The sequence below is a fragment of the Flavobacterium mesophilum genome (assembly GCF_039581405.1).
GTDB lineage: Bacteria > Bacteroidota > Bacteroidia > Flavobacteriales > Flavobacteriaceae > Flavobacterium.
Map to the genome: position 1 here is coordinate 1 of NZ_JBCPXZ010000002.1, position 57,671 is coordinate 57,671.

Consider the following 57,671-nt stretch of genomic DNA (forward strand, 5'->3'; position numbering starts at 1 on the left):
CAGCGGAAATCCTTTTCATGGCGGGGTCCGCCATGAAAAGATTGGAGCGGATAGCGGGAATAAGCTCCTTATTATTGACAAAATCCAATCCTGAAATCCCGAATCACAAAAACGAAGGGCTTCGGCTCCGCTCGCACGGGCAAGATGTACTTATATATTATATGTACATACAAACAAAACCCGACAGGTTTTGAAAACCTGTCGGGTTGCGAAAGAGAATTACTCCTATATATAATAGTGTAAACTTCTACATATATAATATATCTTTTATATTTGCCTAAAAGCAAAACCTAACTTTATACTATTCGTATTTAATCATAATCATGACCGTACAAGACTTAATTGGTAAATATGCAATTTCAGGAAGCAATCAGGACGAAAGCAATCAAGTTACTTATAAAGGTGTCTTGACTTTGTCTTTGGATGAAAACAACCGAATCATTGCCCACTGGTTAATTAACAATTCACAGGAACAAAAAGGAAAAGGCTTTTTTAAAGACAATATTCTTGTTATTAACTTCAACTATAAAGGTGATAATTTGAAAACCTACAAAGGGGTTGCTGTCTACAGATGTATCACTAAAGACGTTCTTGATGGATTTTGGTCTGAAAAACATGGCGATCCGCTTTATCTTGGCACAGAACATTGTTTAAGAATGGAAACATCTGAAAAACTGAATTAAAAATCTCCGCTACTATTTATTATAGTCAATTACTTTTTTTGTTCCGTTTTTAAACTCAATTACAACCGTTCCGTTTGTTTGCTCAGAAAGTTTTAAGGGAATCAATTCTTTATTATTCCATTTTTCGCCTGATTTTTTCCAAAACATTAAAACGGCATATACTGGTGATTTTTGAGATTCAGAATTCGAGACAACATCAATTACTGTACTTTCATTGCTTTCTGGGTGCAAACCTTTTGCATTTACAATTTCAGTTTTATTCCATCCTAAAAGGGGAATCATTGCTAATTGATATTTTCCGTTGTCTATAATAGTTACTTCTTTTCCTTCGATCGTTTTTTTTGTTGTAATAATATCCTTGCCCAATTTTGGCAATGCATAATGTCCTAATCGCATTGAAATTGGTTTTTCGCTATTATTTTTGTCCACTCTCAAAATTCCGTTAGGCAATGGAACATCTGCTAAATTGAACTGAATGTTTTCATCAGTTTCCAAAACTACATTTCTGTAGTAAATACCGTTTTCATATTTTTTAAAAGTATATAATCTAAAGGCTTCCCAGAGATTGTTTTTATTTTTGATGACATAATTCATTGCCACTTCTCCATTTTCACCATCAGCTTGCCAAGGAAAAGCGCTATTATATGACAATCTGTTGTAATTTTCAGTTGACCTAAACTTTTGCCAATCACTGCTTACCTTTTCATGACACCAAGCTCGTACTTCTGAAGCACCGATATTTGGATAATCTGTAATCAGAATTTGTGAATCTCCTTGATATTTATTGTATACTTCATCTTTTTTGAATTTCGTTTCCCAATCACCATTATTCTCTTTGTTTGTCCAAAATGGATTATCATCTGGAACCAGCAATCCTAAAAAGATTTTCCCCATCCAATAAACACTTCCTCTGCAGCTGTAATTTTGGACTGCCGGCTCAAATTCGCCATAAAAACCAAGTGTAGGCACATTGTCTTTCATGAAATCACGATGTGTCAAAAATTGTTTTATAACGCCTGATGAAATTCTGCGCATCCAACCATAATTAGTATTCGGATCATTATAGAATCCCATTAAAGGAAAAGGAACCACAGCTCCAGTTCTATAACTGATACTTCTGCCCCACATAATCATTTCTCCATTTTTACTAAACAAATCTGGATAATTATCTTTTAAATCGTTAAAATTGGATGCAAACTTGGTAGCATATTCAGGATAATTCTTTTTTCCGAAGTATTCCGACCAAATTGTTCCGTACATTTGAAAAGCCCACATACTGTAGTAATCAAAAGCAGGACTATCATTATACCAGCCATTGCCTCGATAATGTTTTAATGATTTTTCTACATATTCTACGAGCAATTTTTCGTTTACACTATAACCTTGGTCTTTATAGAAACTCAAAACAAAAATATTGAAAAACTTCCAGTTCGAATCGACAGTTGGGCCATCGCCATAACTAAGCATTATTTTGGCCAAATCATCTTTCTGTGTTTGTGGAAGTGGTTTCCATAAAACATCTGTATTTGTCATCAGCGAAAGCGCCAAAGCTCCAAATTCGACCAATTTTTGACTTGGACCACCATTTTTGGCGCGGGGCTCAATATAAGACGGGCTTTTTGGATCTGTTAATTTTCCGATTTGATAACGATAATAATCTGCTACTTTAATATTGTTTATTACTAACGATGGATTTTCCTTTAATAAAGGAGAAGCAATAAATAGCGTTCTACAAAGTCCTTCCAATTTTTCTGTTGGAACTTGACTTTCGTTTGCGGGATAACTTTTACCTTCTTGTTTTGGGAATTTCATTGGATCATCCATCGAATGAACATAACTAAAAGCCCCTTCTAATAAATACATCGCTGCATCTCGCCAATGCTGTTTTGTCATTCCTGTGTATGGACTGATTTTGTAGTTTGGATTTTTTATCTGCCATATAGCAGTGTTACTTTTATTTTCCTGCGAAAATATAGATACACTATAAATACTCATAAAGAACAAAAATGCTCTGATTTTATTCATCTTTTTTATTTTTTTGCGATCGCTTGGATCTGAATTGTATTTTTATTTAAGCCTGGCGAACTTACTTCAAGGTTGATTAGGCCTTCTTTATTGCTTTTAATAATTATTAAAGCACGTCCGTTCCAAGCTTTACGTGTCTCAGCAATGTATAAATCTTCATCTTTCATATTGGCATTGTCAACACCTACGATAGTTCCCGCACCAGAAACTTTAAAAGTAAGTTCATTTTGTGCATTTGGTTCTAAAATCCCTTTTTCATCTGTGATTTCAACATTTACATATACCAAATCCTGATCATCTGCCTTTATGGTTTTACGATCTGCGGTTAATTTTATTTTAGCTGCTTGTCCAGCAGTTCTCAAGATAACCGATTCGGTTTCTTTATTGTTTACAATACCAACAGCTTTCAATTCTCCTTTTTCATAAGGAACTACGAATGTCGCTTTAAATTCCTGCGCTTTGCCCGTTTCTTTTTCTCCAAGACTTTTTCCGTTTAGATATAAGCGTACTTTTGGATATTTCGAATACACTTCCACTTCAAGATTTTTACCTTCTTGATTCGGCCAAGTCCAACTTTCCCATGTTGGCCAAACTGCCCAAGAAGTCAGTTTTATAGGTCCACTTGCTGGATTAGGCTCGCGAACTGCCATATAAATTTTCTCGTTGTCATTATATAACATACTTCTGTAATGCGAAATTGGTTTTCTCCTGCCTATTAAATCAACATCACCACAATACGCACCGTGCCATGGATGAAGATTTCCTGTCCAATGTTCCCCTTCTGGATCTCCCGGATATATAGATCTTCCAATTCCAGATTCTCCTAAATAATCCATTGCTGTCCACACAAAATCACCAATAATATAATTGTGTTTCTGAACCAAATCCCAGTTTGCAAAAGCATCTTTTGGATACGATTCTGTTTGTACAATAATACGTGAAGGCACTCTTTTATGATCCGATTCTGCATAATGCAACTGATAATTGTAACCTGCAACGTCGTGCGCCACCATTAAAGGATCAAAAATATCCCAACCTTGATTCCAAGTAGTCATTGCTGATGTTACAGGACGCGAAGGATCAATATTTCTTACCGCGTTGGCCAGCATTTTTGCAGTTTCGACAGCCTCAGGTTTTGTGCGTTCTATTATCTCGTTTCCTGTGCTCCACATAATAATTGAAGGATGATTGCGGTCTCTCAACACCATTGATTCTACATCATGTTTCCACCATTTGTCAAAAATACTGGCATAATCGTAGGTGTTTTTCTGTTCTCTCCATCCGTCAAAAGATTCGTCGATAACAAGCATACCTAATCGGTCGCAAGCATTTAAAAAAGCTTCTGAAGGCGGATTATGCGAAGTTCTTAATGCATTAAATCCGGCAGCTTTAAGCAACTCTACTTTTCTTTCTTCGGCGCGATCGTACGCTGCAGCACCAAGTGCTCCATTATCATGATGCACACAACCTCCATTTAATTTTATTTTTTTTCCGTTTAATACAAATCCGTTTTCTGCACTAAACGCAATCGTTCTGATTCCAAAATCGATTTTAGCTACATCAACCACTTTTGAAGCTGCAATCACAGACGATTTTACGCTGTAAATATTACGTTTCTCTAATGACCATAATTTCGGATCATCCACCGTAAAAATCTGTGTAATTTCTTTTTCCTCATTTGGCTCCAAAGCTATTTTGCTAGAAGATAGAGCGGTTATTTTGTTTTTGCCAAATTCAATTGCAGTAGAAACCACGAAATTTTGCGAAATTGCCGATTCATTTATTACAGTAGTTTTTACTTGAATTTTTGCTTTATTGTTTTTGACTTCCAAAGTAGTAGCTGCAACACCCCAATTTTTAACATGAAGTGCACATTTCACATTCAACCACACATTTCGATATATTCCAGAACCGCTATACCATCTGCAGTTTTTTTGTTGTGAATTGTCAACCTTTACAGCTATTGTATTTTTTTCACCAAACTTCAAATACGGCGAAAGGTCGTATTCAAAAGAGGTATAACCGTATGGTTGCATTCCTACTGATTCTCCATTCACAAATACTTCAGCATTCATGTAAACGCCTTCAAAATAAATAGAAACCTTATTGCCATGCCATTCATTAGGAACCAAAAAAGTTTTTCTGTACCAACCTTTTCCCATTGGATAAAAACCGCCGTCTCCACCACTCGGATTATCTTTTACAGATTTCCCTTCAATGCTCCAATCGTGCGGCACACTTAATTTTCTCCAACTGCTATCATCAAAATTCGGCTTGCTATTTTCAGAAGAATCACCTAATGAAAACTTCCAATCCGAATTGAATACTTGTCTTCGTTGTATAATATTGTTTTGTCCTATACTTTCGGAAATACAGCTCATTAGAAACAAAAAAACTAAGATTGCTGTTTTTATAAATCGTTTACTTTTAGTCATTATAATTTTGATTGTGGTTAGATAGATAAGTTTAAAAGCGCTGAAAAGATGTGTTTACGCTTAGCAAAGCAAGTTATCAAATAAAAAGTGTAAAAACAACACTTTAAAACTATTATGTCTTATCTAACTTTTAAATCCTATTTGTTTAATGGGTTCAATTATATAAACGAAAGTGCCAAAGCCACAAACTGGAGTAATTATTTTATGGCAAATAAGGTTTTACGACCACTAATTTATCGCCAGACAAATCAACTTCAAAAAATTTTGGAATTCGGATTGTTTTGCCATCTACTTTTTTATGGCTGTGAACCGACATCAGCCATTTGCCATCAAATGTTTTGAACAACATTCCATGACCAAAATTTGGCGGCGTAATAGGGTCTTTTTCCTGAATCCATGGACCGTCTAAAGTTCCACTTTTTGAATAGGCTACTCCTTGTGTATAAACATCATAGATCCAGCTTGTCCAAATCATTCCTAAACGTCCAGAGCCTGTTTTAAACAAATAAGGACCGTCTGTTACTTTGTTGGGTTTATCATTTCCATTTTTATCTTTTTCTCTGCTCCACGGGGAGTCGCTTGCCTTAAAAAGCAATTTACCTTCTCCTATCGAACCGCTTAAATCTGGCTTAAGTTCTATTTTTTCCATAGTTCCGTTACCATTTTGCAACCATTCGTAACAATAAATCATATATGGCTTTCCATCTTTATCAACCCAAAATGTACCATCTAGTGTTGGTTTGTTAGCAGGCAAATAGGTATCATCTTTCATTGGCACATACGGTCCTTCAGCTTTTTCGCTAACCAAAATATGACTTGCACGACGCTCAATATCTATACCGTCAACTTTATCTATTATTTTGTCTCTATTTGTAAAAGTCGCGAAATAGTAATATTTGTTTTTATAGAAATGCAATTCTGCCGCCCAAATCATAGGATTTGGTCCCATCCATGAATTTGGATCTGTTTTGGCAATATCATACGGTCCACTCCATGATTTCAAATCTTTGCTTTTCCAGAGTAATCCACCTGTACCGGTCATATAATACATGTTGGTTTTCTTATCTGCTAAAATAGCGGGATCGCTTAATCGAATTGAATCTAATGGAACAGCTTCTTTTATAGGTCTCTTTTTTTGAGCATGCGTGGTTGAAAAAGATAAAAGGCATATCAATACAGAAAAAACAAAAAATGATTTCTGTTTAAAAGAATTTTGCTGTGTTTTCATTTTCATAATTTTTTAGAATAATGCAGTTAGCGACTATTTCAATAATTTAAAGATACGGACAAGTATTTTATTTTTCTGCAAAAGCATTTAAATTCCATTTTTCAAACCATTTCAAAACAGGTTTATCATTTGTCATTTTTATTGGCAACCAAATATAACCGCCGTCAATAGGGTTTTCAGGTTTCCAGCGATCGGCCATGAAAATAAACTGATCTTTTTTTCCTTCTATCGGAAAAATAAATGTGCTTTGCGAATGAAATGTTAGCGCTGCATCTTCACCTACACAAGGATTTCCCAAAGATTTCCAAGGTCCAAAAATAGATTTTGAAGAAAACGAACGCGCTTCATTTGGATCCCAACCCGTACATCCCGATGTAATCATATAATAAGTTCCATCTTTCTTGAAAATTGCCGGTGCTTCATTATGACCCGCAGGCGCCATTCTTGCCCATTTTTTTGTAAAATCCAAATAGTCATCTGTTAATTCTGAAATATGCAACGTCAAATTGTCTTCTGACGAATGAATCAAATAAGCTTTATTATTATCATCTACATAAACCGTCATGTCTCTTGACATTTGGCCTTTTTCAAAATCTCGGCGAACTAACATTCCATTATCTACGGCAGTCAGCCATTCTGGAGACCAAGATTTCAATTTGCTTTCATCAGCTGAAGCGATTTTATTTTCATTTTTAAATCCGATTGGCCAAACATTTTTATTCGGATTATAGGATTTGAAAAATTTAAAAGGGCCTTTTGGACTATCGCTTATTGCAACAGCTGCTTTTGCGGCATTATAACCTTGATTTTTTAGTTCCAAATGAAACCAGAGAACGTATTTGCCCGTTTTTTTATTGAAAATTACTTTCGGGCGTTCCATTATACAGCCTTTTGTTATTTCCGAATTTGAATTGTCTTCTGCTTTCAAAACAATTCCTTCGTTTTTCCAATTGTATAAATCTTTAGAAGAATAACAGCTGAAACCTACCAAAGAAGTGTTTCCTGATTTTCCTTCTGTTTTAAATTCGCCGTACCAGTAATAGATTCCTTTGTCAAACAGAATTCCGCCACCGTGAGCGTTTATATGAATTCCGTTATTGTCTTTCCATTGTTTTCCTGGGGCAAATTCAGTGTTTTGACCTTGCATTATGGCGTATATAAAACTTATAATTATCGAATATTTAAATCTCATTTTAGTTGTTTTTTTTGATAAACTCTGATATAATCTATGATGTATTTTGATGGAAGATTTTTTTCTGTAAAATCACCGCCATTTATACCACCTACCGCTAGATTCACTAATAAATAATGGGGTTGCTGAAACGGGAATATTTTTTTATTCGGATCTTGATTTGCTTCTTTTACATTAATTTCATTCAACAATTTATCGTCTACATATAATTTGATCGCATCTTCATCCCAATCCATTCTCCAAATGTGAAATTTTTCTGCCCATGAAGCCTCTTTAAATTCACTTAGCTTTTTGGTTTGACTATCCCAAGCAACATTTGTTTTGTCTGATTTCCAAGCTGCATTGGCCAAAATCTTTCCCGTATAATATTCCATAATATCAATTTCTCCGTTTGCAGGCCAATTCCCGTTTATGCCCAAACTCCAAAATGCCGGCCACATTCCATTTCCTGTTGGAATTTTAGCTCGCATTTCGAATCGGCCATATTGCCAAGAATGTTTTCCTTGCGTGATTAAACATGAAGAAGTGACTTTTATAGAATCTCTTTGTTTTTTCCAATCATGGTGATTTTTAGAGACAAAATTCGGATTTGCTTTTTTTTCATTTCTGGCTTCAATAATTAGAAAGCCGTCTTTGCAGTATGCATTTTCTTTTTGGTACCATTGATTTTCTTCATTTCGAACAAAACCAATCTCGTAATTCCAATTCTTTTCATCTGGCGCGCCGTTTTTTGAAAATTCATCGCTCCAAACTAATTTGTATTTTTTGTCATCTTGCATTCTTTCTGCATTATTTACAAATCCAGAAAGCATTGCCAATATTGTACTGACAAATAAAAACCTTAAAAGGTAAAATTTCATTTTCTTATTATTTTTAAATCGAAATTTAATGTTTGATTCTTCTATTTAAGCCAATAAAAATCTTCGATCAATTCTAAAAAAACATTTAGAAATAACCCTTAGAGATCAACTATAAATAAAATTTAATTTGTTTGAAAGTCCGCTTGAAGTAAATAAGCTTATTATTATAAATGCTATCTCTGCTTTTTACGGCAGAGATAGTATTTACATCCAATAACATGATAACTAAAATTTAGTCACAAACTCTTTTTTAAAAAGTATCTTCATCAGCAACGGCATCTTGCCATTTGTCCCAAACTTTAATGTTTGGATCATAGCCGTCATAACCATAATTCTGACTTAATTTTCCTTTAATATTTGCTGTTATCGCGCTGCTCGGAATTGGCCAGTAATTATTGCGCTTATCCATTGTGTAAAACTTAGTTCCGTTTGGAACAACAATTCCACTTGGATATTTGTTATAGAGCGTATAATGTACAATACGTTGGTACCAATAACTACCGCCGGCCGCATCGGTTCCTGATTGTTTGTCCCAATTGGCTTTATTGTAGGTCTGTCCCCATTCATCAGGTTTTCCACTGAGTGCAAGACAATGTGAAATACGTTTTAACTCGACATTTCTCCATTCTTCTAAGTAAAGTTCTCTTCCTCTTTCTGCACAAATATCACCAATAGTTACTTGACTGTACATTTGCGATGCACCAGCTCTTGCTCTAATTGTATTTACATCCTGAGTTGCGCCGCCAATATTTCCTTGGTAAAAACGCGCTTCCGCTCTTAATAAATACGTTTCAGCTAAACGATATAAATACCAGTGTGCTTTACTTCCTGTACTTGCTCCTTGAAAATCTGTTGCATTTGGATTCGTTTCGTTTACAACATCATGCAAATAGATTTTATATAAAGGAAAATCAAACCATTCACGAAGTGTATCTTTTGACAACAAAGTAGTACCATTTCTTAATCTGAAATTTTGCTGATAGAATGCAGAAGTTTTATCGCTATACTTTAAATCTTCCATATTTACCCAGTTTCCTACAGTGCTATTATGTCTAAGATCTTGTTTATCTTCAACTCCATTTACAACCCACATTGGATGTTGTGAATAATAAGATGCGCTAATTGTAGCAATTCCGCGTCCTAAGGCTCTTGCATAATCGTACTTTGCTTGGTAATTTACATTATTTGAAGCGAAACGGCCTGCCGCTTGTTTTCCGTCAGGAGTGGTGACAGTACCCGAATTCCAGTTTGGTCCAAAAATCCTCATTGAAGCAAATGGCAAAAATGATTGTACGCCGCCATTTGGCATTACCATAATTGCTTCTGTGTTTCCGGCAATAACTTTGTTTTCTGGTCTGTGCAAATCCCAAATTACGTTTCTGCTGATCGTCCAAGTTGTTGGATTTCCTCCTGCATCGAAAGTTCCAAAAGTTCCCTTTACTAAAGAATAACCTGATTGATTGATCAATAAGTCGGCCTGATTTTCGGCATCTTTAAATCTTCCAGAAGCCAAATAACATTTAATCAATAATTGGCGACACGCTCCTTTGTTTACTACTCCTAAATATGGAAGTTTTGATTGCTCAGGAACCCACTCCACAGCTTTTTCCATATCAGCAGTAATCATTTCGATAATAGCTTCTTTTTTAGTTGAATAATAATTCTGCTTTGGAACTTCCAAAATTTTTGTAATCAATGGAATATCTCCAAATTGATAAACCAAGTTTAAATAACGGTATGCCCGGTGAAAATAGGCCTGACCAATATATTTGCGTTTCACCTCTTCACTCAAACTTGTCACATTGTTGATGTAAGTCAATACAGTATTGGCATGTTTGATTCCAGTATAAGCTTCTGTCCAATAAAATCCGAAATAAAAATCATCATTTGTTGCTGTTTTGTAGCTCATAGTAGGTACGATAGTATTGGCAAAATCAGCAATAGTACTGCTGTTGTCTGTTTTTCCATACTTTGACATATCAGAGAAAACATATTCTGTACCAATAGGCACACTATTGCTGGCACTATTGTAATGGATATAGTTATTACGCAATTGCTTATCGGCACTTGCCAAAACTGCTTGCAATCCAGATTCAGTACTAAAGGTTGTTTCTGGCTCGTAAAACGAAAGCGGATCTGGCTCCAGAAAATCCTTTTCACAAGAAACCAAAAGAGCGGAAGCCACTACTAAAGGTGCAAGTATTGAAATTTTATTTTTAATATATTTTTTCATTGTTGAATAATTTTTAAAGTGAAACATTAAATCCTAGATTGAACATTCTAGTAGCTAGACCTCCTGTTTCTGGATCGCCATAATATTTCCATTCACCCGAAGCAGACCATGTTGCAGCGTTCTGAACTGAAGCATAAATTTTGAAATTTCTCACGTGCAAACGATCGATAAGATCTTTAGGAAGTGAGTAAGCCAACGAAATATTGTCTAAACGAATAAAACTGCGATCGTACAATCTTGCAACTCCAGCTCCTGCAGGTCCTCGTGCATCAAGACGTGCCCACTCATTTGTTGGATTGTCAATTGTCCAATATGGATTTACGAATGGATTGTAATTGTTTGTATACAAACTTCCATCATTATAATTATTCATATAACGGCTATCCAATGATTTGTGTCCCATGTACGAATACATATTGATTGCCAAATTCCAATTTTTGTAAATTTTGAATTCGTTACGCATCGACCAGTTGATTGGCGGTGCTGTCTGTCCTAAAAATTGTTTATCTTTTTCATTATATGTTGGTTTTCCATTCACATCATCAGCTGTATAACTGTTTTCGATTTTTGGATCACCAGGACGTTGTCCGTATTTTGCTGCTTCTGTAGCCTCATCTTTTTGCCAAATTCCGATTACTTTGTAATCCCAAATTTGAGAAATTGGTCTACCAATGAACCATCCATTCGTTTTATCATCAGCTTCTTTTGTACCGATAACATTTCCATTGGCATCTTTGACATCTTCCATATTGCCATATAAGGCATTAATTTTATTCTTGTTGTATGAAAAAGCAACCATTGTTGTCCACTCAAAATTTGGATTTTTAATGTTTACCGTATTAAGAGCGATCTCAATACCTTTATTTTCAACCTCTCCAAGATTTGTTGCAATTGATGAAAACCCAGTAAAATCTGGTAGACGCTGGCTCATAATCATATCATGTGTAACAGATTTATAGACATCCACCGAACCTGTGATTCTTTCTTTCAAGAAACCAAAATCAAGACCAATATTTGATGCTGTCGTTTTCTCCCACTGTAAATTAGGATTCGCCATACGGTCTAATCCCAGATATTTCATATCAACAATATTTCCTGAAGCATCGATATAACCCATTGTTGCTCCTGTACCTGAATTTAAGTTTGCCAAAGCCAAGTACGGATCTGCAAGTGATCTATTTCCGTTTTTACCCCATGATAAACGCAATTTACCAGTGCTCATTGGCTCCCAATGAAACCAGCTTTCTTTATTAAAATTCCATCCTACTGCTACAGAAGGGAAAGTCGCGTAAGGATAAGAAGCTCCAAATGCTGAATATCCATCACGACGTACTGTTCCAGTTACCATGTAACGATCATCGAACGAATAGAAAACTCTTGCCATTAATGCATCAGCAGATTGATGTGTATCTGTTGCTGTGAATGTACTGTTTGCCAATGTTGCATTTTGAATATTGTGAAATCCTAATGCATCTGAAGGCTGAATATTATTGGCATCAATACGATCAGACCATGTTTTTAGATCTTCTGCTTCTTGAACAAAAGTGGCAATGATATGATGCTTTTCAGCAAATGTATAATCCCATGCAATTGTATTATTGATATTCCATGAGAAGTTTTTACCATTTTCTCTGTCAACTCCTATGTTGGCTGCGCTCCAGTTTTTATTTCCTGCTGATTGGAAATAACGATTGTAAAAGAATTGGTAACGTGGTGAGGCATTAAATGTGTAGGTTATTCCGTGAGGCAAAGTCACTTTAGTATTGAAAATGGTGTTCAAAACAGTGTATCCTTTTTCAAGTTCCATATATTGACGGTCATAGTAATAATTGTATCCACCAATTGTTGGCCCCATTGGTTGTCTTGCATAATCACCATTTGCTTCTTTGAAATTAGCATACGGACTATTTCTTAACATATTGGCATCCCAATAGTTTGTACCTGTTCCAACAGAAATATCTCCATCTGAACGATCCTGAAAGTTCACGTTTGCACCAAATTCAAGCCAATCGGTAATTTTAGCATCCATTTTCATATTCGCACGAACAGCAGAATAATCATTTCCTTGAATAGCGCCTTCAGAATTTAGATATCCTAATGACATATAATAATTTACTTTGTCGCTTGCTCCAGAAACGCTTAAGTTATTATCATAATTGATTCCGGTTCTAAAAGTACTATTGTACCAATCGTGTGTTTTTCCATCCACAAAATTTTTCAAAAGCGTTGCATCAGTAATCCCTAAGCGCAATCCCCAAACTTCATTCAGACTTTTCCCTTGAATTTGTGCCGCTGGCTGATAAGCTAGCCATTGCTCTTGAGTAATGCCGTACTGACTTAATTGGCTTGGGTTTGTGTAATAACCGGGTTTATTAGCCGCTGTTCCAGTCACCCATGCTTCATAATTTCCAGTTGTTGTATTAACACCATACGTTTTAGCAGTTTCCCAATCTTCACGGTATTTTACATATCCTTCTGGAGAATACACATTACGATAAGCACTTCTATTTACCATCGTAGTATTTGTTGTAATGTTAATGATCGGTTTACCTGTTTTTCCTTTTTTTGTCGAAATCACAATAACACCAGCCGCTGCTTTAGATCCATATACTGCTGTTGCAGATGCATCTTTCAAAACATCGATTTGGCCAACATCATCTGGATTAATTTCTGAAAGCTCACCGTAAAATTGCATTCCGTCTAAAATAATAAGCGGTGAGTTATGCCCCGCTCCGTCAGGGTTGTAAACAGAAGTTTGTCCACGAATTTGCAATGACCCTCCTCCTTTTGCATCAGCAGAATAACCCACTTTTAAACCTGGAACTCCTCGTAGTAAATCTTGAACGGTTTGTGGATTTTGATTCGCCAATGCATCAGCTTTAACCTGAACAATTGATCCTGTTAAATCCTTTTTCTTCATTTTACCATATCCCACCACTACAACTTCATCTAACGAAGCCGCATTTTCTTTTAATTGAATTGTAATGTTAGTTTTTCCGTTTACTTTAACTTCTTGGCTAACAAAACCAATATACGACACCACTAATGTTGCATTCTGGTCTCCTTTTAAACTAAACTTTCCGTCAAAATCAGTAATTGTACTAATATTTGTTCCTTTTATCGAAACAGTAGCTCCCGGAAGCGGTACGCCATTTTGGTCCTTAACCTGTCCGTTTATTCCATCTTGTTGTTGATTTTTTTCCAGCGCATTTGTGCCAGAAGGCTCTCCTGCATATACCGGAATTTGAGCTAAAGAAGCCAGCACACAAAAAAGGGCAAGTTTCTTTTTAAAATCAAATCCAGATACATAATCAGGAGCATTCATCTTCCTAATAAAGTTTTTCATTGTCTTGGTTGTAATTTTGGTTAAATAATTAGTTTGGTCGAATCTCAGCCGAAGCAAAAAAAATCATCTATAATTCTTTTTGGTGAAAATTTTATAAAATCATTTATTCGCATTTCGACATTCAATTTGAGCTACAAATCTAGCAGAACAGTGTTGTTGAGAGGGGGGGATTTCTGATAATATAGAAGGGGCAAATTAGTACAAGACCGCAAAAACGCTAGGTTTTTAATAAATTCCCAAAAAAAAGAACACCAGAAATCAAAAATCAATAAATATATATTCTGTTTTTAACAAAGAGAATGTTTGCGGGAATTGCAGCAATTGTCATAAAGAATAAAAGATTTCGTTTTTTGATAATCAAATTGGAACAAAAGAAAATCGGCTCAATTTCAATTCAGAAATCAAGCCGATTACTTTATTTAATTCTAACACATAGAATCATAGAATTCAGGTTGAGAAAAGGCGTTTCACTTTTCCTAAATAGACATAGCTATGTGTTAGAAACTAGTTTCTTTCTACGATTCTTGTTGCAAAAAAATCTATGATTCTATGTGTTTAAAAAAAATGCGCAATGCACTTCAAATTATAAAACTACTTCACAAAACGATACATTTCTGAGGCCGCCAATAGAAATGCCCCTACTCCAAAATCAGCCGTAGAATTTTTATCTACAACTTGTCCCGGAATTGCCTTTTCGCCAATAGGTTGTACATAACCAACAGTTCCATCTGCTTGAAGCGCAAAAGTGGTCAAGTAATTCCATGATTTTTCAACCACTGGCAAATAGGTCTTTTTATCCAAAATTCCGTTATTGATTCCCCACAAAAAGCCATACGTAAAAAAAGCTGTTCCACTTGTTTCTGGTCCTGGCGCATGTTCTGGATCTAGAATACTTCTAGTCCAATACCCTTCTTTTTGTTGCGAAACTGCTAATGCTTGCGCCATATCTTTAAAACGTTGGATATATTCCGCTCTATGTTTAGCTGATTTTGGCAAATCCTGAATAATTTTAGCGTAACCTGCAAAAATCCAACCGTCACCTCTAGCCCAAAAATCTTTTTTCCCATTCGCACTCGTATGCTTTGGATATACATATTTCGCATCTCTGAAATACAATTTTGCTTCAGCATCGTACATAATACTATCCGCATATTGCAAATACGTATGCAGTTTTTCTAAATACATTTCGTTGCCTGTAACTTTGTTTAGCTTTGTCATCACCGGCATTACCATGTACAATCCGTCAACCCACCACCAATAATCATTTGCAGAAGTACTCATTTCATATTCCATCACTTCGCGAGCACGCGCAATTTTGTTAGGATCTTTTTTTCCTGTCAAATTGTATAAATCAATATAGGTCTGAAAACAAATCTGCCAGTCGCCAAACAATACATGTTTATCTGTTTCACCATAATTGTATTTCCATTCCGATTTATCGTTTGATTTGGCTCCCATCCATTGATTTTTCTCCGCCCAAGCCATTGAATAATCAAGATATTTTTTGTTTTTTGTCACTTTATAAGCTTCCATATTTCCGGTGTGATAAGCTGAAACATGCCAAAAAGAATTCCCAGGTTCAGGATGTGAAGTTTGCCAACGATTATTAACTTGGTCGATAATGGCAATTACCTCTTTTTTAGATTGTTTTATTGCACTTGTTGTACTTGCAGAAGTACTTTTACAACTTACAGCCAGTAATGAAACAGCTGAAATAGCAATAAAAATTGATTTTTTAAAATACATAATTATAATAAGATTAAGCGTTGATTATTTTGAAGCATGATCAATTGGAATTTCTTGACCTGACCATATTTTCTTTTGTGTCCAAGGCTGATAAGCATCAGCCCAAAACGGATCTGTAGCTGGCAAACCTAAAACTAAAAAAGCTTCTGAACATAAATACAAACTTCCTGTTGAAATATAGCCTTCGCCAATATTAGGCTGATGACCATACAAGCCAATTTGAAGCCAACCATTTTTATCAAAAGTTTCTTTGACATTTATTTGATTGTTAATCATGAAATATAAGGCCGAACGAACTTGTGCTGGATCAATTTCTTTTGGCAATTCTTTCCAAAGTGCGATTTGTGAAAGCAATTGGAATGCGCCGAAACGATACGCTAGTGATCTTCCAATTGGCGGATACGTTCCGTCAGGCGAAATCATTCTTTCCTGAATTGCTGCGTAGCGTCTTGCTCTATTTAATTCTGTTTCGAAATCTTTTTTGTAGTCGTTATTTTTTTCTTTTAAAAGATTCAAAATATCCAACTGCATTGGGTGAATCACAAAACTATTGTAATAATCCCAGTGAAATTCAGGTCCGTCGCCGTAAGTTCCATCACCTAAATACCATTTTTTATGTTCTGATAAAGCATAATTTAATCTATTTGCATCTTCATCTTTATCAAATTTGATAATGGCTGCTTCAACCATTCCCGCAAAAAGAAGCCAATTGCTATGATACGGTTCAATAACTCGAGTTGATTTTAAAGCCGCAATAACATTTGCTTTTGTAGTTGCATCAAGCGGTTCCCAAAGCTGTTTTGGCGCACGAAGCAAAGCTTGCGCAAAAAAAGCAGCATCAACCAACGGTTGTTTGTCTTTCACAAAATTCATAAAATCGGCCGAAGTTGGATCGGTCGCATTGTGAATTGATTTTTGTGCCAAAATGATGTACTTTGCTCTCAATTTTCCTTCTGGAGTATTATCTGGACCTAATTCCAGCCAAGGCGCCATTCCTGAAAGCGTTCTTCCAAAAGCTTCCAAATAAGTGACATGCTTTCGATCGTCCCAAGCGCCAGGTGATCTTTCAACTGGCATCAGAAGTTTTAACTGATTGTTGCTTAAGGCCGTCAAAACTGGATCTCCAATTTTGATCAAAGAATTTACAAAGAACTCACGTACTTTTTCCGGAGAATCTTTTTCCGGTTTCTTGGATTGTGCATGTGCGTTTGCCAACATAAAACAAGCAAACAATATTAAAACAACATTTTTCAAAAGATGATTCATATACTTTCTTTAATCTATTTTCTTTTTTCTTTTTTCTTTCTTATTAATTCTATGTCGACTTCCAAAAACTTTCATTCAGAATATATTTGTTATCCTTCACATTTTGATATTTCTTTTTGAACTCGGAAGGATTCAAATTATAAAACTGTTGAAAATGTTTTCTGAAATATTTTATATCGCCAAATCCAGCAATTGAAGCGGCTTGACTTATTTGCAAATCAGTTGTAATCAATAAAGTTGCAACTTTTCGGAGGCGAACATTTCGTGTAAATTCCAAAACTGATTTTCCTGTAATTTTTTTGATTTTCTTATAAACCAAAGAATGGCTCATTCCTAGTTCGCTGGATAATTCTTTAATATTAAAATCATCAACATCTAAATTTGAATCAATGATTTCGATAATTTTATCCAGCAATTTTTTATCCTCATCAGACAATTTTGGACCCGCTACATTTTTCGTAACCGAATTAAGCAAATAATGCTGTTCACTGTCCCGACGTGTCAAGATTCCATTGATTCTAGCTAACAAATATTCGTTATCAAATGGTTTTGTAATGTAATCATCTGCACCAACTTCGGCACCTTTTAATTTTACATCTTCAGAAGTTCCCCCTGTAAGCAGAATTACAGGAATATGTTTTAAATCGGGATCTGATTTTATGTGTTTGCAAAATGCCACACCATTCATTTCGCCCATTACGACATCAGAAATAATCAAATCGGGTTGCACATTTTTAATAATATCCAACGCATTTTCAGCATTTTCAGCTGCTGTAACATGATACTTTGAGGCTAAAATTCGTTTTAAATAATTTCGAATTTGAACATTGTCATCAACAACCAAAATACTTTTCGCATCTTTAATTACATCTTTTACATTTTCAGGTTCTTCTTCTATTTTCTTCAAAACATTTTCGCGGATTGCTGTTTCTTCTAAAGCTTCATCTAAAAACACCGTTCGGTCGCTTAAGTATTCACGAATTTCAATATCTCCAAAATGTTCTTTTCCTAAAAGCAGTTTTATTTCAAAAATAGAACCTCCGTTTTCATTATCACGACAGCTTACTTTTCCGTGATGTTGGGTTATAAATTGTTTGACCAAATACAAACCAATACCAAATCCTTTGCGGTTATTCTTGACATTTTTTCCGGATTGATAAAACAAATTAAATATTTTGTCTTTGTCAGCATCTTCAACGCCTTCGCCGTTATCTGTCACATTTATTATAACCTCAGAATCCGTGCATCGCAAATTCACTGCAACTTTTCCGTTTTCTTTTTCAGTGAACTTTAAAGCATTGGAAACCAAATTAAACAAAGCCATTTCGATTTTCTCACGATCTACATAAACCAACTGTCTTTCCTCAGAAATACTAAAACTGTAATCAATCTTTTTTGATTTTGCGTGTTGCACAAAACAGCTAAATACTTCTTTACACAACTCTACAATATCTATTTGTCCAACTTTAAGTTTTCCTGTTTCGGTTTCCGTTTTTCTAAAAAGAAGCAATTGATCAACCAAACTCAACAATCGTCTGGAATTGCTATATACCATTTCAATTGCGGCAGGATCAATTTGTTGTTCCGTACCGTAAATAATATCTTTTAACGGATTGATAATCATCGTTAAAGGCGACCTGAATTCATGAGAGATATTAGTAAAAAAAGTTAGCTTTTTCTCGTTCAATTCTTTTTCCTGTTTCGCCAAATCTTGCGAAAGTCGTACTTCATATTTAAGCTGTGCCTGCTCGCGCTGGTATTTATCGACCACATAAATTATCAGTACGAAAGCAATAAAATAAATACCGTAAGCCCACCAGCTTCTGTACCAAGGTGGCAAAATAGTTATTGGCAAAGAAATAGATTTGTTGTTCCAAACTCCTTCTGCATTCGTCGATTTAATTTTCAAAACATAATCTCCTTCTGTAATTCTGGAATAATTGGCACTTCTGATATTATCTACATAATGCCATTGCGAATCCCATCCTTCCAAAAAATAAGCATATGAAATTTTCTCTGGCAAACTGTATTCCAAAGCAGCAAAATCAATGTTCAACATCGATTCGTCATAAGGAAGTTTAAGTTTTTCCACTCCAAAAGCCCCTAACCCATCTTGATCAAAAGTTTTATTGTTTACTTTAATCGAGGTGATGATCAATTTTGGGAAAGCATGAACTTGACTGTTGATTTTGGTATCAATGATATTAAACCCTTTAATCCCGCCAAATACAATTTCGCCAGTAGAAAGTCTTAGAGCCGCATTATAATTAAATTGATTACTCTGAAGTCCATCGGCGTCGTGATAGCTTGTGATTTTTCCAGTATCAACATTATACACAAATATTCCGTTATATGTGCTGCACCAATAAGCGCCCTGCTTATCACGTACGATATTTAAAATCGAATTATTTGGAAGTCCATTTCGTTGCGTCAAAAATTTCTTTTCGAAAGTTTTTGGGTTAAAAATCATCAAACCACCACCTTCAGTGCCCACAAGCATTTTGGTGTCAGAATGCGAAACAATAGAACGTACAGGATATTTGACATCAATTTCTTTTCGCTGCATTGTTTTGGCATCAAAACGAAACAATTTAGAAAAATTCCCAATCCAAAGATGATTCTGATCTTGTGTCATCGAAATGATGCCACGAATTTTAGCATCTACAAAATCAAACTGATCTGTTATTTCATTGTATCGGTACAAACCTTCTTCATCTGGTGACGCCGCCCATAAAATATTTTTGCTGCATTTGAATAATACCCAAATATTTTTTTGAATCGCTTTGAGTTTTGGATTAAAAAGATTGTACTTTTTAAAATTGTGTGTTTTAGAATTAAAAAGACAAACACCTCCTCCGTAAGTTCCAAACCAAGTTCCTTTGCTATCTTTTAAAATGGCAGAAACGAAATTATTGCTCAGAGAATTCGGATTATTGGAATTATAAGAATAATTGCTAAAAGTATTTGTTTTTCTGTTCCAAAGACTCGCGCCCGCACCATCTGTCCCAATCCAGAGGTTTTCTGAATCTTGTTCACATAATGAAAGAATAAAATCGCTTGGCAAAGTATTTTTTGTCTGCTCATTTTTAGAAATCGTCACAAAAGGACTTTTGGTCTCTTCAATAGTATTTACGCCACCTCTAAGTGTTCCAATCCACACGCGATTTTCATTATCTAAATAAAGCGATGATATAGCATTACTGTTGAGTTTTTCTTCATTTAGACAAGCATTCAGCAACGAAAAAGAATCTTTGCCGTAGTTGTATTTTACAATTCCATTTCCATTTGTAGCAATCCAAAGCTCATTAGCGGAAGCCTTAAACATTAAATCCGAAATAGGATATTGAATTTCTTGATTGGTATAAAGATGATGTGCTTTGCTTTTTGTATTGTATTTTAAAAGTCCTTCTTCGGTCGCCATCCAAATATTTGAATATTTATCGAATAACATACAGCCGCTTCCAACAGTGCTCTCAAAAACAACCGAAAGTCTTTTTGCTCCAGATTCCATCGCCACTAAACCAATGCCTGCAACGGAACACCACAATTTGCCTGAAGCATCGAAATCCAATTCTTGTACATGAAAATCCCATTTTAATTTTCCCTTTACCAAAAGCGGAATCTGAACAATGTTTTCATTTTCGCCTGCCGCAAACAACAAACCTTTGCCAGCGGTTGCGATGTACATTTTTGATTTATAATCTTGAATTTGGTTGACAACAAAATCTATTTTTTCACTTTTAGACGTTTTTTCATTGATAAAATTCTTTGTGCTAAACTGATTGCTCAGGTAATTGTAAACCGAAATTCCTCCTTTTGTGCCAATCCAGATTTCATTTTGAGTGCCACAGATACTTACAATTCTGTTATTTGCCAAAGAATTAGCATCATTTGGCTCATTTCTAAAACTTAGAAAATTATAGCCATCATATCGACTGACACCATCATAAGTACCGAACCACATCAAACCTCTTTTGTCTTTGTAAACTGAGGTCACAGCATTATTCGCCAAACCATTTTTGATTCCGATATAGCCAATATCATATTTTTTCTGTCCAAATTTTGGAATAGAATTTCCCGCAGTCTGTGATTTAGCAGACAAATGAACTAAAAGTGCAAAAAATAATAAGATTTTGGTTTTCAAAATTTCGGATTTCAGATTAAGTTTATTTTTATTTTCTTAAAAAAATAGCGATTAAATATTATTCGTGTGAAAAATACAATTATTAAATTAATCTTAAAAAAAACCTATGAAAATAAATCATAGGTTTTTCATGTAAAAAACACATACAATTCTTAATCAATTAACCAATGAAATTATATAAGAGTATGTATATTTTTTATCTGTTAAGCGATATTGATCGTGAGGCAAACGTCCCCAGCTGTCATCTCCACCTACACCTCTTTGCTTATAATCCAAATGAAGATAAACGGCATCTTTAGAATCTAAATCCAAGTCAGATGGATGACGTTGTGCCTTTGTTTTCCCGGGATCCAAAGCCTCTGTCGAGATGTTCAAAGCGCTAAAACCTAATGCTTGCAAGCCTTCAAATTTTACGCCTTGGCCTTTGTCATTTTTCAAAGTCAACCAACGAACATCAGTTTTATAACCGCCTTCTTGTGGACGAATATAACTTTTTGTGTATTGATTGATTACCTTATCTGAATATTCTCCAACAAACGCCGCTGAATTTCTGTCCGAATAATTCTCCCACGGTCCTCTTCCGTAATAACTTAAATTATCAAATGATCCATTTAATTTTGCACGCATTCCAAAACGAGGCATTTCTGGCAATTCTTTTCCTTCTAAATTAATTGAAGCCGTCACTTTTATTGCGCCGTTATTTTGAATCAAATAATCTACAGTATAAGGAACATCAGCTCCTGCTAATTTATAAGTTGCTTTTATTAGTAAACCTTCAGGCGATTTTTTATCTAAAACCACACTTACAATTGATGCGTTTTGTGAAGCTTCTTTCCAAATTACCAGCTTTTTAGGCATTTCGCTTCCAAAGTCATTGTCTGTTGGAGCACGCCAGAAATAAGGAGTTGGGAAATTGGTGAAAATTGCATTTGAATCGTTTTTCAAATTGTATTTTAAAATTTCTCCTTTTTTAATGTCAAATTCGCCTGAAACATTTTCAGCTTCAAAAGAAAGAATATCGCCTTTAACTGTATATTTCAATTTTGAAGCACTTTTTTCAGTTATATTTCCAAAATAAGAACCTTTTCCAATTGCAAATTGCTCTCTTGCAAACTCATGTCCTTTTGCAACCAACGGCGCATCTGCTTTTGAATAAGCATACACATTTACAAAATATTCAGAAGTTGCATCAATTGAACCTAAATCTAAAGTGACTTTCTTGCTTTCTGCTGGAGCCGCATCTACATTAAATTCTCCCGATTTTACTTTCGCTCCGTTTTTAATTAATTCCCATTTGAAATTATAATCAGAAAGATTAGTGAAATTATACAGATTAGTTACCGTTAAATCAGAATCATTCAATTGAAAATGAATATTTTGATATACTTTTTTGATTTCGCTTAAAGCTGGTTTTGGCGTTCTGTTTGAAAAAATAACACCATCTGCACAACCATTTTCATCATTTTGCAATTTTGAAGCGCCTAAATCACCTCCGTAAGCCCAAAATGTTTTTCCATTTGCATCTTTGGTTTTGATTCCTTGGTCAACCCAATCCCAAATAAATCCACCTTGCATGTGTTTACTGCTGTTGATGATATCCCAATATTCTTGAAAATTACCACCGCTATTTCCCATCGCGTGCGCATACTCACACATAATGTAAGGACGATTTTTATCTGCCGCCGCATACGATTTCATGCTTTTGATTCCTGGATACATCGGGCAAACAATATCTGTATTTCTGTTTTCTCCAGCTTGCTCAAACTGAACCGGACGAGTTGAATCGACTTTTTTCAACCAATCATACGCATCATAAAAAACTGGCCCGTTTCCGCACTCATTTCCTAGCGACCAAATAATAATCGAAGGATGATTTTTATCAAAAGCAAACATTCTTTTTATACGATCCAAATGTGCAGGCGCCCATTCTGGTAAATACGCGGGATGTTTTTTCTGGTCAAACCAATTTTGCCATTCTGCACCCATTGCGTGCGACTCGATATTTGCTTCATCTACAACATAAAAACCGTATTCATCACATAAATCATACAATTTAGTATCGTGCGGATAATGACTCATACGAATCGCATTAATATTGAATTCCTTCATCAACTGAAGGTCTTTCAGCATTAATTCCTCGTTTGGAACGTGACCATTTACATCATCGTGCTCGTGAATATTGACACCTTTTACCATCACTGCTTTTCCGTTAACTAAAAGCTGTGCATTTTTGATTTCAACTTTTCTGAAACCTGTTTTTTTAGAAACTGCTTCAAGAATATTTCCTTTGCTGTCTAATAATGAGATTGTGTATTTGTACAAATTCGGCGTTTCGGCATTCCATTGTTTTACGTTTTCAATGGTTTTTGAAAAGTTTACATTTGATTCTTTTCCACTTACTTTTTTGCTTTCAGAATAAACTGTTTTCCCTTCTTTATCAAACAATTCCACTTTTACAGATGGATTTTTGATCTTGTTATTTTCGAAGTATTTTAAAGTAACATCAAGATTAAAAAGTCCGTTTTTGTATAAATTGTCTAAATCGCTTTTTACAAAATAATCCCAAACAGCCGTTTTTGGCATTGCTTGCAAATAAACATCGCGCTCGATACCGCTTAATCTCCAGAAATCCTGATCTTCAAGATAACTTCCGTCATGCCATCTAAAAACCTGGACGGCAATTAAATTTTCGCCTTTCTTTAAAAAAGAAGTAATATTAAATTCAGCCGGAGTTTTTGAAGCTTTTGTCATTCCGACTTCTTTTCCGTTCAAAAATACTCTTGCATAACCTGAAATAGATCCAAAATGAAGAATAATTTCTTTATCATTCCAAGAATCTGAAACGGTAAAATTGCGTCTGTAACTCGCAACTGGATTGTAATCTCCAGCTATAAAAGGAGGATTTTTTGGAAATGGATAGGTAATATTGGTATAAATCGGAATATCATAACCTTGCAATTCCCAGTTTGAAGGCACTTTAATTTCTGACCATTTGCTCACATCGAGATTGGGTTCGAAAAAATCTGTTGGTCTTTGTGCGGGAGTTTTGACAATATCGAATTTCCAAAGTCCGTTTAAACTTTGATATAAAGCCGATTTTTTAGGATTGTTTTCCTTTAATTCGTCAGCGTTACTATATAAGAGAAACGAACTTCTCCCCGATTCTTTTCCTCGGTCTAAAACTTGCGGGTTTTCCCATTCATTGGTTTGTGCAAAATTCATTTGTGCACTTAAAAACAGCGACGCTGCTAATAAAATTTTCTTCATCTAACTATTTTTGATTGTCTAAGGTTGTGTTTTTAAAACAGAAAAATGTCATTCCAAATTGATTTAAAGCATTTCTTTATAAAAAACTTATAAAAAAGGAACGGCCCTAACACTAACCAAATCTTAAAAACGTACGCTTTAAATCAATTTGGAATGACAAATTCTTAATCACAAATTTAGATATTCACTTAAAAGACATGAGGGGCAATCCGATATACTAAAAGGGGTATTTTAGTATTCGTACACATTCTGTACAATTTTACCCCCTATTTTAATGCATTTTTAGCATCACATGATAAAAAAATAGCATTTTATATCATTACTCTCGATTTTATCTTTGACAAAAAAATAAAATACTATTTAATGAATTACAGCTACGCAATTAAAGCATTTGGAGAATTTACCAATTTGGAACTTTATCAAATGTTACGATTAAGAAGTGAAGTTTTTGTGGTAGAGCAAAATTGTGTCTATCAAGATTTGGATAATAAAGACCAGAAAAGTTTTCATCTTTTATATTATGTAAATGATGAATTGGCAGGATGCACGCGATTGCTTCCAACGGGTTTGTCATATGATGAAATTTCCATTGGAAGAGTTGTAATTGCACCAACGTTCCGCGGATTGGGTTTAGGGAAAAAAATTATGGAAGCTTCGATTGCAGGTTGTCAGGAAAAATTTGGCGTAGGCCCAATTCGGATTAGTGCGCAATATCATTTATCCAATTTTTATCAATCACTGGGATTTGTGGAGCAAGGCGAACCGTATGACGAAGATGGAATTCCGCATATCGAAATGCTACGAGCTTAAAATTACGGAATAATCAGTTTTAAAACATTGGCCAATACAGGATTATGATCTTCAGTTCGCCAATTGAGATACAAATCGGTTTCAAGTGGCATTTTTATAAATCGGATGCCTGGAATTTCATGAAAAAGATACGAATCTGGCAAAATTGCAATTCCGAGTCCTTTTCGAACCAAAGCAATAATGGCGGATCCAAATTCAGAATGAAGATAAACCTCTGGAGCATTTTCCAAAGAATTAAATAATCGCTGAATCAAATCGCTGTAACTGCTTCCTTCATCATTTGTTGGAAGAATGAATTTTTGAGAAGCTAGAGTTTCTTTAGTCAAATCCTCAGGCGTTTTGTACGGATGATTTTCAGGAACAACGATCGCTAAATTATCGGTATAAAATTTCTGCGAAGAAATATCTTTAGCATTATTAATATCTCTGGTAATCGCCAAATCGATTTTATAATTGCGAAGAAAATCCTGCTGATCCTCATAAAGAACTTGAACCAATTTGATTTTGAGTTTTGGATAAGCAGCTGAAATTTGGGACAAAATATCAGGCATGATGGAAGCCGAAATTGAATCGGGATGCGCAATAGTTATGGTACCGCTTTCGCCCAATTGAATCTGGCGCGCCGACTGATGAATGAATTCAAGTTTACTGAGCTCGACTTCCCATTTTTCTTTAAGAAATTGGCCAGCAGCAGTAAGTTTGACATTGCGTTTGTTGCGCTCAAAAAGCTGAACGCCCAACTGGTTTTCAAGTGACTGGATTTGTCTGCTCAATGCCGATTGTGTAATGTTCATTTTTCCGGCAGTGTTCCAGAAGTGAAGTTCTTTGGCAAGAGCCAAAAAATATTTGATTTGCTGTAAGTCCATTGATGCAATTTACGCATTTATTAAGAATAAAAAATAGCTTTTAACGCATTAAAAAGAAATAAAATGAATACGCTAAAAATTACCAAAGCAACGCCTAACGATCTTGTAAAGCTTCAGAATATTGGAAGACAAACTTTTTCTGAAACTTTTGCAGAAGTAAATTCAGAAGAAAATATGGCGAAATATCTGGAAGAAAGTTTTGCTGCCGAAAAATTGACTTCGGAACTTAAAAATGAATCTTCATACTTCTATTTGGCTGAAATCGATGAAAAACTGATTGGTTATTTGAAGCTGAATACAGGAGAAGCGCAAACCGAAAAACAAGATAAAAACGCATTAGAAATTGAACGCATTTATGTTGCAAAAGAATTTCATGGCAAAAATATTGGGCAAGAATTGTATGCACAAGCTTTAAAAACAGCGACAGAATTAAGTGCTTCGTATATCTGGCTTGGCGTATGGGAAAAGAATTTTCGAGCATTGAGCTTTTATACTAAAAACGGTTTTGTACAATTTGACACTCATACTTTTGTATTGGGTAATGATACGCAAACAGACTTTCTAATGAAAAAAGATTTGGCCTAAAACATACATTTCGAAATGGAAAAAAGAAGACTTTTATTGATTTTGCTGATTATAGGAACTGCTTTCTGGGGAATTTCCTATTCAATTACAAAAATGGCGATTGGAGATTATTCTCCGGCAATCTTTTTATTTTACAGGTTTTTATTGGCCGTTATTGTCTTGACCCTAATTTTTTGGAAATACGTCAGAGAAACCAATCTTGAAGCTGTCAAAACCGGAGCAATTCTAGCAATTCCGATGTTTTTGGGAATTCATTTGCAAACCATTGGCCTTAAACATACTAATGCTTCACAATGTTCATTCATTGCCGGATTAACCGTTATTATTATTCCGTTATTAAAATTAGCGATTTATAAAACCAATACCTCTTTAAAAATTTGGGTAGCGGCGTTGACGGCTTTAACTGGTTTGTTCATAATCGCTATTAAAGAAAAATTCGAAATAAACATTGACGATTTGTATACCATCGCGGGAGCTTTTGCTTTTGCAGTTTATTTAATTACAGTTGAAAAACATTCGGTTTTAAAAAACCTTTTGTATTCAATTGTCCCGATGTTTGCTTTTTGTGCACTTTTCACTTTTAGCATTGCGCTTACGGAAAATCATTCTGATTGGTTTCCAAAAAATCAAACCTTTTGGCTTGGTGTAGTTTATTGCGCATTGTTTTCAACGGCTTATATGTACACGGTTTCTAATATTTCACAACGTTATTTATCTGCCGAAAGAGTGGCTGTAATTTATTTGTTTGAGCCAGTTTTTGGCGCTATTGGAGCATTTTTTATTTTGGGAGAAAATCTAGGTTGGCGTCTTCTTCTGGGAGGTACTCTTATTTTTTCTGCCACTATTATTTCTGAAGTGAACTTTAAAACTGATAAACTTAAGCTTTTTGTGAAAAAGAATTAAAAGAATTACATTAGTTCCAACCTTTTTATAAAAATGAACATCCTCTTATAAAAGAGAAATTATGAAAAAAGTTGTACTGCTTATTTTGCTAATGAAATCATTTTGGGGTTTTTCGCAAGTATCGCAAAAGACTGGAGATATTCAGGTAATCAACATTTATTTATCCATCTTAAAAACAGAAAACGGTTATATTTTTATTGGTCCCGAAAGGCAAAGATCGCAAGAGTATAAAAGTATGTACATCACAAATCACAATCTTTCTATTCATACTGTTTTGGAAAAGGAAACAGATAAGAATCAAGTTGATTTAAAAACCCAAAAAAAATACGGCAAATACCAAGTTCATGGAGAATATCATATTCTGGAATTAATGAAGGAACTCCATTTTATTGATGATTATTATTTTGAAGGAAGCAATGAGCTGACAACTGAAAATATTAGATCAGGTTTAACCCAAGAATATGGTTTTGCATGGAGAAATGACAAATATGCGCTGATCAATAATCATGGGAAATTTTTAACCGAATTAAAGTATACTAATGACTTCAATTATAGAGAAAATCCACATTTGAACTATTATTTTCAGAATAAAAAACTTATTTCGGTATTGATCGACGAAGTTAGTGGAAAAGAGGTATTAGCTACAAAAGACAGTATTGTGGAATATTGGAATCCAAGCAATTATTTGGTTAAAGACACTAAAAGCCAAAAGTACATTTTAACCTATAATGGAAAAACGCAACCTGTTCCAAAAGACTTTAAAAGACTAATTGGCCTCCCTTCATCTGAGAGTCTTTTTTTTACGTATAACAATGGCTTTTTCGACAAAAAAGGAAAAAAAATAGAAAGCAATTTTATTCCTAAAAGCAATTTTTATAAAGGGCATTGTATGGTTTTAGAAATTATAAAAGAGGAACAAAAATATAACTATTATGGCGAGCCAATGCCTCGACACGAAACCAGAACTTATAAGATTATAAACGAAAAATTTGAAACAGTAAAAACACTTCCTGATATACAAGATATTGTTAGTAATTTCAATAAATATGGACAAATCATTGTAAACCGCAGATATGAAAGTTGGAGAGATCCAAGCATTGACAATCAATTTATTATTGATTATAATGGCGATATTGTGCTTCCGTCAACAAAAATCAGAATTGAAATATATGAGATTTCTGAAGGATTATATTTGGTTGAAGATGCAACTTATCCCCCGATAAAAGAAAGAGCAATGCGATATAATTACTTCAATCAAAAGGGAGAAAATATAACAAAAGCTTTAACGCAACGCGTAAATTACTTCGAATTTAAAGAAAATGCAGTTGAAAAATATCTGGTAGCTTATGGAACAATATATATGACTTTAGACAAAGAAAACAATATTATCAGTTCATATCCAAAATCATATTTTTTTGATTCTGAGCCTAAATTTTTTGAATAATAACTTAAGAAAAACGCCAATCAAAATTTTAAAAATTTGATTGGCGTTTCTTTCACTTTTCTTTTTCCGCTTCACTTATTGAAAATCAGAAGCCTTATAATAATTCTGAAGATTTACGATAAATAATCCGCCAGCAAAAAATTCTTTATTAATTCGGGACATAACCGGACTTATTCCGACGCTTACATTATTTATGGTTTTGGGATATGTCATGTTCGAATCGTGATTAAAACCAACACAATGTCCAATTTCATGAGCCGTAATATCTCCGGCATCTTTGCTGATATAATCACGTAAAATATGTTCAGCATAGCCTAAAGTTGCACCACCGCCTAAACCCGAAACTTTATCGACTTTACCACAATTAAAACGGCCATGAGTCAAAATATCATTATAAGCTTTTTCTTTCTCAGCCATTGTTAAAGCTGTGGCACCGTCATTTCCAATAATTTGCTCATTTAAAAATGCCTGTTTGAATTTATCCGAAACAAATACAATTCCCATATTTAGCATCAAGCCCGAAAAACGACGGATATCCTTTGCTGTTGTAGGCATCCAATTATTGTTTGGGTCATTATTAGGATCATAATTATGATATTTTATTGTCCATTTTAATGCCTGCAATTTTTTAAGTTTTAAGATGGTTTCATTTTCTCCTGTAAAATCAAATGCAATTTTGGTTGTAGCAACTCCTGTTGATTTGTACTGCGAAAGATCCACTTTTTTGTTTTCAATATCTAGAAAAAGAGAGGTTCCATCAACAAAAGGATACTTCATCGTCTGAGTGGCATGTGCTCTTATTTTCTTTATTTTAAAAAGCTGGATTTGAACACTGCCATCAATAGTAGCTAAAATAGTTGCATCATCAATATCGAATGGGGCAAAATTGGAAACCTCTATTGTTTTTTCATCTATTGGCTTAATTCGAATAACTTGGCTAATATTATAAACTCTGGCTTCTGAAGTCATCATATCCAAGGATTCATCATCTTGAAACATCAAGGAAGAATTTTGATTGGTATCGAAAGAAAATTCTTTTGGAGCGATTTTTTCTACTGCTTTATCATCATCATCTGATTTACTGCAAGAAATGAAAAAAACAAAAATTATGGACAAGCAAAAAATTCTTTTAATCATAAAAATAACAAGGTTTAAGGTTGATAGTAGATTTTAAAGGATGACGTTAATTTAGTATTTTTTCTGCTTGTTCTCGATAACAAGTAAGATTTTTTTTAACTAAAAACAAACGTTATCTACTAATCCCTTACTATTTTAACTTGTTTTTCTATAATTATAAATCGCTAATGCATTTAAAACAACGGCAAAAATACCTAAATACAAAAGTTCGCGTCCAACCTCTTTTAAACCGCTTCCTTTTAAAACAATCAAACGGACCACTTTAATAAAATGTGTAACCGGAGTAAACTCTGACATGGTCCTCGCCCAATTTGGCATACTATCGGTGCTAGTAAAAAAACCACTCATGAGCATGAAAATCATCATAAAGAAAAAGGCAATAAACATGGCTTGCAACTGTGTATCTGCGAAGGTCGAAATCAAAAGTCCTAATCCTAATAAAGCGATTAAATAAACAGCCGCAAAAAGATAAAGCACTACAAGGCTTCCTTTGGGAAATATGCCATAAATCAAATACATCACCGTAAGTCCAACTGTAAACACAATCATTCCGACAATCCAAAACGGAATTAATTTTCCTAAAATAAATTGCCATTTTTGAATAGGCGTTACATTGATTTGCTCAATGGTACCGATTTCTTTTTCTTTTACAATATTGAGCGCTGTTATAAATCCACCAATTAAAGTGAGCAATAAAACCAAAATTCCAGGAACCATATAATACTTGTATTCAGCCCTTGGATTGTACCAATTTGTACTCGTCAAAGTAATCAATGACGGTGCAATTGAAGCCAGCTGATTTTGCAATTTGTATCGAATATCAAGATTTTGGCTGAAATCGGCTAGGACTACATTTAAATAAGCGTATCCGATATTTGATTTTGTACTGTTTATAGCATCTGTAGCTATATTTACTTTCTGGCTTCCTTCTCTAACCAAATTTCGCTCAAATCCAGACGGAATTTCCAAAATCAAATCGGCCTCTTCAGTTTCAATCAATTCTAATCCTTCTAAATAAGAAGCTGGTGTTCCTACAATATGAAAATATCCAGATGACCCAATTTTGTTTGCCAGCTTTTGAGAATAGGAACTATGATCGTGATCGACATAAGCAATGTTTACATTTTTTACTTCAAAATTTGCTGCAAACGGTAAAATAATCAACTGTACAGTAGGCATGAGAAACATCATCGCTAAGATTGTTTTGTCTCTGAATATCTGACGAAATTCTTTCTGCAGTATAAATCGGAGCACTTTCATGATAAACGAATTTTAAATTTTTTCAAAGCTATTGTCAATAAAAAAAACGCCATTCCAGCAAGTATTAAAGTCTCTTTCCAAACAAATTCAAACCCCAAACCTTTAAGCATAACTGCTTTTACGATTGTGTAATAATATCGGGATGGTAGAATGTGTGAAACGACTTGAAATATCCAAGGCATGCTTTCCAGTGGAAACATAAAACCAGTAAGCAACAAAGTCGGAATCATCATTCCCATCATCGAAATCAACATTGCCGTTTGTTGTGAATCGGTAACATTTGAAATCAGCAAACCCAAGGAAAGACACGTAATAATGAATAAAATACTCTCAGCAAGAAGCAATAGAAAACTTCCTTTAATTTCGACATGAAGAATATATACCGACAAGAATAAAATCAGCATAAAATTAATTAGTGAAAGCACGAGATACGGAATTGCTTTTGCAATCAAAACCATTATGGGCTTGAAAGGTGATACCAGCAAAATTTCCATTGTACCAAGTTCTTTTTCACGTACCACCGAAACAGAAGTCAGTGCCGTACTTACAATCATAAAAATCAAAGCTATAACACCTGGAATAAAATTGAGCGAACCGTTTTGCTGTTCGTTGTAAAGATGTCTTAATTCTGGAACAATTTGGTAATTTAATTTTGCCGTTGGGTTTAATTCGCGTTGATAATCCCCAACAATTGCCACCAAATAATTAGTTACAATTGTGGCAGTATTTGGGTCTGAAGCATCAGCAATTACTTGAATTTTTGCGCCACCAGGACGCTGCATTTCTGAACCGAAATTTAACGGAAAAATGACCGCACATTTTATGCTTCCGTCTTTAAACCTATTCTCAACATCTTTATAATCCAAAATCGGATTTTCAACATGAAAGTAATCGCTCGCATGTATTTTTCTTGTAATTTTTTCGGAATGAATATCATGAGAATTATCCTGAATTGCGATTCCGATATTTTTGACTTCGCTACTCAAGGCAAATCCAAAAAGCAAAATCTGTGCAACAGGAAGCCCGAAAAGAATCAACAAAGTTCTTTTGTCTCTGAAAACATGATAAAATTCTTTCCGAATAAAAGCCAATAATCTTTTCATATTAGTCTGCTGCTCTTTTAGCGTTACGCGCTAATTCATAAAAAACTTCATCCATAGAAGTTGTATTGAACCTATTCTTTAATCCTGCTGGAGAATCTATGGCTTCTACTCGGCCGTCAACCATAATGCTAATTCGGTTGCAATATTCGGCTTCATCCATATAATGCGTGGTCACAAAAACCGTAATTCCATTGGCAGAAGCTTCATAAATCATATCCCAAAATTGTCTTCTTGTTATAGGATCAACGCCGCCAGTAGGTTCGTCCAAAAAGACAATTTTAGGGCGATGAAAAACCGCTACCGAAAATGCCAGCTTTTGTTTCCAACCCAAAGGCAGTCCACCAACCAATTTTTTGGCTTCTTTTTCTAAACCTAAAGTTTTGACCAAATCTTGGCTTCTTTCTTTTATTTCTGGTCTAGAGACACCATAAACACCACCATAGAATTCAATATTTTCGAGAATCGTCAAATTGTCGTATAAAGAAAACTTCTGACTCATATAACCAATATTCTTTTTGATTTTCTCCTGTTGTTTGTAAACATCAAATCCTGCAACAGTGGCTTCTCCAGAAGTAGGAAATGAAAGTCCGCAGAGAATGCGCATTGCGGTAGTTTTCCCCGCGCCGTTTGCACCTAAAAAGCCAAATATTTCGCCTTCGCTGACCTCAAAACTGATTTTATCCACCGCTTTGAAATCACCAAACTGCTTGGTTAAATCTTTACAAACAATCGCTTTATTTTCCATTTGATGCTCCTTTAAATTCTTCCGAATTGTTTTGCTCCCTCATAAGACGTATAAAACTGTCCTCAATCGTTGGTTGTATCTTTTTGACTTCAAAATTCTCAGGATTGTATTTTTCAGCAATTGCTTTTATAGTTTCTTCATTGCCACTTTCCGATTTCAGCGTAAGATGAATAAACTCTCCAAAAGCATCACAACTTTCAATTTCTGCATCCGTTCGAAGATCTTTTAAAAGCTTGTAAATGTTTTTTGCTTTAGCGGCAAAAAGCGGTTTTGGAAAACTGTTTATAATTTCTTGCGGTTGATCTACTTTCATTATTTTTCCATTCTGAATCAAAGCAATGCGATCACATAATTTTGCTTCGTCCATATAAGGCGTTGAAACAACTATTGTGATTTGCTGTTTTTTCAGTTTGTCCAGCATTTCCCAAAATTCACTTCTAGAAACTACGTCTACGCCTGTTGTTGGTTCATCTAAAAATAAAACTTCAGGCTTATGAATCAGTGCGCAACATAAAGCCAGTTTTTGTTTCATTCCTCCAGAAAGTTTTCCTGCACGTCGATTGTTGAAAGGTTTTATCTGGTCGTAAATATCTTTTATCAAGTCGTAATTTTCCTCAATCGTCGTTCCAAAAATAGTAGCAAAAAAATTGAGATTTTCCTTTACGGTCAAATCCTGATACAACGAGAATTTCCCTGGCATATAGCCCACTTTATTTCGTATTTCCTGAAAATCTTTTACAACATCATGGCCTTCAACAATTGCTGTGCCTTCTTCAGCTATTAATAATGTGGTCAAAACTCTAAAAATCGATGTTTTACCTGCTCCGTCGGGACCGATCAAACCAAAGAGTTCTCCTTTTTGAACCTCAAAAGATACATTGTCTACGGCCACAAAATCACCGTACTTTTTAGTAATATTATTTAAAGTAACTGAAGGCATAAACTATTTTATTTTGACCAGAGAACTTCGCCGTACATTCCAATTTTCAAAAAGCCATCATTTTTCACGCGAATTTTTATGGCGTAAACCAAATTTGCTCTTTCATCTTTCGTCGGAATTGTTTTTGGCGAAAACTCTGATTTATCTGAAATCCAATTTATTGTACCTTGGTATTCTTTATACTTCTTCTCGCCTTCGTCAATTCGCACTTTCACTTGCTGTCCCATTTTAATCTGTGGCAATTGCGTTCCCGTAATATACGCTCTCAAGTCAAGCGTTTCAAGATTAGCAATTTTATAAAGCGGTTTTCCTATTACAGCCATTTCATATTGTTCAGCGTATTTTGCTAAAACAGTTCCTTTAATCGGATTTACGATAACGCTTTTGCTTAATTGATCGTCAATTCCTTTTAATTGAACACCAACTGTATTTCCTTGTTCCGTCAAATTTTCAGTTGTGATTTCCAAAGAATTTTTCTGTGCCGCAATTTGAGATTGCAAAGTCGCTACTTTTGCATTGGCATCATCCAATTGTTTCTGCGAAGCCACACCACCTTTTACCAATTTTTCCGTTCGGTTGCGGTCTAAAAGTGCATTTGCAAGTTGTTTTTTTAGACTTTCGGTCTGAATTTGCTCTTGCGGTCTTCCGCTTAAAATTGCTTTTTTATTTTGTCTTAATTGCATTTTGCTGATAGACAATTGCGTGCTATCAATAAAACCTACTTTTTGCCCGGCTTCTAATTGTTGCCCTTCTTCCACGTTAAATTTTAATATTTGTCCATTCGCTTCCGCGGATAAAATAGTTTCTACCGCCTCAAAAGATCCCGATGCATCAAAATCATTTTCATTTTTATTGCAGGAAAACAAGCAAATCGTGGCGATCAAAAAACTCAAAAGCTTTATCTTTTTCATAATATATAGGGTATTAATTTCCTTTGATTGTTTGGTATTCGTAAGCAGTCATCAACAGTTGAATTTCATGCAACGCCTTCTCCGCTCTTGCATTTCCTTCTTTTTCGGTTGCATTTAGCAAATCGATTAACGGGCCAGCGCCAGTGTCGTATTTTAATTGATATCCTTCGCGAATGGTTTGACGCAGTTTTACAATGGCATCATCATCTTTCAAAATTGAAGTTTGCCTTTCCATATCAGTCGTTTTTTGATTCATTTGGAATTTTGTATTGAACAAAAATGTTTCTTCTTGAAGGTCGATTTGTTTCAATTGTTGCTTGGTCAATTCTTTTTCATTTGAATTTTTATAAAGCCCTTTTATATCCCAGTTGACGCTTAATCCAGCAACACCAACGGTTGAAATTTTATTTGCTCCAAAGTTAATTCCCGGTGCAAATACAACGCCGGCACCAAGCAAACCAACTTTTGGCATTAAGCTTACTTTTTGCATGTCCGATTGTGCGATGATCAAATTTCGCTGATTTGTAAAGCGTAATTGTTCTGGGCGTTTAATTATGGTATCTAAACCGGCCACATTTATAGGTTTTTCAAATTTTGTCTGATTGATATTTTTGCCAATCAAATACGAAAGCATGGTTTGATAACCATTTTTAGTGTATTCAAAATCTTTCTTTTGTCGGCTGAGAATTAGTTGCTCGGCTTTCATTTCATCAACATCCGTTTTATAAGCGAGTCCGTTTTCGTGAAGTTTTTTGACCTTGTCAATATTATTGGCGAGAATCGTATTTTGGATTTCTAATTGTTTCATTTGCTCTTCAATCAGCAATACTCCAAAATAAAGCTGGTTTACTCTCGAACGCAAATCATAAAGCGAAACTTCGACTGAAGCCTTATCGACATTTGAAGAAGCTTCGATAATTTTTTTTTGCGTTTTAGTCGCACCGCCATCCCAAATTACCTGATTTACTTGGCCTAGTCCAATAAATTTAAACTTGCTATCACTTCCTGAACTTCCCATACTTGGAAAATCGCCAAAAACATATCCTTCAATCGCTGTAACGCTAACTTGAGGCAAATAGGCTTTATTGGCATTGCTCAATGTATATTCTTTGCTTTTTTCAATCAGCTCATATTGTTTAATTAAAGGGTAATTTTCAACTGCAAGTTTATAACTTTGATCGATGGTCAAAGTCTGAGCTGAAACAATATTTACAAAGGACAGCATTCCTATATATTTAAGTACGTCTAATTTCCTCATAGTGTACAAATAAATTAACTTCAACAATCAATTAAACAGCTGAAAACATTGTTTTTATCCAGATTGGGATTTTCTTTTTGCGCTCTTGCATCAAAGCATTAAAATCTGCGGTTTCTAAATTTCTGCTTCCCATAATAATAGGTTTTGCTATAAATGGAAAAACGACCAATCCGAAAATATTCATCAAAAAATGCAACGGATTTGGCTCTAAAACTTCTTTATGCTGCACTGCTTCTTGAAACTGTTTTATAAAAACCGATTCGTTTACAATTTCTCTGATTGGCAATCTTTTTAAAAGCCCTTCAGGATTATTTCGCATCTCAGTTAGAATAAATGTTGGGATTTCTGGCTCTGCAGTAACAAAATCAATGTAACGTTCCGCAATTATGGCTACTTTTTGTTCCAAGGAAGTTTTGTCATCATTTAAAATCACTTTCATACTACTAACGAAACCTTCAAAAGTTTCGGCCATTATTATTTCAAAAAGTTTTGCTTTGCTTCTAAAATAATAATTGAGAAGTGCCAGATTCAAACCTGCTTCTTCTGCAATATCTCTTGTTCTAGTTGCGGTAAAACCTTTTTTATAAAAAACAATCTTGGCAGCTGTTTTTATCTTTTCTTCTGCTGTTTTATCTTTTTGATTAGACACTGAAACATTCATTTTAAATAATTTGAGTACAAATGTAATTTATTTTAGAATAGGTTAATCATATTTTTTAATCAAATGATTAAATATTTTGATTAATGCATGTTTAACACAAACTTTCACCATCCTAAATACGCGCAACCAATTACTAATAAATCAATTATAAATTATTTCTCATCCTACAAATTCTCACAAAAAAAGAATACCTTTATGCTATTATTGTTTCATAATTCCCTTTTTACCGATTCAAAAGAAATTTATTGCTTAACTAATTTCGATCGTAATTTATATGAAAAACAATTTTACTTGGATTCTTATTTTTTTGTTTTCCATTACAGCATTCGGGCAATCGGCTCAAGAGAAAGAAATCAACCAACAACTTCAAACTTGGGTTTCCATCAATACCGTAACTAAATTTTCAGACCGCTGGGCAGTAATTGGGGATTTTCATATTAGAAGAAATGACTTTGTGCAGGATCCTAGTTTTTATTTTATAAGAGGCGGTTTTAGTTATATTCCAAATTCCAATGTTTCATTGACGGCGGGATATGCGCACATGTGGCTGGCACCTTCGAGGGAAGACTGGGAAACATTTTCAGATGAAAACAGGATTTATCAACAGGCACAATTAAACACAAAAATGGGAAATTTAAGCATTTTGCAACGCTTGCGAAATGAACAACGCTGGCAAGAAAAAATGATTGACGACAGACCAAGTGGCGATTGGCGTTTTACTAATCGAGTTCGTTATTTAATGAGTTTTACTTTCAGAATTTCCGATAAAAAATCATGGCCTTCAATGGTTCTTTCTGATGAAATTTTACTCCAATTCGGTAAAGAAGCCGTTTTCAATACCTTTGACCAGAATCGTTTTTTCATTGGGATAAAGAAAACCATAAACCCAAAATGGAGTTACGATTTTGGCTATATGAATGTGTATCAACAAAAATATTCGGGCTATCAATATGACATGAATCACACCATCAGATTGTTTTTCTATTTGAATACAAGTATTCGAAAAAAAGCACCTTCGGAAATTGAAAATTCTGGCGACGAATAACCAAACTTTAAAACATAAAAAAAGCTGTCACTTACTATTTGACAGCTTTTAATTTTTTATTTTTTATCAATTTTATAAAGTCGGCCTTGATCGGTTATGGCATAAAGCGCGCCGTCACTGCCTTGCGTAATATCTCTGAATCGTTGATTTTCGGAAGCCAAAAGCCTTTCCTCACCTACTACCTTGTTATTTTCAAAAGCAAGTCTTACAATATGCATGCCGCTTAGAGCGCCAATAAAAAGATTGTTTTCCCATTCTGGAACTCGAGTTCCGGTGTAAAAAGTCATACCACTTGGCGACACCACAGGATCCCAATAATAAACTGGTTGCTCTAAACCGTTTTGCTGCTGAATTCCAGCTCCTACTTTTTCACCGCTGTATTCTATTCCGTATGTAATGGTTGGCCAACCAAAATTAGCTCCTGCTTTCAAGCGGTTTATTTCATCACCGCCACGAGGACCAAATTCACTTTCCCAGATTTCCCCTGTTACAGGATGAATTGCCAATCCTTGCGGGTTTCTATGACCAATACTATATAGCTCTGGCAATGCACCAGTTCCAGTAAAAACAGGATTTCCTGAAGCTGGTTGTCCGTCTTTTGTTATTCTGATTATTTTTCCAAGACCAGATGCGACAGATTGTGCTAAAGGTCTCGTTTCTAAAACGGAACGTTCTCCTGTACTAAAAACAAGATTTCCTGTTTTATCAAAAAGAATTCTTCCTCCATAGTGAAGATCACTTGGATTTGCCGGTTTTGCACGATAAATTACGGTTGCTCCTTCAATAGTTTTTTCATCTGTTGCAAGTTTTCCTTTGGCTACAGCCGTATTATTTCCGCCAGTTGTAGCTTCTGAATAAACCCAATAAATCATTTTATTTGATGCAAAATCTGGATCAAGACACAAACCTAGTAAGCCGCCTTGACCAGCAGGATTTACAGCTGGAAGTCCCGTAATTGGACTGCTAACTACACCAGCAGTTGTAACAATTCTCATTTTTCCCGCTTTTTCAGTAATTAAAAGTCGGCCGTCTGGAAGCATTTTTACACCCCACGGATTTGCAAGCGAACTGGTTATAACAACGCTTTGATAGCTTGTGTTGGTTTTTATTCCGTTAATTCGGGTTTGGCCTTCAAATGCAGGTTTATAAGCACTGTTTGGCGCATTTGTTTCTACAGGATCAGTTACTGTGCCAGGATCTGCAGGACTGTCTTTATCATTGGAACAACTGTTACAGCTTAAAGAAAGAGAAAATACTGAGAAAAGTGCTAACAAGCAGGTTATCTTTTTCATCTTATTGATTATTTAAAATTAAAAAATAGTTTTGGGTAATGCTATCCAAAATTCTTAAATAAGAATCAGATTTCATTTACATAATTTCAGTCATAAATTATAGAATTACCTTTTATAACGCTGAAAATGTGCTTTCTATTTTAAGAATTAAAAATCTACTTAAAAGTAATCAATTAATTCTTTAAATTAGTTTTAAAATTAAAAGCTATGACCAAACTAACCAAAGAAGACATAAGCCAAGAAGTATTTGACTTATACGATGATTATGCTCACAATAAAATTGACCGTAGAGTATTTATTGAGAAATTATCCATTTTTGCGGTTGGAACATTGACACTCCCTTCGCTTTTAAGCTTTATGACACCAAATTATGTCGATAGCATCTTGGTTCAACCAACTGATCCAAGGCTAAAAACCGGTTATATCAATTACGATTCTCCAAAAGGTGGTGGCAGCATTAAAGGACTTTTATCACAACCGGCAGAAACCAAAAAGAAACTGCCAGGCATTATTGTCGTTCATGAAAATCGCGGACTTAATCCTTATATTGAAGATGTTGCACGAAGAGCTGCACTTGAAGGTTTCATAACTCTTGCGCCAGATGCATTATCGCCATTAGGCGGTTATCCGGGCAATGATGATGCAGGACGAGAATTGCAAAAGAAACGTACGCGTGAAGAAATGCTGGAAGATTTCATTGCCGCTTTTGAATATTTAAAATCACATAAAGATTGTAATGGTCATGTAGGCGTTGTCGGATTTTGTTTTGGTGGATGGATTGCCAATATGATGGCGGTAAAATTGCCAGATTTGAAAGCCGCAGTCCCGTATTATGGCGGACAACCAACTGCCGAAGAAGCTGAAAAAGTTAGAACACCATTATTATTGCATTACGCAGGTCTTGATACACGCGTAAACGAAGGATGGCCAGCATTTGAAGCAATTCTCAATAAAAACAAAGTCGAAAATACAGCTTATTTTTATGCTGGAGTCAATCATGGATTTCATAACAATACAACGCCAAGATATGACGAAGCTGCAGCAACTTTATCATGGACAAGAACTATTGATTTTTTTAAATTGAAACTAAAAAAATAGCAACATAATAATTCGTTATGTGCTTTTTAAACACATAGGTATATAGTTTTTTAAAGATTAAAAAAGGCGTTTCACTAATTAAAAATGCACATAGTCTGACTATGTGTTGAAACTAGTTTCTTTTACTTACTTTTCCATTCATTTTTGATGCATTGTGACTATGTTTCTATGTGTTAAAGTGCATATTTTGGAACAAAAATATTGCAGAATAAACTGTATTTTTGCACCAAATAAAAATGAAGATGAATCTCTACGAACTTACTGTAAACGATACCGAAAAGATTGCTATTCAAGACTTGTTTTTTAGTGACGAAAACAAGGCCGTTTTAGAGCAAACCATTAAGGAACATTTATATATAGAGGAATTAAAAAAATACAAACTGCAAGTTGATAATAAGATTTTGCTTCACGGTCATTCTGGATGTGGCAAAACAACAACTGCAAAAGCAATTGCTACAGCCCTAAATAAAGAAATTATTATCGTCAATTTGAGCACGATTATTAATGCTAAGATTGGCGAAACTTCTAAAAATGTCAAAGCATTATTTGATAAGGCAATTCGTGAAAATGCAGTTTTATTTTTAGATGAATTTGACCAAATTGCCAAAAGCCGTGAAAACGACGATAAAGATGTTGCCGAAATGAAACGTCTTGTCAATACAATTATTCAGTTAATCGACTATTTTCCAACAAATTGTTTATTGATTTGTGCCACCAATTTTTACAATAGTATTGATACTGCTTTATTGCGAAGATTTCAAATAAAATTAAAATTTGAAATGCCAACCCAAAAGCAATTAGATTTGTATTATGACAAAATACTAAACATCTTCCCTATTCATTTTCAAGATATTCCAAGAAAATATGAGGTTTCGTATGCCGAAGCGAAAGATTATGTAAACACCACCATGAAAGGATTAATCATCGCCGAATTGGAAGTTTCAAAAAAACAGATAGTGTAGCTATTTTGATTCGGCAATTTATATCACAATTTAACCCAAAAAATTGAATTAAAATTAAGACATTTTAATCCTTTTGTAGTACTTTTATCGCTAATTAGAATTTTACATTTTCTTATAAATCCCAAATTTACAAGACTTTAACCTTGCTCTATTCTTTATTAGGGTTCAAATTAAAATTATGGTGGTTTCTTTTAAAAGGCTTCATATCTGGATGTTCTTGTTCATTTCTTTTTCTGCGCTGGCTCAGCTTGAAAATAGAAAGAAAACATTTGTACATAAAAATGTCGTTGTAAGCCAAGAAGAAAAAGTCATCAAAGATTTGTATGCCTTATACAATAAAGGCGACGAAAAAAAAGCCTATCTCAAAGCACATTCTTTATTAGAATCACCTTCAAGCAATCGTTCAATGGCATCTGCGAACTTGCTTTTAGCTTATTATTTCAACAAAAGAGCACTTGTCGATTCTTCACTTTATTATACCCGACAAGCTTTAAAATTTAATACAATTGTTAATGATTCGCTTAAAAACAGACTTTTCAGTTTGGGCTACAATTTAATGGCAATCAATTATAAAAAGCGTGGGTTGCTCGAAGAAAGCAAAAAATGGCATATTAAAGGTATTGAAGTTTCTCAAAAATACAACGAGAAAAATCTTTACTACACCCACACACACGGATTAGCAAAAACCTACAGCGATTTGGGCGAATACAAAAAAGCCCTTGAATTGTTTAAAAAGTGTTTGGAATACAAAGAAGACGAAGAAATCATTCTGGGAAGCTACATCAACATTGGTGATATTTATTCAGAATTGAAAGAATACGACAATGCTAACTCGTATTACAAAAAAGGCCAAATCCTTTGCGAAAAAACCAATAACAATCAAGGTCGAGCAGTTATTTTGCTGAGTTTAGGAGCCAATTATCAATTGCAAAACAAACCAAATGAGGCCTTAAAAATGTACAAAGATGCTGTCGCAATCGCTGATAAAAGCGAATTGAATCAGCTTGCCGTAATTGGTCGAGGAAATATTGCGGATATTTATATTGATCAGAAGAAATACACTGAGGCCAAACTTATTTTTTCGGAAGGAATTCAGAAAGCAGTTCAATTAGGATTATTACAGGATCAAGTTCATTTTTATGAAGAACTCCGAAAAATTGCTATCGCACAGGACGATTATAAAAGTGGTTACAATAATTTGGAAAAATCAAATCAGTTAAAAGATTCTATTAATAAACTTCAGAAAATCAAAGAGATTAATGAACTGGAGGTCAAATACCATACTTCTGAAAAAGAAAAAGCAATAAAACAGCTTGAATTTGAAAACCAAACCAAAAAACTAACTTTGGCTAATCAGGCGGAAGCTATAAAAAACATGAGTCTTAGGGAAGAAATCACTAAGAAAATCAATGAAAACACTATTTTATTTTTTCAGAATTCGGCTGATAAAAAACGTAACGAAATTTCGCTCTTGAAAAAAGATCAGCAGTTAAAATCGCTTGAAATTTCGCAACAAAAGAAAAACAGAGCTTTTACAATTTTAGCTTTTCTGATTATTTTAATTCCGATCGTAGCGCTTTCATTTCTATATCGAAACCGTTTAAAAAACCAACGTTTGCTGAATGCCAAACAAATCGAAATCAGCACGCAACGAATTAACGGAATTTTGAAAGAGCAAGAATTGAAACTCATAAAAGCTTCAATAAGCGGTCAAGACAAAGAGCGTGAACGAATTTCTCAGGAACTTCATGACAGCATTGGCGGTAATCTTGCAGCAATAAAATTGCAACTTAATAATTTGAATCAGTCCAATTTAAAAAATATCAAAAACCTCAGCGCGCAACTTGATGAAACGTATCAACAAGTGCGCAATTTGGCGCATAATCTGATTCCGAAGAAATTCAGCAATCATAAATTTTGTGAGGTTTTAGAATCGTATTTGACGAATATCAGTGAAGCAAGCAAAATCAAAATCGCATTTACAACTTATCCAAAATCGGCTATAAATGCTTTAGACGAAACAATTCAAATTGAAACTTTCAAAATTGTTCAGGAACTTTTGACTAATACTATAAAACATGCAAAAGCTTCAAATGTTGAATTACAGCTCAACCTCATCGAGCAATCTTTAAATATTTTATTTGAGGATAATGGTGTTGGTTTTAATACCGAAAAGTATTCTCAAGGCATTGGTTTTATTAATTTAGAAGCGAGAATTGAAAAACTAAATGGAAGTTTTGCTTTGGATTCAAAATTGAAAAGAGGAACAATTGCTAATATTGAAATTCCGATTTTGGATCATTCCAATGTGAAGAAAAATCCAGTTCAAGGAATTCAAATAAAAAATCAGCTGATCAACTAAAAAGCTGTTACAACCAAAATACCACTTAAAATGAAAAAAATCAACCTGCTTATTGCCGATGACCATACGATGTTTTTACAGGGAATTGTTTCTTTATTGGAGCAAGAATCTGAAATAAATATTGTTGGGAAAGCTGTAAACGGAATTGAAGCTTTGGAAAAAATAAAAACTGAAAATCCTGATTTAGTCATTCTCGATGTCAGCATGCCAGAAATGGACGGAATTGAGTTGAGCAAAATTTTGAAAAAAGATTTTCCCGAAGTAAAGATATTAGTAGTCAGCACGCACAGCAATGTCAAAATTATTTCAAGATTGATCCGAATTGGTGTCAATGGTTATTTATTGAAAAATGCTGAAAAATCAGAATTGTTAAAAGCGATTCAAACCATTGCTTCTGGCGAAAATTATTTTTCAGAAGAAACAACAGAAAAACATTTGGCCAATCACTTAAAAATTGAAAAGCAAGTTTCCGTTTTAACCGAACTAAGTTCGCGTGAAAAAGAGATTTTGGTTTTGATTGCTCATGAATACAATACAGCAGAAATCGCTGAAAAAACTTTTATCAGCTTGAATACCGTAAATACGCACCGTCGAAATTTATTGTCAAAATTGAATGCAAAAAATACCGCAGGCCTTGTAAAATACGCTGTCGAAAACGGTTTGGTCGATTAAATTTACTCAAAACCATCACCAAATCTGTAATTTAAAACCAACCCAAAAGTATCTGGAATTACTACATTTTCAAAAGACTTGTTGTATGTGCAAATGATTCTGAATTTTTGATTGACATGAAAACCTGCCAAAAGATTTAAGGTATTGGATGTTCGATAACCAGTTCCGAATTCCAGTTTGTTTTTATAATTTACCAAAATATTAAAATCGGCTTGGAAAGGCGCGCCTTCAACATATTTCAATAAAAAACTGGGATTTATTAATATTTCTTCAAATCGATCGGTAAAAAATCGGTAGCCGAAATAACTATAATACGCATTCTGTAAGTTGGTGTTGTTTTTTGAATTGAAAGTACTGCTCAACACATTTGGCGCTGAAATTCCGAAGTAAATCGCATCTTTATTATACAAAAAACCAAGTCCTAGTGTTGGTGTAACGCTATGTACATTTTCCTGAAACTCGGGATCATTTTCTAAACCCAACTGTGTTAGATTTTCATTGTAAATCATTGCTCCGCCTGTAAGTCCGAATGAAATGACATTGGGATCGTATGCCCACCATTTTCCATATTTATAATCCGAATCGAATTTGATTTTATATGAATACGACGTAAAAATAGTAGTCGTATTGGTAACTCCAATTTGGTCGTTTGAAATTCCTGCCGCTAAACCAATTTTTTCATTCCAAGAAAGTGTATTTACAGAAAGATCAAAATTCTTCGGGCTTCCGTCAACAGAATTGAAATAACCATTTGTTGTCATTACGATATCAGTATCTGGATAATAGCCCGCGTGCGCAGGATTGATTAAAACCGCATTATAATTATAACTTGAAAAAACAGGAGTTTGTTGGCCATAAGCGCCATCTATGAATATTATAATGATGAATAAGGCAATGAATATATTTAATTTATTTTTCATGAATTAACGTTTTAAAACTAGGTATCCCTTGGTTTTCTTAAAATGATTAGGCTGATTGACACGGATTTCAAAGAAGTAAGTCCCTTCAGGAAGTTCGTTGGCTCCGAGTTTTCGGCTTCTGTTTGCAATTCCAGTAAAGACATTTGTGGAGTTGTTGTAGTTATCCATTTGAAACACTAAATCTCCCCAACGGCTGTAAATCAAAACCTGATTTTGCGGATATTGTGTGATATCATCAATTTCCCAGAAATCATTTATTCCATCATTATTTGGCGAAAAGCCATATTTTGTTTCGTCTTTATCCAAAGGTTTTACTGCAATTGTCACCTCATCTGTAGCTTCACAGCCCTGTGCATTTTTAAAGGTTACGGTGTAAGTCGTAGTTTCAGAAGCGAAAAACGACGGATTTGCAATTTTGCTATTATTTAGTCCTTTTGACGGCGACCAAGAATAAGAACCTGTTTCTAATGCCATCGCGTCCAGCGTTACCAATTGACCTTCGGTTATTTCTTGATCTTCTCCTGCGTCAACAAGTACAGGATTAGATTGAATTTTGAAAGAGCATTTTTTCACATTATTACTTTTGTCAACAGCTTTTATTTCTACTGTCATTCCTTCTGTGAAAGCACTTCCTGCAATAGGCGTTTGCGTCACTTGCGGATTAGAATCGAAATTATCTGTAACCGTAATCATCTTTATGAAATCAGGAATCATTTTCGTATTGCAAGACACCAATTGATCTAAAAGACAAGTAAAAACTGGCGCTTCATTATCTTGAACAACATTAATGATAAAATAACAGTTTTTAGAATTTCCACTATTATCAGATGTTGACATGACAACGCTCATTCCGTTTGTGATTGGAGTTCCCGGATTTGGAGTTTGTGTAACGGTCAAACCTGAATCACAATTATCTGTCACAGTAATCATTGATCGATAATCTGGTAAAAGTGTTCCAAAATTTAGGTTTTGGTTTCCAATACAAGTTATTACCGGCGCAATACCATCTGCGGAAGCATTTACAATAAAACTACAATCAGAATAATTTCCTGAAATATCAGTCGCAGTTAATTTTACCGTCATTCCTGATGTAAAAACACTTCCCGCAGCTGGACTTTGCGTAATTATTGGCGAGGCATCGCAATTGTCACTTGCTGTAACTAAAGGCGTATAATCTGAAATTACACTACCACATGACAATTCTTGATTGCCGATACACGTAATTACTGGCTTCGTCACATCTGCGGAAGCGTTAACTATAAAACTGCAATCGGAGTAATTTCCTGAAGCGTCTGTTGCTCTGATTGTTATCGACATTCCATCAACAAACGCGGTTCCTGCAATTGGATTTTGAACTAAAACTGGTGAAGCATCACAATTGTCTGTCACCGAAATTAGATTTCTATAATCTGGAATTGTAGCGTTGCAAGCCAAAGTCTGGTTTCCTATGCAAGTAATTACGGGTTTTGTAACATCTGCGGAAGCGTTAACTATAAAACTGCAATCAGCGTAATTTCCTGAGGCGTCTGTTGCTGTGATTGTTATGGTCATTCCATCAACAAAAGCAGTTCCTGCAACGGGATTTTGAACTAAAACTGGCGAAGCATCGCAATTGTCTGTAACCGAAATTAAATTTCTGTAATCTGGAATTGTAGCGTTGCAAGCCAATGTTTGATTTCCTATGCAAGTGATAACCGGTTTTGTAATATCCGCGGAAGCGTTAATTATAAAACTACAATCAGCGTAATTTCCTGAGGTATCAGTTGCAGTTATTGTTATGGTCATTCCATCAACAAAAGCAGTTCCTGCAACGGGATTTTGAACTAAAACTGGCGAAGCATCGCAATTGTCTGTAACCGAAATTAAATTTCTGTAATCTGGAATTGTAGCGTTGCAAGCCAATGTTTGATTTCCTATGCAAGTGATAACCGGTTTTGTAATATCCGCGGAAGCGTTAACTATAAAACTACAATCAGCGTAATTTCCTGAGGCATCTGTTGCTGTAATTTTTATCGTCATTCCATCAACAAAAGCAGTTCCTGCAATTGGATTTTGAACTAAAACTGGCGAAGCATCGCAATTGTCTGTAACCGAAATTAAATTTCTGTAATCTGGAATTGTAGCGTTGCAAGCCAAAGTCTGGTTTCCAATACAAGTAATTACCGGTTTTGTGACATCCGCGGAAGCGTTAATTATAAAACTGCAATCAGCGTAATTTCCTGAGGCATCTGTTGCTGTAATTTTTATCGTCATTCCATCAACAAAAGCAGTTCCTGCAATTGGATTTTGAACTAAAACTGGCGAAGCATCGCAATTGTCTGTAACCGAAATTAAATTTCTGTAATCTGGAATTGTAGCGTTGCAAGCCAAAGTCTGGTTTCCAATACAAGTAATTACCGGTTTTGTGACATCCGCGGAAGCGTTAATTATAAAACTGCAATCGGAATAATTTCCAGAAACATCTGTTGCAGTAATTGTAACTGTCATTCCTGACGTAAAAGCAGATCCTGACGGTGGATTTTGTGTATAGATAATTGTCCCTGCGCAATTATCTGTAGCCGATACAAAACTTCTGTAATCTGGTAAAAGGCTTCCGCAAGCTAAAGTTTTATTTCCTGTACAACTAATTACAGGTTTTGTGATATCTGGCGTTGCGTTATGAATAATGAAATCACAATAGGACGAGTTTCCAGATTCATCTGTATATTTAATATGAATCGGCATTCCGTCATAAAAAGGTGTTCCGTCCGCTGGCGTCATTTCATAATGAACCGTTTCACTGCAATTATCAGCGAGATTCATCATTGGATCAATTGCATAATTTGGCGTTACATCCCCGCAATTCAATGTTACATTTGTCGGACAAGTAAAAGTTGGCGGTTCTGTATCTGCTCCTGAAGCAGTAAGTGTAATACTGCAGTGGCTTTCGTTTCCGGCATCATCTTTTGCCGTAAAATCGATTTGCATTCCGTCAAAAAAAGTTGAGCCTGCTCCCGGAAATTGCGTCACATCGATACTTGTATCTGTATCATCTGAAACAATAAGTTGATTCAAATAATTAGGAACCAAAGCCCCACAAGCCAATTGCTGATCTCCCGGACAAGTTATAGTTGGAGGCGTAATGTCGCTACCCGCTGAAATCGTAAAAGTGCAAATTTGAAAATTAGTTTTGGCATCGGTTGCTTTTAATGTTATCGTTTGTATCCCTCCTGTATAAATCGTTCCTGGAAGCGGAGTTTGCGCAATTACGGGGTTTGGATCACAATTATCGGTTACGTTTATAGTTGTTTTGTAATCTGGAATTGGATCGCCAATAGCTAATGTTTGGTTTGTTGGACAATTTGTAATTACGGGTTTTTCAAGATCTTCAATTTTCTTTCCGAAAAGCACATACGCAAAACCCGGCAAGTTATTTGGCACTATGTTATATCGAGGAAGCGAAGTTCCAACAATGACATCATCTATTCCGTCATGATTCACATCTCCAACATAATTCATATCATCAGGATATGAATATGGCACATACATCCTGATATAATCTTTCGTTGTAAAAGTATTTACGTCAACAGTTGCGGTCCAAGTACTTTTTCCATAATAAATAGCAACACTGTTGGTTGATCGCACTAAATAATCATCGAAACCATCATTATTGAAATCACCTCCACCAGAAAACACATCACTGGAACTCGAATTAAGGAGTTTAAAACCATTTGTTCCGTTAAGATTTTTTAAATCGATTAATGCTGGAAAAGAATTTTTGCCAAACAATATATAATCCCCATCGATCGCCATATCGTTTAGTCCGTCGCCATTAATATCACCCGCTTTTTTCATGCCGATGTATTCACTCAATGGCGCAATCGAATTTTCAATTGCAAATCCATTTATGCCATTTAAAGTCGTTGTTTTCAAGATTGGAGGGAAATTTGACGAACGTCCAAAAACTACAAACTTTTTCATCTCTGGAGAATCAACGCCAGTTCCCACACCTATGTCTTGAATTCCATCGCCATTTACATCACCCAAACCAGAAATTACTCTCCCGATTTTTCCTTGAGTTGCATCACCTTGTATTATAAAACCATTAGTCCCATCAATTTGATTGGTTCGCAATATTGGTGGAAAAGCTGAGTGTGAACCATAAACTACAAATACATTTCCAGTTGTTGTCCCGTAACCGTTTTCAATTGCGGCAAAATCATCAATTCTATCGCCATTGATATCGCCAACTGCAGTGGCATCAATTCCAACTGCTGCATAATTGGTTGTACCAATTAATGCAAAACCGTTAGTTCCATTTAAAGAAGACAATAAAAATTCTGCTGGAAATCCTGATGATTTCCCAAATATTACATAAACATGCCCATTTTCATTTCCATACGAAGTGTGTCTATAGGGATCCGTAATCAAAAAATCGCCAATACCGTCGCCGTTAATATCGCCTGCCGCACCAACATCATAACCTGTTACAGGAAAATTCGCTTGTGGCAAATCATTTGTGATTTTAAAACCATTTGTTCCATTCAGCAAAGCCAAATCAATATTAGGAGGAAAACCAGAAGTTTTTCCATAAACAATATATGCTGCGCCATTTATTGTTCGGTATATATTGTTGTATGTGCCACTTCCTGCTTGATATTCACCGGGAGATCCTACAATAAAATCAGTTATTCCGTCTCCATTTACATCACCAGCCGTATTTACACTAGCGCCTGCAAGACTTGAAGATTTTTCTCCATAAATCGAAAATCCTAATGTACCATTTAAATCTGCTGCATTTAAGTAAGCAGTTTTGCAATCCAATACGGGAGTATTGGTTTTAAGCTTTACTAAAAAAGTGCATGAATTAGTATTTCCTGATTCGTCTTTAACCGTAATGGTTACATTGGTATTTGCTGTAAACAATGTTCCTTCGGGAGGATTTTGAGTAAATACCAAATCATTTACATCTGTACAATTATCTGAAATAGTTCCTAAAAAATGAATGTAATTTGGCAATGTCGCATTTGCGTACAATTCCATGCCTGTCGGGCAATTTATTACTGGTAGGACTGCATCAGTTCGATCTGATTTTTCGCCATAAAAAACATAAGCGTTTCCTTTGATGTTGTAAACCGCGCTCATCCCAATTGAACCTACTACAAAATCGTTCGTTCCATCGGCATTGAAGTCGCCAAGACCGCTAGCATCTGCCCCAAAAATATACATCGAAAAGTAGCTCTCGTCATTAAAAACCTGATAACCTTTTGTTCCGATAATTTCATTATCGCCAATAATGCCTGCCGCGGTTGTTCCCCCAAAAACAACATATACGGCACCATTATTCGCTCTTCCGCCTTTTTTAGCGGTTATTATAATATCATTTTTTCCGTCATGATTTACATCTCTAACCGAATTTACTCGATATCCAAAATTCTCGTACGCCACTTTTCCTTGAAAAATTACCGCTGTACTTGCATTTAAGGTGCTGTTCGAAAAAGTAGCTGGAAAAGCACTATTTCTTCCAAAAAGCACAAAAGCCTCGCCGGCTTGCGAAATTCCATTCACGGTTTTTCCGTATCCGCTAATCAAAACATCATCAATGCCATCGGAATTAAAATCTTTGACACCTGCAACCGATATTCCTAAATAATTATAATCTCCCGTTCCCGTAATCACAAAACCTTCAGCAGCACTCATTGTATCTAAACTATACAAAGCTGCATAAGGCGCACTTTTACCAAACCAGACTACTGCCCTACCATTATTCGAAAAACCGCCATCACTAAAACCAGCAAGTCCAAAAATCAAATCATCGATTCCATCATTATTAACATCCCCAGCATTTCGCCCAATAGCAGTCGGGCCCAAAAAAGAAATATGGTAACCTGCAATGATAAATCCATCCGCGCCATTTAAACTATTTGTGTTTAGATTTGTAAGTCCTGTTTTTCCAAAAACTATAACATAATGAACGTAAAATCCTCCATCAATCGTTAAAAGCACATCACTGATTCCGTCATGATTTAAATCGCCTGCTCTACTTACATCTACAATATCTGTATAGGTCGAAGAATCTACATTAAAGGCCGCGCTATTGGAAGTATTTAAATCCGTTCGATTATAAAGTGGCAAAAATGGAGCTGAAGATCCATAGAAAACAAATGCTGTTGCTTGTGTTCCAAATTCGCTTCCAATTATAATATCATCGATTCCGTCATTATTCAAATCGCCAGCATCGCTGATAACGGCACCTAGTCGTTCATTTGCAGCAACACCTCTTATTACAAATCCGTTTGTTCCATTAAGCGTTGTCAAATCAAAAGTGCTGATTGAAAGTCCTGCTTTTCCAAAAATGACATAAACTTCCCCAACATTTATATTCCCACCAAAATCGACATTTGGAGCTCCAATCATCAAATCGTCAATTCCATCATTATTGATGTCGCCGGCACTTTTTACACTTTTGCCTAGATCATCAGCTCCGGCTTTTCCTTCTACAGAAAAACCATTGAATCCGTTTAAATCAGATTTGGGAATTTGAGGACAGCCGTTTTGTCCATAAGAAGCCAAAATTCCTAAAAAGAAAATTATGCCTAAAAACATGCGAGTTTTATTGAAAACAATGGTGTGATTTTTCATTCTCCTATTATATGTTTTACCTCTTTTCATAAAGGGCAAAACTATAATTCGGATCAATTTTACACATCACTATAAATAATGATTTTTGCTTTCGATGATGATCTTAAAGCGGGCCGTATTTTTCTTTGTAACGCTCTAATTCGGCTTCTGTTTTTTCAAGTAATTTTTCCAATAGTTTTATTTTGTCTTCATAAAGAATTTTTAATGTTGCTGAATTTTCCTCAGTATTAATTAAGATGCTTCCGTTGTTGTTTCCGATTACTTTATTAAAGTTGTTGAAATACCGTTCGCTGTCGAAGCTCAAAATATCTTCTACACTGACTTCTAAAATACGGGCAATCTCGACTAATTTCACATAAGATAAAACAGTTTTACCTTTTTCAATTTTACTATAACCTGCCTGAGTCACGCCAAGTTGTTCCGCCATATATTCCTGAGTGTAATTTTTTAATTCTCGAATGCTTTTAATTTTATTTTTAATTGAAGTGGCCATATTTTTGATTTGGAACGGCTTAACTGATATAGCCCAACACCTTGATAGTATTGCAGTCAAGCCTGAATTTAAAAGGCTTCTAAGCTACTTTATTCGTAGGTTAATAAAGCAGCTTTCCTGTTATTTTTTCTTAGTAGTTATAATAAATCCATAAACGACAGCAATAACGATAAAAGCCAAGTCGAAATGGAGAATTCCGGTAACTCTCATTTATATATTTTAAAAGTTATGCTGTCTTCTTTATAGTCTGGGCAAATTGAATACTAGAAAAAATGTCAATTTGCTTGCCTACAATTGGTCTATCTTTACTTTTAATTTTCACCGTGATTTCTTTTTGATAACAATCCCGAACTAGAACATAGTAATCAAACTCTGCAGTATCATGAAATCTTAAAATAGTAAGGATTGCAAAAACCATTAAGGAGGGAATAATGTAGTAAAGATCTGGAATCTTTGTAAAAAGCATGCAGTAATAAGCAACGGCTGTAACAAGACCAAACAAAACGTTTATAAAAAGATGATTTTTCTTTTTACGAACTAAACCGAGCTCTATTATTTCTTCGAAAGCATAATACCAACTGTTTTTGCCATAGCAAAAATGTACTTGATTTGGAGTAAAGGTAATGAACATAGGATTTGAGGTAATAAATTTAGGAATGGTTCAAAAAGCTTTAAATAGTCGCTTTTTAACTCTCTCTGGCAATATTACGCATTAACTTCTTTTTTTTCTTACAATACTTCTACTACAATATAACTACAAGTTATAATTCAGAACAAAAATGTAAAACATTACTTATAAATCATTTTGTACCAGTACAATAACTCATACTTTTTGAATTAGCTTGTTATTTCTTTTAAAATGATTTCTGAAACGGCATCTATGGCCTGATTAATAATCACTTCCGCTTCTCCTTGAAAATAAACTTGCGTCGCAATTTCTTTATTTGGAAAAACAATATGCAAAAATATGGTACCAACAGGCTTTTCTTCGCTTTCGCTTCCTCCTGGAGTTGTAAGCCCGGTCAAGGCCACGCAGATATCGGAATTGATATACCGAGAAAAACGCTGCGCCATCATTTTTGTAACCTCAGCCGATTCTGCACTGTATTTTTCAATTGTTCCCCACGGAATCTGCAATAAATCTTCTTTCATTGAACTATGATAACAAACCATTCCACCAATTAATATTCGGCCCGAATTAAAAACAGTCGAAAATTCATAACACATTTTGCCAGCTGAGGCGCTTTCGACAAACGTAATAGTCAGATTTTTTTCAATTAAGGCTTTGCAGCATTTAGTCACTTTAGAGGAAGCCATAGAAATTTTATTTTTCAGATTATGCAATTCAAAAGTAAAATCTTTCACCGCACAAAAAATTACACGATTTATCGTAATTCTTATATTATAAGCAACTGATAATTATGCAGCTATAAGCAAGATTCGTATAAAGCAATCCCGTAATTGCTTGGTAAATTTGTAAAATGCAAACTTTAAAAAGCAGAAATCATGAAAACGACAACCCCAAATAAGGAAGATGCAAAAGCAAAAAAAGGACTTGCAAGTTCAAAAAATGAAGCCGATTTGAAATCTGTAAAAAAACAGACTGTAAAAAATGAAGCAAAACCTTCAGCAAAAGACATGAAGGATTCCTTTCCGACAAAAAAATAATACAAATCTAAAAAACTACGTTATGGAAAAGTATCACAACCCCGCTTACAATCAGCACGATCCTGATTTTATCGAACAAAATATTATTGTGAATGGCTCTTTTAATGAAGATGATTTTAAACAAGATTTAAAAGAACATGACAATCGCGAATTTGGCGAAAGTGATCCTGATTATATTGATCAAAACACTTTAGTTGATAATGATAATTATGCGCGAGATGAAGATCCATACCAATATCAAGCAGAATTTATTGAAGATTTGAATCATCCTGCGACAGATTTTGAAAAGAACACTAATGTCAGATCTGAAAATATTCCGAATCAAGAACGAATTGTAAATGAAGATGATGCTATTACAAATGATGATCGAAAAAATGATTTCGATGAAGATTATGATCCCGATTTAGACATGGAAAAAGATAACGACCTAGATGACGATGATACAAAGGACATGGATGATTTTGAAGCCGAACATTTTCCCGAAAATCATCCGAGAGAATAACCAATCAATTCGAATATGGATTTGACCACCCAAATTATCTGGCTTTTTGTATTAGCTGTTCCAATTGCTTGTATCAGCTGGACGGTAACGCATGAAGAAATCTTTAAAGAACCACGAGAATGGTGTGTCAGACATTCAAAAAATGACAAGACGATTTGGTCAAGAAAAGCATTTTATCTTTTTACTTGCGAATATTGCTTCAGTCACTATGTCACAATTGCATTTTTAGTGCTTTGCGATTATAAACTTTTGTTAAATGACTGGCGAGGCTATATTTTGGCAGGATTCTCGCTGGTTTTTATGGCAAATGCTTATATGAGCCTCTTTGCTTTGCTAAGGCAAGCGATAAAAAAAGAAAAAGTAGAAATAGAAAAAATTGAAAACGAAACAGACAGCGAAAAGCTGTCAAATTAATACAAATAAAGTTTAACGAAGTAAATTATTATAATCATGGAAAATTTGAATTTTATAGATCCTTTATTACACGGAATAACGCCTGCTTCAGCTTCAAAATTATCAGTAAAAAATTTAGTTTGCGCTGGAATCGGAGCACTTTTAGTTGGTGCTGTATTGAAAAAAACAGGTCATAATAAATCGGCTGCAGTGGTTGGAAGTTTGGCACTGCCTCTTTTAAGTTCAGCATGCTACAAACAAATCTCAAAATCATACAAAGCAAAAAAAGAACATACTCATAGCAGTGGAATTGAATATAATCATTAAGATTTAGTTTCAGGTTTCAGGTTTCCTAACTGTACTAACAAAAAAAAAGCAAATTCATAGAATTTGCTTTTTTTTTATGCTCCTCGCTGAAGAACTTGAAACTTGAAACTTGAAACTTGAAACTTGAAACTTGAAACAAAAATTAAGAAAGATTAATATTTCCTTCTACCCAATTCAAAGCTTTGTTGAAATTTTCTTTTTTGAATCCGTGGAACTCACCTGGAACCACAAAACTGAATCCGTTTGTAAACGAAATAATATCTTCTGAATCCGAAATAATCGCGGCTCTATTCCATTTCCCTAAGTGTTTTAAACCAAGTAATGCATCTTGAAGCCAAGCTCCTGCAGTGAAGTTTTCAATATCAGTATCCAGAACCAATAAAAAATTAATCTCATTGGTTTGTTTCACTAGATGTTCAACTGCTGGCACAACAACGCTTAAAAAATCATCTTTTGTTACTTCTGCCAATGCTCTAAAGGCAACAATATTATCTGTAGTGTCAATTTGATGTATCATGATAGTATTAATTTTGAATGTTAATTAATGTCGAGATTATACCCAATAAAATGCATGCATAAAACTCCAATCAAAAATACTTCTTGAACCGTAATTAAGTATTATAACATCTCTTTGGAATTTTATAAAATAACGATGTTATATTGCTTTGAATCTGCATTTTAAAAATAGTCATTGTTTAAAAAACAAAAAAGCGATAATGAAATATTATCGCTTTTTCTGTTTATCCTTTAGCAAGTTTTGTTTTATCTATTTCATCAATAAAAGGAATCTGATCTTGAATTGCTGCTCTTATTGTCACTTGAAGATATTGTTCTATTTGAACAAATTTTGCTGCGTTAAGTCCGCCAACTGCTTTTTTTAGCTTACTATATGTTTTAGCTAGCAGTTTGTCATAATCACCAACGTTTTTCAAACTTGCTTCTGTCAGTTGTGCCGCTTTAGCATCATCAAGCGTAGCATAGTTATTTCCATAATCATTTATGATTTGAACTTTTTGTTGTCCCAAAGCTTTTCGGGAAACTTCATATTCATCATAAATCTTTTGAAATGCAGAAGCTTGCGGTTCAGACAAATTCATATATTGTCTTACCAAATCAGCTTTAGATTTTCCATAAATAGATTGTACAACCTCAACATCTTCTTTTAAAGACGATTGTGCAAATGATTGAACAGAAATCAATATAATTGCGAATAAAAATATTCTTTTCATGAGTTAAAATTTAAAATTGAGGTTTCTTATTTTTTGAAATCATAGCTTAGAACAGCTCCTAAACCAAATTGGAATGTTGAAGCATAATCAGTAACTGCCACTGGTCCCCAGTAGTAATCCCAATAGTAGTCATATCCAACTGCAGCCGACATTGATTGCAAATAAGCATTAATATTAACTGAGAAAGCTGAATCAGTTTTAACTTTTACACCCGCTTTGATTTCCCATGCAAAATAAGTTCCGCTTCCACTTTTTGGTGATTCAAGAATGGCAACCCCTAAACCTCCACCAAGATATGGCAAAGCCTTTTGAGAGCTTGATCCGAAATAATACGTATAATCTCCTAAGATGTAATTAATAGCTCCTTTATCATCACCAGCGTTAACTTGACCTCCCGCAGGAATACCCGCTGCTGGTAATGCTACTCTTGTGTATAAAGGCATACGAGTATCTAGTCTGTTATATTTTAACTCTACAGAAGCGTTATCCATTACAAAATACTCAAAACCTACACCATATTCAAAACCGTCTTCAACTTTTGCGTATGAAGAATCAAATTCTACTTTGTCTGAAAAGGTATAACCTCCATATAAATTAAGCAAAAATGAACCATTCCCTTGTGCCGACATTGTCAGCGAAAATAAAAAAACAACGAATAATAAATGATACTTTTTCATGACTTTGATTTTTTTAATTAGTTTGTTAATTCGGTTTCTTCTAATGTTTTTTTGCAAGCAAAATTGAACTTGTCAGTTGTGCGTCAGAAAGTCTGTTTACCTGTTTATCAAAACATAGAATTATTACTTTTTTGATTGAGTTCAAAATTATCCAAATTGATGACCCGTACCTGTTAATTAAGAGCTCATAATGGTTTCAAATTATAATTTGAAACCAATAAAATAGCCAAAACTCAAAAAAAGCCATCTCTTTTTTCTTAACAAAAAATATTCATTTTATTGATTTTCATATATTTACATTAATTTTTCTTAAAAAATTTAGTAAGCTATTATTTAATAAAGTAAAATGTGTAAAAATCTAA

43 protein-coding genes are annotated in these 57,671 nt (G+C 34.7%); 14 read left to right on the plus strand and 29 right to left on the minus strand.

Annotated features, from left to right (window positions below):
- Positions 1-323: 323 nt before the first annotated feature.
- Positions 324-683 (plus strand): hypothetical protein, encoded by a 360-nt coding sequence (locus AAYQ19_RS04720; protein WP_343534417.1) that lies wholly within the window; start codon positions 324-326, stop codon positions 681-683.
- Positions 684-695: 12 nt separating this feature from the next.
- Here the strand turns inward: AAYQ19_RS04720 and AAYQ19_RS04725 are convergent, their stop codons facing one another.
- The 11 genes from AAYQ19_RS04725 to lacZ all read right to left on the minus strand — a co-directional run bounded on the left by AAYQ19_RS04725 (position 696) and on the right by lacZ (position 24,425).
- Entirely contained in the window at positions 696-2,708 is a 2,013-nt protein-coding gene (locus AAYQ19_RS04725; RefSeq protein ID WP_343534418.1) for a DUF2264 domain-containing protein, read from the minus strand.
- 5 nt (positions 2,709-2,713) lie between these two features.
- Positions 2,714-5,143, minus strand: coding sequence for a glycoside hydrolase family 2 TIM barrel-domain containing protein (locus AAYQ19_RS04730; protein ID WP_343534420.1), 2,430 nt, complete (start codon positions 5,141-5,143; stop codon positions 2,714-2,716).
- Between the two features lie 202 nt (positions 5,144-5,345).
- Positions 5,346-6,371, minus strand: a complete 1,026-nt coding sequence (locus AAYQ19_RS04735; RefSeq protein ID WP_343534422.1) for a glycoside hydrolase family 43 protein — start codon at positions 6,369-6,371, stop codon at positions 5,346-5,348.
- Between the two features lie 67 nt (positions 6,372-6,438).
- The gene (locus tag AAYQ19_RS04740) at positions 6,439-7,563 is read right to left on the minus strand and encodes a glycoside hydrolase family 43 protein (protein ID WP_343534424.1); all 1,125 of its coding nucleotides are present in this window, start codon (positions 7,561-7,563) and stop codon (positions 6,439-6,441) included.
- Complete coding sequence (locus AAYQ19_RS04745; RefSeq protein ID WP_343534426.1) at positions 7,560-8,423, minus strand: glycoside hydrolase family 16 protein; 864 nt, start codon at positions 8,421-8,423, stop codon at positions 7,560-7,562. The genes AAYQ19_RS04740 and AAYQ19_RS04745 overlap by 4 nt, the downstream gene beginning before the upstream one ends.
- Positions 8,424-8,673: 250 nt before the next feature.
- A complete protein-coding gene (locus AAYQ19_RS04750; protein ID WP_343534428.1) occupies positions 8,674-10,656 on the minus strand; it encodes a RagB/SusD family nutrient uptake outer membrane protein in 1,983 nt (660 codons plus the stop codon).
- A gap of 13 nt (positions 10,657-10,669) precedes the next feature.
- Positions 10,670-14,002: a SusC/RagA family TonB-linked outer membrane protein gene (locus tag AAYQ19_RS04755; protein ID WP_343534430.1), complete on the minus strand. Its 3,333-nt coding sequence runs from the start codon at positions 14,000-14,002 to the stop codon at positions 10,670-10,672.
- A 591-nt stretch (positions 14,003-14,593) separates the two neighbouring features.
- The gene (locus AAYQ19_RS04760) at positions 14,594-15,748 is read right to left on the minus strand and encodes a glycoside hydrolase family 88/105 protein (RefSeq protein ID WP_343534432.1); all 1,155 of its coding nucleotides are present in this window, start codon (positions 15,746-15,748) and stop codon (positions 14,594-14,596) included.
- Positions 15,749-15,772: 24 nt separating this feature from the next.
- A complete protein-coding gene (locus tag AAYQ19_RS04765; protein WP_343534434.1) occupies positions 15,773-17,014 on the minus strand; it encodes a DUF2264 domain-containing protein in 1,242 nt (413 codons plus the stop codon).
- A 49-nt stretch (positions 17,015-17,063) separates the two neighbouring features.
- A complete protein-coding gene (locus AAYQ19_RS04770; protein WP_343534436.1) occupies positions 17,064-21,158 on the minus strand; it encodes a hybrid sensor histidine kinase/response regulator transcription factor in 4,095 nt (1,364 codons plus the stop codon).
- Positions 21,159-21,314: 156 nt separating this feature from the next.
- Positions 21,315-24,425 carry a beta-galactosidase, LacZ type gene (lacZ, locus tag AAYQ19_RS04775; RefSeq protein ID WP_343534440.1) on the minus strand — a complete coding sequence of 1,037 codons (3,111 nt, stop codon included), beginning with the start codon at positions 24,423-24,425 and terminating at the stop codon, positions 21,315-21,317.
- A gap of 363 nt (positions 24,426-24,788) precedes the next feature.
- Here lacZ and AAYQ19_RS04780 point away from each other — a divergent pair, with 363 nt between their 5' ends.
- Positions 24,789-25,235: a GNAT family N-acetyltransferase gene (locus tag AAYQ19_RS04780; protein ID WP_343534442.1), complete on the plus strand. Its 447-nt coding sequence runs from the start codon at positions 24,789-24,791 to the stop codon at positions 25,233-25,235.
- A gap of 2 nt (positions 25,236-25,237) precedes the next feature.
- Here AAYQ19_RS04780 and AAYQ19_RS04785 read toward each other — a convergent pair whose 3' ends face one another.
- Entirely contained in the window at positions 25,238-26,101 is an 864-nt protein-coding gene (locus tag AAYQ19_RS04785) for a LysR family transcriptional regulator (RefSeq protein ID WP_343534444.1), read from the minus strand.
- A 63-nt stretch (positions 26,102-26,164) separates the two neighbouring features.
- Here AAYQ19_RS04785 and AAYQ19_RS04790 point away from each other — a divergent pair, with 63 nt between their 5' ends.
- The 3 genes from AAYQ19_RS04790 (at position 26,165) to AAYQ19_RS04800 (ending at position 29,033) form a co-directional block, all read left to right on the plus strand.
- Entirely contained in the window at positions 26,165-26,686 is a 522-nt protein-coding gene (locus AAYQ19_RS04790) for a GNAT family N-acetyltransferase (RefSeq protein WP_343534446.1), read from the plus strand.
- Positions 26,687-26,701: 15 nt separating this feature from the next.
- Positions 26,702-27,589: a DMT family transporter gene (locus tag AAYQ19_RS04795; RefSeq protein WP_343534449.1), complete on the plus strand. Its 888-nt coding sequence runs from the start codon at positions 26,702-26,704 to the stop codon at positions 27,587-27,589.
- A gap of 61 nt (positions 27,590-27,650) precedes the next feature.
- Complete coding sequence (locus AAYQ19_RS04800) at positions 27,651-29,033, plus strand: hypothetical protein (RefSeq protein WP_343534451.1); 1,383 nt, start codon at positions 27,651-27,653, stop codon at positions 29,031-29,033.
- Positions 29,034-29,108: 75 nt separating this feature from the next.
- Here the strand turns inward: AAYQ19_RS04800 and AAYQ19_RS04805 are convergent, their stop codons facing one another.
- From AAYQ19_RS04805 to AAYQ19_RS04840, 8 genes are all read right to left on the minus strand, one after another.
- The gene (locus AAYQ19_RS04805) at positions 29,109-30,170 is read right to left on the minus strand and encodes a hypothetical protein (RefSeq protein ID WP_343534453.1); all 1,062 of its coding nucleotides are present in this window, start codon (positions 30,168-30,170) and stop codon (positions 29,109-29,111) included.
- A gap of 135 nt (positions 30,171-30,305) precedes the next feature.
- Entirely contained in the window at positions 30,306-31,430 is a 1,125-nt protein-coding gene (locus AAYQ19_RS04810) for an ABC transporter permease (RefSeq protein ID WP_343534455.1), read from the minus strand.
- The gene (locus tag AAYQ19_RS04815; protein ID WP_343534457.1) at positions 31,427-32,533 is read right to left on the minus strand and encodes an ABC transporter permease; all 1,107 of its coding nucleotides are present in this window, start codon (positions 32,531-32,533) and stop codon (positions 31,427-31,429) included. Before AAYQ19_RS04815 ends, AAYQ19_RS04810 begins: the two co-directional genes overlap by 4 nt.
- Position 32,534: 1 nt before the next feature.
- Positions 32,535-33,278 (minus strand): ABC transporter ATP-binding protein, encoded by a 744-nt coding sequence (locus AAYQ19_RS04820; RefSeq protein WP_343534459.1) that lies wholly within the window; start codon positions 33,276-33,278, stop codon positions 32,535-32,537.
- On the minus strand, positions 33,268-34,218 hold the full coding sequence (locus AAYQ19_RS04825) for an ABC transporter ATP-binding protein (RefSeq protein WP_343534462.1): 951 nt from the start codon (positions 34,216-34,218) through the stop codon (positions 33,268-33,270). Before AAYQ19_RS04825 ends, AAYQ19_RS04820 begins: the two co-directional genes overlap by 11 nt.
- Positions 34,219-34,226: 8 nt before the next feature.
- Entirely contained in the window at positions 34,227-35,129 is a 903-nt protein-coding gene (locus AAYQ19_RS04830) for an HlyD family secretion protein (protein WP_343534464.1), read from the minus strand.
- A 13-nt stretch (positions 35,130-35,142) separates the two neighbouring features.
- Positions 35,143-36,354, minus strand: coding sequence for a TolC family protein (locus AAYQ19_RS04835; RefSeq protein ID WP_343534466.1), 1,212 nt, complete (start codon positions 36,352-36,354; stop codon positions 35,143-35,145).
- A 64-nt stretch (positions 36,355-36,418) separates the two neighbouring features.
- Entirely contained in the window at positions 36,419-37,048 is a 630-nt protein-coding gene (locus AAYQ19_RS04840) for a TetR/AcrR family transcriptional regulator (protein ID WP_343534468.1), read from the minus strand.
- Between the two features lie 274 nt (positions 37,049-37,322).
- Between AAYQ19_RS04840 and AAYQ19_RS04845 the strand changes: the two genes are divergently transcribed.
- A complete protein-coding gene (locus AAYQ19_RS04845; RefSeq protein WP_343534470.1) occupies positions 37,323-38,093 on the plus strand; it encodes a DUF2490 domain-containing protein in 771 nt (256 codons plus the stop codon).
- Between the two features lie 56 nt (positions 38,094-38,149).
- Here the strand turns inward: AAYQ19_RS04845 and AAYQ19_RS04850 are convergent, their stop codons facing one another.
- Positions 38,150-39,385 (minus strand): PQQ-dependent sugar dehydrogenase, encoded by a 1,236-nt coding sequence (locus tag AAYQ19_RS04850; RefSeq protein WP_343534472.1) that lies wholly within the window; start codon positions 39,383-39,385, stop codon positions 38,150-38,152.
- Between the two features lie 207 nt (positions 39,386-39,592).
- Between AAYQ19_RS04850 and AAYQ19_RS04855 the strand changes: the two genes are divergently transcribed.
- The 4 genes from AAYQ19_RS04855 (at position 39,593) to AAYQ19_RS04870 (ending at position 44,479) form a co-directional block, all read left to right on the plus strand.
- Positions 39,593-40,483, plus strand: a complete 891-nt coding sequence (locus AAYQ19_RS04855) for a dienelactone hydrolase family protein (RefSeq protein ID WP_343534474.1) — start codon at positions 39,593-39,595, stop codon at positions 40,481-40,483.
- Between the two features lie 242 nt (positions 40,484-40,725).
- Positions 40,726-41,445 carry an AAA family ATPase gene (locus tag AAYQ19_RS04860; RefSeq protein WP_343535899.1) on the plus strand — a complete coding sequence of 240 codons (720 nt, stop codon included), beginning with the start codon at positions 40,726-40,728 and terminating at the stop codon, positions 41,443-41,445.
- A 178-nt stretch (positions 41,446-41,623) separates the two neighbouring features.
- Entirely contained in the window at positions 41,624-43,807 is a 2,184-nt protein-coding gene (locus tag AAYQ19_RS04865) for a tetratricopeptide repeat-containing sensor histidine kinase (protein WP_343534476.1), read from the plus strand.
- 30 nt (positions 43,808-43,837) lie between these two features.
- A complete protein-coding gene (locus AAYQ19_RS04870; RefSeq protein WP_343534478.1) occupies positions 43,838-44,479 on the plus strand; it encodes a response regulator in 642 nt (213 codons plus the stop codon).
- A 2-nt stretch (positions 44,480-44,481) separates the two neighbouring features.
- Here the strand turns inward: AAYQ19_RS04870 and AAYQ19_RS04875 are convergent, their stop codons facing one another.
- From AAYQ19_RS04875 to AAYQ19_RS04895, 5 genes are all read right to left on the minus strand, one after another.
- Positions 44,482-45,399 carry a PorP/SprF family type IX secretion system membrane protein gene (locus tag AAYQ19_RS04875; protein ID WP_343534480.1) on the minus strand — a complete coding sequence of 306 codons (918 nt, stop codon included), beginning with the start codon at positions 45,397-45,399 and terminating at the stop codon, positions 44,482-44,484.
- Positions 45,400-45,402: 3 nt separating this feature from the next.
- Positions 45,403-52,020, minus strand: a complete 6,618-nt coding sequence (locus tag AAYQ19_RS04880; RefSeq protein ID WP_343534482.1) for an HYR domain-containing protein — start codon at positions 52,018-52,020, stop codon at positions 45,403-45,405.
- A gap of 103 nt (positions 52,021-52,123) precedes the next feature.
- On the minus strand, positions 52,124-52,513 hold the full coding sequence (locus tag AAYQ19_RS04885) for a helix-turn-helix transcriptional regulator (protein ID WP_343534484.1): 390 nt from the start codon (positions 52,511-52,513) through the stop codon (positions 52,124-52,126).
- 226 nt (positions 52,514-52,739) lie between these two features.
- Positions 52,740-53,144 carry a hypothetical protein gene (locus tag AAYQ19_RS04890; RefSeq protein WP_343534486.1) on the minus strand — a complete coding sequence of 135 codons (405 nt, stop codon included), beginning with the start codon at positions 53,142-53,144 and terminating at the stop codon, positions 52,740-52,742.
- A 206-nt stretch (positions 53,145-53,350) separates the two neighbouring features.
- Entirely contained in the window at positions 53,351-53,830 is a 480-nt protein-coding gene (locus tag AAYQ19_RS04895; protein ID WP_343534488.1) for a CinA family protein, read from the minus strand.
- 189 nt (positions 53,831-54,019) lie between these two features.
- Between AAYQ19_RS04895 and AAYQ19_RS04900 the strand changes: the two genes are divergently transcribed.
- From AAYQ19_RS04900 to AAYQ19_RS04915, 4 genes are read left to right on the plus strand one after another with little or no spacing between them, the layout of a single operon-like run.
- A complete protein-coding gene (locus AAYQ19_RS04900) occupies positions 54,020-54,181 on the plus strand; it encodes a hypothetical protein (RefSeq protein WP_343534490.1) in 162 nt (53 codons plus the stop codon).
- 22 nt (positions 54,182-54,203) lie between these two features.
- Positions 54,204-54,683 carry a hypothetical protein gene (locus tag AAYQ19_RS04905; protein WP_343534492.1) on the plus strand — a complete coding sequence of 160 codons (480 nt, stop codon included), beginning with the start codon at positions 54,204-54,206 and terminating at the stop codon, positions 54,681-54,683.
- 15 nt (positions 54,684-54,698) lie between these two features.
- Entirely contained in the window at positions 54,699-55,097 is a 399-nt protein-coding gene (locus AAYQ19_RS04910; protein WP_343534494.1) for a hypothetical protein, read from the plus strand.
- Between the two features lie 36 nt (positions 55,098-55,133).
- Positions 55,134-55,403, plus strand: a complete 270-nt coding sequence (locus AAYQ19_RS04915; protein WP_343534496.1) for a PrgI family protein — start codon at positions 55,134-55,136, stop codon at positions 55,401-55,403.
- Between the two features lie 142 nt (positions 55,404-55,545).
- On the opposite strand, the gene AAYQ19_RS04920 is transcribed toward AAYQ19_RS04915, so the two are convergent.
- The 3 genes from AAYQ19_RS04920 to AAYQ19_RS04930 all read right to left on the minus strand — a co-directional run bounded on the left by AAYQ19_RS04920 (position 55,546) and on the right by AAYQ19_RS04930 (position 57,309).
- A complete protein-coding gene (locus AAYQ19_RS04920) occupies positions 55,546-55,920 on the minus strand; it encodes a SpoIIAA family protein (protein WP_320567795.1) in 375 nt (124 codons plus the stop codon).
- A 223-nt stretch (positions 55,921-56,143) separates the two neighbouring features.
- The gene (locus AAYQ19_RS04925; RefSeq protein ID WP_343534502.1) at positions 56,144-56,632 is read right to left on the minus strand and encodes a hypothetical protein; all 489 of its coding nucleotides are present in this window, start codon (positions 56,630-56,632) and stop codon (positions 56,144-56,146) included.
- Positions 56,633-56,658: 26 nt separating this feature from the next.
- On the minus strand, positions 56,659-57,309 hold the full coding sequence (locus AAYQ19_RS04930; RefSeq protein WP_343534504.1) for a porin family protein: 651 nt from the start codon (positions 57,307-57,309) through the stop codon (positions 56,659-56,661).
- Positions 57,310-57,671 lie beyond the last annotated feature (362 nt).

Excerpts from the sequence above, each read along its gene's own strand:
- AAYQ19_RS04720 (WP_343534417.1), top strand. The coding sequence starts at position 324 with ATGACCGTACAAGACTTAATTGGTAAATATGCAATTTCAGGAAGCAAT.
- AAYQ19_RS04725 (WP_343534418.1), bottom strand. The coding sequence starts at position 2,708 with ATGAATAAAATCAGAGCATTTTTGTTCTTTATGAGTATTTATAGTGTA.
- AAYQ19_RS04730 (WP_343534420.1), bottom strand. The coding sequence starts at position 5,143 with ATGACTAAAAGTAAACGATTTATAAAAACAGCAATCTTAGTTTTTTTG.
- AAYQ19_RS04735 (WP_343534422.1), bottom strand. The coding sequence starts at position 6,371 with ATGAAAACACAGCAAAATTCTTTTAAACAGAAATCATTTTTTGTTTTT.
- AAYQ19_RS04740 (WP_343534424.1), bottom strand. The coding sequence starts at position 7,563 with ATGAGATTTAAATATTCGATAATTATAAGTTTTATATACGCCATAATG.
- AAYQ19_RS04745 (WP_343534426.1), bottom strand. The coding sequence starts at position 8,423 with ATGAAATTTTACCTTTTAAGGTTTTTATTTGTCAGTACAATATTGGCA.
- AAYQ19_RS04750 (WP_343534428.1), bottom strand. The coding sequence starts at position 10,656 with ATGAAAAAATATATTAAAAATAAAATTTCAATACTTGCACCTTTAGTA.
- AAYQ19_RS04755 (WP_343534430.1), bottom strand. The coding sequence starts at position 14,002 with ATGAAAAACTTTATTAGGAAGATGAATGCTCCTGATTATGTATCTGGA.
- AAYQ19_RS04760 (WP_343534432.1), bottom strand. The coding sequence starts at position 15,748 with ATGTATTTTAAAAAATCAATTTTTATTGCTATTTCAGCTGTTTCATTA.
- AAYQ19_RS04765 (WP_343534434.1), bottom strand. The coding sequence starts at position 17,014 with ATGAATCATCTTTTGAAAAATGTTGTTTTAATATTGTTTGCTTGTTTT.
- lacZ (WP_343534440.1), bottom strand. The coding sequence starts at position 24,425 with ATGAAGAAAATTTTATTAGCAGCGTCGCTGTTTTTAAGTGCACAAATG.
- AAYQ19_RS04780 (WP_343534442.1), top strand. The coding sequence starts at position 24,789 with ATGAATTACAGCTACGCAATTAAAGCATTTGGAGAATTTACCAATTTG.
- AAYQ19_RS04785 (WP_343534444.1), bottom strand. The coding sequence starts at position 26,101 with ATGGACTTACAGCAAATCAAATATTTTTTGGCTCTTGCCAAAGAACTT.
- AAYQ19_RS04790 (WP_343534446.1), top strand. The coding sequence starts at position 26,165 with ATGAATACGCTAAAAATTACCAAAGCAACGCCTAACGATCTTGTAAAG.
- AAYQ19_RS04795 (WP_343534449.1), top strand. The coding sequence starts at position 26,702 with ATGGAAAAAAGAAGACTTTTATTGATTTTGCTGATTATAGGAACTGCT.
- AAYQ19_RS04800 (WP_343534451.1), top strand. The coding sequence starts at position 27,651 with ATGAAAAAAGTTGTACTGCTTATTTTGCTAATGAAATCATTTTGGGGT.
- AAYQ19_RS04805 (WP_343534453.1), bottom strand. The coding sequence starts at position 30,170 with ATGATTAAAAGAATTTTTTGCTTGTCCATAATTTTTGTTTTTTTCATT.
- AAYQ19_RS04810 (WP_343534455.1), bottom strand. The coding sequence starts at position 31,430 with ATGAAAGTGCTCCGATTTATACTGCAGAAAGAATTTCGTCAGATATTC.
- AAYQ19_RS04815 (WP_343534457.1), bottom strand. The coding sequence starts at position 32,533 with ATGAAAAGATTATTGGCTTTTATTCGGAAAGAATTTTATCATGTTTTC.
- AAYQ19_RS04820 (WP_343534459.1), bottom strand. The coding sequence starts at position 33,278 with ATGGAAAATAAAGCGATTGTTTGTAAAGATTTAACCAAGCAGTTTGGT.
- AAYQ19_RS04825 (WP_343534462.1), bottom strand. The coding sequence starts at position 34,218 with ATGCCTTCAGTTACTTTAAATAATATTACTAAAAAGTACGGTGATTTT.
- AAYQ19_RS04830 (WP_343534464.1), bottom strand. The coding sequence starts at position 35,129 with ATGAAAAAGATAAAGCTTTTGAGTTTTTTGATCGCCACGATTTGCTTG.
- AAYQ19_RS04835 (WP_343534466.1), bottom strand. The coding sequence starts at position 36,354 with ATGCTGTCCTTTGTAAATATTGTTTCAGCTCAGACTTTGACCATCGAT.
- AAYQ19_RS04840 (WP_343534468.1), bottom strand. The coding sequence starts at position 37,048 with ATGAATGTTTCAGTGTCTAATCAAAAAGATAAAACAGCAGAAGAAAAG.
- AAYQ19_RS04845 (WP_343534470.1), top strand. The coding sequence starts at position 37,323 with ATGAAAAACAATTTTACTTGGATTCTTATTTTTTTGTTTTCCATTACA.
- AAYQ19_RS04850 (WP_343534472.1), bottom strand. The coding sequence starts at position 39,385 with ATGAAAAAGATAACCTGCTTGTTAGCACTTTTCTCAGTATTTTCTCTT.
- AAYQ19_RS04855 (WP_343534474.1), top strand. The coding sequence starts at position 39,593 with ATGACCAAACTAACCAAAGAAGACATAAGCCAAGAAGTATTTGACTTA.
- AAYQ19_RS04860 (WP_343535899.1), top strand. The coding sequence starts at position 40,726 with ATGAATCTCTACGAACTTACTGTAAACGATACCGAAAAGATTGCTATT.
- AAYQ19_RS04865 (WP_343534476.1), top strand. The coding sequence starts at position 41,624 with ATGGTGGTTTCTTTTAAAAGGCTTCATATCTGGATGTTCTTGTTCATT.
- AAYQ19_RS04870 (WP_343534478.1), top strand. The coding sequence starts at position 43,838 with ATGAAAAAAATCAACCTGCTTATTGCCGATGACCATACGATGTTTTTA.
- AAYQ19_RS04875 (WP_343534480.1), bottom strand. The coding sequence starts at position 45,399 with ATGAAAAATAAATTAAATATATTCATTGCCTTATTCATCATTATAATA.
- AAYQ19_RS04880 (WP_343534482.1), bottom strand. The coding sequence starts at position 52,020 with ATGAAAAATCACACCATTGTTTTCAATAAAACTCGCATGTTTTTAGGC.
- AAYQ19_RS04885 (WP_343534484.1), bottom strand. The coding sequence starts at position 52,513 with ATGGCCACTTCAATTAAAAATAAAATTAAAAGCATTCGAGAATTAAAA.
- AAYQ19_RS04890 (WP_343534486.1), bottom strand. The coding sequence starts at position 53,144 with ATGTTCATTACCTTTACTCCAAATCAAGTACATTTTTGCTATGGCAAA.
- AAYQ19_RS04895 (WP_343534488.1), bottom strand. The coding sequence starts at position 53,830 with ATGGCTTCCTCTAAAGTGACTAAATGCTGCAAAGCCTTAATTGAAAAA.
- AAYQ19_RS04900 (WP_343534490.1), top strand. The coding sequence starts at position 54,020 with ATGAAAACGACAACCCCAAATAAGGAAGATGCAAAAGCAAAAAAAGGA.
- AAYQ19_RS04905 (WP_343534492.1), top strand. The coding sequence starts at position 54,204 with ATGGAAAAGTATCACAACCCCGCTTACAATCAGCACGATCCTGATTTT.
- AAYQ19_RS04910 (WP_343534494.1), top strand. The coding sequence starts at position 54,699 with ATGGATTTGACCACCCAAATTATCTGGCTTTTTGTATTAGCTGTTCCA.
- AAYQ19_RS04915 (WP_343534496.1), top strand. The coding sequence starts at position 55,134 with ATGGAAAATTTGAATTTTATAGATCCTTTATTACACGGAATAACGCCT.
- AAYQ19_RS04920 (WP_320567795.1), bottom strand. The coding sequence starts at position 55,920 with ATGATACATCAAATTGACACTACAGATAATATTGTTGCCTTTAGAGCA.
- AAYQ19_RS04925 (WP_343534502.1), bottom strand. The coding sequence starts at position 56,632 with ATGAAAAGAATATTTTTATTCGCAATTATATTGATTTCTGTTCAATCA.
- AAYQ19_RS04930 (WP_343534504.1), bottom strand. The coding sequence starts at position 57,309 with ATGAAAAAGTATCATTTATTATTCGTTGTTTTTTTATTTTCGCTGACA.